This window comes from Thermoanaerobacter sp. RKWS2 (assembly GCF_026240795.1).
Lineage (GTDB): Bacteria > Bacillota > Thermoanaerobacteria > Thermoanaerobacterales > Thermoanaerobacteraceae > Thermoanaerobacter > Thermoanaerobacter ethanolicus.
Window position 1 is genome coordinate 1 of the sequence record NZ_CP110888.1, and the last position, 57,500, is coordinate 57,500.

The window sequence follows — 57,500 nt, forward strand, 5'->3', positions numbered from 1 at the left end:
ATGTATGGAGATCATCGTCAAATATGGGAGAGGATAGTGGAGGTCATAAAGAGTGAGCTTACCCCCACCAGCTATAACACCTGGTTAGTTCACATAAAACCCTTAGCAATCATTGATGATGTATTATTTTTAAGCACTCCTAATACTTTTACAAAAAATATAATAAATGGAAGATATATAAATATTATCTACGACGCTGCTTCAAAAGCTACAAATAAACTATACGAGATAAAAATATTATCAGAAGACGAAGAAGAATATAGAGAAATCAAAGAATCCTTAGAAAAAGAAAACCTAACTGAATCCACCACTCTTTCCACTCTAAATCCAAAATATACTTTTGATACTTTTGTAGTTGGAAACAGCAATAAACTTGCTCACGCTGCATGTCTTGCAGTAGCTCAAGCTCCAGCAAAAGCTTATAACCCTTTATTTATTTATGGAGGAGTAGGTTTAGGCAAAACCCATTTAATGCATGCAATAGGGCACTTTATCAATAAACATCAAAGTGGCTACAAAATAATGTACGTTACGTCAGAAACGTTTACAAACGAGTTAGTTAACTCCATAAAAGACGATAAAAATGAAGAATTTAGAAACAAGTACAGAAATATTGATGTCCTTCTAATAGATGATATTCAATTTATAGCCAAAAAAGAACGAACTCAAGAAGAATTTTTCCATACTTTTAACACCCTTTACGAAGCAAACAAGCAAATAGTTATCTCTAGTGACAGACCACCAAAAGAAATTCCAACTTTAGAAGAAAGGCTAAGGTCAAGGTTTGAGTGGGGTTTAATCGCGGATATACAGCCACCAGATTATGAGACAAGAATAGCAATACTTAAAAAGAAAGCTCAAACAGAAAATCTCAATATCCCCGACGAAGTTTTAGCCTATGTGGCAGAAAAAATTCAATCAAACATAAGAGAGTTAGAAGGAGCACTAATAAGAATCGTAGCTTTTTCAAATCTTACAAAATCTAATATAGACTTAGAATTAACTAAGCATGCCCTAAAGGAAATTGTATCTAATAAAACAAGGGAAATAACTGTAAAACTCATACAAGAAGAAGTTTGCAAGTACTATAACATAAAACTAGAAGACTTCAGGTCCCGCAAGAGAACAAAAAACATAGCTTATCCTCGACAAATTGCCATGTACTTAGCAAGAGAATTGACAGATTTATCTCTTCCAAAGATAGGAGAAGAATTTGGAAAAGACCATACTACTGTAATACATGCCTATGAAAAAATCTCTAATGAAATAAAACAAGACGAACTTCTCTCAAGGCAGATTGAGGAACTTAAAAAGAGAATAAAAGGTTTTTAACATATAAACAGGGATAACCCTGTTTATATGTTTTAAAATTTTTTGTCTGTGAATATTGTTAATAATTTTAAATAATTGTCCAAAAGTTATTCACAGACAATTATCGACTTTTTCTCTGCTTCACAAACCATTACTAACAAACTAACACTTTCTATTACTACGACTACTAAATGCTTATCTTATTTATTATATGATTTGATTCAAAAAAATATTCTCAAAAACAGGAGTGAAAAAAATGAAATTTGTGTGTGATAAAAATTCATTATTTGAAGGAGTAAATATTGCAATAAGGGGGGTATCTTCCCGAACTACTCTTCCTATTCTTCAAGGTATCAAAATTTCAGCTTTGAAAGGTCAAGTCAAATTTTCAGGAACTGATTTGGACATAGGGATAGAGTGTCAAATTCCTGCAGTGGTAGAAGAAGAGGGAGAAATAGTTGTACCTGCAAAAATTTTTTCAGAATTAGTTCGAAAATTGCCAGAGGGAGAAGTAAAAGTAGAAAGTGATTCTCAAAACACGGTAAATGTAGTTTGCGATAGCATAAATTTCACTATTGCAGGAAGCGACGCTGTAGAATTTCCTGAAATCCCTCAAGTATCTAGAGAAAATTCTTTTAAGTTGACGCAAAATATTCTAAAAGACCTAATAAGAAAAACAGTCTTTTGTATTGCCCAGGAGCAAACAAGACCTATTTTGACAGGTGTTCTATTCGAAGTGTTTCAAAATGAAGTTAAAGCAGTAGCTTTAGATGGATTTAGAATGGCTATATATTCTTATCAGAGTGAGGAAAAATTCTTTGACGAGGATATAGAAAAATATTCTATAGTAATTCCAGGTAAAACTTTAGAAGAGATATACAGAATCTTAAAAGATGAGGAAACAGAGATAGAGATATACCACACTGCTAATCAAGTGTTATTCCAAATTGAAAATACAAAGGTAATATCGAGGCTTTTAGAAGGAAGCTTTATAAACTACAATGCTGTTTTACCAAAGGATTATAAGACTGAAGTGGTAGTCAAAAGAGAAGTTTTAACTGAAAGTATTGAAAGAGCTTCACTAATTGCAGAAAGCAAAAATAATTTGATTAAGTTTGAGATTGGTGATAAATTTATTACTGTTTCTTCTAATTCTGAAAAGGGTAAAATGGTAGAAAAGATAGAAGTCGATGTAAAAGGAATGTTTCTTGAGATCGCTTTTAACTCAAGATATTTATTAGATTCTTTAAGAGCCATCGATGAAGAGGAAATAACGCTTTATTTCATAAATAGTATAAATCCATTAATAATAAAACCTATAGGAAGTAAAGATTATCTTTATATGATACTTCCTGTAAAACTCAATTAAAAATAAGAGGTGTTTTTTAAATGATAGAAGTGCCTATAGAGACGGAATATATTACCTTAGGGCAATTTTTAAAGTATATGAAAATATGTCAAACTGGAGGACAAGCAAAGCAATTTATTTTAGAAGGAAAAGTTAAAGTAAATGGCGCAATAGAATTAAAAAGAGGTAAAAAACTTCGCAAAAATGATATAATTGAGGTAGAGGGTAAAACTTATATCATAAAGTGAGGAATTTAACTTGTATGTGAAGGAGCTATTTGTCGACAATTTTAGAAATTTACAAAAGCAAAAAATAGAATTTTGCGAAGGAATAAATATATTTTATGGTTTAAATGCACAAGGAAAGAGCAATTTATTAGAAAGTATTAGGCTTTTAAGTATGGGAAGGTCTTTTAGAGGGAGCAAAACTACAGAACTAATAAAATTTGGAGAAGATTATTTTTATGTAAAAGCAATAATTTGTCAAGAAAATAACGATAAAAAAATAGAATTTGGATACAAGAAAAATGAAAATAAAGTCATTAAAGTAAATGGCAATAAAATAAAGTCAACTTCCGAACTTTTAGGTCAACTTTTGACAGTCATTTTTTCTCCTGAAGATTTAAACATAATAAAAGAAGGACCTTCCTATCGCAGGAAATATTTAGATTCTTGTATATCTGTGGTTGAAAAGAATTATCTTTATAACCTCATGCAATATAACAAAATACTAATAAATAGAAATAAACTATTAAAGACTATAAAAGAAGGAAAAAGTAGAAGTATACTAGAAATTTTTGATGACCAATTAGTAGAATACGGTGCAAAAATAATTGTGGTGAGACAAAGTTACTTAAAAAATGTAGAAATTAATATAAAAAAATTTTTACTTGAAATTTCCAATGAGACAGCAGAAATTGTCTACCTAAATAGTGTTGGACTTAAAGATGCTTCAGATGAAGAAATAGTTAAAAAAAGATTAAAAGAAAAACTATTAAAGAATATAGATTTAGATTTAAAGTATCTTACAACACAAGTAGGACCTCATAGGGAAGATTTTAAGATTATTATAAACGGCTATGATTCAAGAGTATATTCTTCTCAAGGTCAACAGCGAACAGTGGCTTTATGCCTTAAATTATCAGAGTTTGAAATTTTAAAAAAGGAGACTAGTGAAAAACCCATACTGCTTTTGGATGATGTAATGTCAGAGTTAGATGAAAATAGAAAGAAATATATCTTAGAAAGATTGCAAGGTTTTCAGACTTTTATAACCCATACTACAAAAAGAGATTTAAAAGGAGATTGTTATTTTAAGATATCTAATGGGGTTGTCATTAAGGAATAGGGGGTCAAAAAATGTATGTCCATTTAGGCGGCAACGTGGTAGTACCCGATAAAGAAATTATAGGCATTTTTGATATGAATATTGTAACCACTTCTGAAGCTACTATTCAGTTTCTGAGAGTAGCGGAAGAAGAAGGATTTGTGGTCAGAATTTCTGACGAAAAGCCAAAGTCTTTTATAATCACAGAAAGGGATAAGAGGAGTATTATTTATTTATCACCAATTTCTGCCTTTACTCTTATAAGAAGGACACAAAAAATAGAGGAATAGGGAGGTATTGAATTGTATCAAAAAACATCGGAAAAAATTGTTGTGAGAAATGAAGGAAAGAAGTTAGAGCTTAGAGTATTAGGTGATAAAATTATTAACGTTTTTGTAAGTAATAAAGAGGAAAAAAGAAAGGATACAATTGCGATAGAAAGGAAAGAATACGATACTCCTGAGTTTAGTATAAGTGATGAATTAGAAAGCATATTAATTGAGACTAATTCATTGAAAGTAAAAATAAATAAAAATGACCTTTCTGTGAGTTTCCTAGATAAAAATGGAAATATAATTAATGAGGATTACAATGGAGGAGCAAAGTTCAATGAAACAGATGTAAGGTGCTATAAAAAGTTAAGAGAAGACCATTTTTACGGTTTTGGAGAAAAAGCAGGATATCTCGACAAAAAAGGCGAAAGGCTGGAGATGTGGAATACAGATGAATTTATGACTCACAACCAGACTACAAAACTTTTATATGAGTCTTACCCTTTTTTCATAGGAATGAACGATTATCACACTTATGGAATATTTTTGGACAACAGTTTTAGGTCTTTTTTTGATATGGGTCAAGAAAGTCAAGAATATTATTTTTTTGGAGCATATGGCGGCCAAATGAACTACTATTTTATATACGGAGAAGACATAAAAGAGGTTGTGGAAAATTATACATATCTTACAGGAAGGATAAGTCTTCCGCCATTATGGGTATTAGGTAATCAACAAAGCAGATATAGTTACACCCCACAAGAGAGAGTACTGGAGGTTGCAAAAACTTTTAGAGAAAAAGATATTCCTTGTGATGTGATATATCTCGATATAGATTACATGGAAGGGTATAGAGTTTTTACATGGAATAAAGAAACGTTTAAAAACCACAAAGAAATGTTAAAACAGCTTAAAGAAATGGGATTTAAAGTAGTGACAATTGTAGATCCAGGAGTTAAGAGAGATTACGACTACCATGTTTACAGAGAAGGAATTGAAAAGGGTTATTTTGTAAAGGATAAGTACGGTATAACCTACGTTGGAAAAGTATGGCCAGGGGAAGCTTGTTTTCCTGACTTTTTACAAGAAGAAGTGAGATATTGGTGGGGTGAAAAGCACAGAGAATTTATAAATGATGGCATTGATGGTATATGGAATGATATGAATGAACCAGCTGTTTTTGAAACACCTACAAAAACAATGCCAGAGGATAATATTCATATTTTAGATGGAGAAAAGGTACTTCACAAAGAGGCTCACAATGTCTATGCAAATTACATGGCAATGGCCACAAGAGATGGTTTTCTAAGGATAAGACCTAATGAAAGGCCTTTTGTTTTGACAAGAGCCGCTTTTTCAGGGATACAAAGGTATGCTGCAATGTGGACAGGAGACAACAGAAGCTTGTATGAGCATCTTCTTATGATGATGCCAATGATAATGAACATAGGTTTATCTGGACAACCGTTTGCAGGAGCAGATGTTGGAGGATTTGAAGGAGATTGCCATGAAGAACTTTTTATAAGGTGGATAGAGGCTGCGATATTTACTCCGTTTTTAAGAGTTCATTCTGCAATAGGAACAAAAGACCAAGAGCCATGGTCTTTTGGTAAAAGAGCAGAAGATATTTCTCGAAAATATATAAAAATGAGATATGAACTTTTGCCTTACTTATATGATTTGTTTTACATTGCATCTCAAAAAGGCTATCCTATTATGAGGCCTTTGGTTTTTGAATATCAAAAAGATGAAAATACTCATAAGATATATGATGAATTTATGTTTGGAGAAGGTCTCTTAGTTGCTCCTGTATATCTTCCTTCAAAAGAAAGAAGAGAAGTTTATTTGCCTGAAGGAATCTGGTATGATTACTGGACGGGAAAAGGATTCAAAGGAAAAAACTATTACCTTGTGGATGCTCCTATAGAAGTAATACCTCTTTTTGTAAAAGAAGGAGGAATACTGTTAAAACAGCAGCCTCAGTCTTTTATAGGGGAAAAGAAGCTGGAAGAATTAACAGTGGAGATATACAAAGGGAAAGAGGGACATTATCTCCATTATGAAGATGATGGAAAATCTTTCGATTATACTAAAGGGGTTTATAACCTCTTCGATATAAGTTTTTGTTATAAAGAAGGAAGAATGGATATAAAATTTGATAAAATTCACTTTGGCTATGACAAAGGAGTTAAAAAGTATAAATTTATATTTAAAAATTTTGACGACATCAAAGAGATTAAGATAAATGGTGAAAAAGTTGAGAAGGAAAGTTGTGAAATTGAATTGTAAAATAGAGGCAAAAGCCTCTATCAGACTGTAGACAAACTATTTTGTAAAGGAGATATTTTGCATAAGGAGTGACTTGTTACAAAGCAGCCCGGCACTCAAGTAAGAGAGTTTGATAAAGCAAAAATAGAAAAACAATCATACTTACTTGAGTGCCGGGAAACTTAGCAAGTGTGATGACGGAGGCGGGGCTGGAGCCACGGATGGCGGAAGCGGCCACCTGAGACAGGATGTCGAATGTGGCCGGAACCCCGCTGGAGTCTGAGAGCGAGCGTTAGTTTAGCCTGCTTTGTCGCTGGAGCAACAAAATGCCAATCAAAATTATACTTTGTCAACAAGCTGATAGAGGCCGTAATCCTCTATTTTTTTACAAATCTTTCTATCAAAGATTGTTTAGCTTGTTGTTCTAAAGAGTCATCCAAAGGAGTTAATTCTACTTTTCCATATTTTCTCTTTAAAGCAGTTTCAATTAAAATATCTGCAAATTCAGGATTTTTGGGTAGTACTGGACCGTGGAGATATGTTCCATACACATTTTTATAGATACATCCTTCTGTTTTATCTTCTCCATTATTTCCATTTCCAATTATTACTTTACCTAAAGGCTCTATTTTTTCCAAAAAAGTTTTTCCTGAGTGATTCTCAAAACCTACCATTTTAAAATTTTTATCGGCTATATTTGTCTCTATAACTATATTTCCTATCAATCTCCTATTACCAGCTATTGTCCAGGCTTTTAAAATTCCTAAACCTTCTAATTTGCTACCAGCCAGAGTTTGATAGTATTCTCCAAGTAATTGATATCCTCCACATATAGCTAATACTGTCAAACCATCTTCAATAGCTGTTTTCAAATTTTTACCTTTTTTATTTTTTAAATCATCACTTACAATTTTTTGCTCTCTATCTGACCCTCCTCCTAAGAATAGAAGGTCTATGTCAGTAAATTCTTCAGTGTAATCTAAAGTTATTGGCTTTATCTCTATTTCAATTTTTCTCCATTCACATCTTTTTTTTAAAGCTACAATATTTCCTATGTCTCCATATAAGTTTAATAAATCAGGATACATGTGGCCAACGACTAATTTCATTTTTTTGCCTCCTGTAATTTTAAATATTTGCTTACATCATACAAAGAAGTATAGTTGGGAAGTACAGCTATTAATTCTTCTTCTGTTAAATCAGCTATAGTGTCAAGAGCTTTTTCTATAGAATTTATTATTTTTATTTTTTTAATATCAAAGCCGGCATATTTTAATCTTACTGCCATGTCTTCTGCCCTTAAACCTGAAGTTACTATATAGTTTACTTTTGTCTTTGATAAAAAGCTTTCTAAGTTTACATCCCACAGCCAAGACACATCCCTTCCATCAGCGTAATTATCATTTATAGAAATTAAAAGGTTTAAGGGTTTATTAAATTGAGATAGCATATTTAAAGTGCTTTCAAAACCGATGGGGTTTTTGATTAAATTTATTATTGTCCTTTTGCTTTTTATTTTAGTTTTTTGTAATCTTCCTTCTATTGGCCAATAGCTTTCTATTGCTTTTAATATAGTGCTAAAGTCTATGTTCAACAAAATGCCAGCAGATATAGCTGCTAATAAATTATACACATTGTATAAGCCTATTAATCTACTTTTAACTGTAAAAATTTTATCTTTATAGTATATATTAAAATTTATTCTATCTTCATTTAAAAATATATTAGTGGCTTTAAAATGAGGGTTTGGTCGCTTTTTGCCACAATTGGGGCAGTAATAGTCTCCCAGTTGCCCGTAATATATTTTTTTATATTCGTATTTGTGGGCACAAATTGGACAGTATTTTTGTTCAAAAGAAGAGGAGTTAATTCCTTCAATGTTGTCTTCAATTCCATAGTAAAAAACTTTCGATTTTATTTCATCTCCTATTGAAGCTGTAAAAGGTTCATCAGCGTTTAGTAATACTATAGAATCTTGTGGCAGGTTTAAAAGGGCTTTTTTTACTTTTTCTACTGTTGTATCTAGTTCTCCATATCTGTCTAATTGGTCTCTAAAAAAGTTGGTTATTACTACTATATTGGGTTTTACATCTTCTATCACAATGGGCATGTTTGCTTCATCTACTTCAAAAACGGTTGCATCTTTTTGTAAATTTCCCAAAAAATTGCTGCTTTTTATTAAAGCAGTCGCAATTCCCGTTTTCATATTTGCTCCTTCTTTGTTGTGTACAACACTTTTCCCAGCAGTGGTCAAAATAGAGGCTATTAATCCGGAAGTTGTAGTTTTGCCATTTGTACCTGTTATTATTACTTTGTTGTTTTTTATGGGCCCTATTAGTTTTTCAATTAATTTAGAATCGTACTTTAGTGCGATTTTTCCGGGAAGAGATGTTCCACCTTTTCCTGTGATTTTGCAGGATATGTTGATGAGTTTACCTATGTTGACACCTAAAAATTTCACTATTTACCACCTTCCATAAAAAATAAAACCATTAATAGATTTTATTGCCTATTTTTACTTCTCTTTCTGGTTGAAGCAAGACGACATTCCCATCTTCGTCATCAACTCCAAGCAACAATACTTCAGATATAAAATCTACTACTTGCTTTGGAGGAAAATTAACTACGCAGACCACCAATTTATTATACAACTCTTCTTTTTTGTACAATTTTGTTATTTGAGCGCTGGACTTTTTGATTCCTAATTCGCCAAAGTCAATTTTTAACTTATAAGCAGGTTTTTTTGCTTTTGGAAAGTCTTCTACCTCAATTATTCTTCCTACACGTATGTCAAGTTTTAAAAAATCTTCATAAGTAGCCATTGAATTCACCTCAATTTAAGTATATTATATTATAGGTATATTTGTTAAGTATATTATATTATAGGCAATAATAAAAATAAAATTATTTCCTCTTCATTTCCCGGGAAATTTTTCGGGAAATGTTTTGAATTGAGCAATTCTTAAAAGAATGATAAAATAAAACTGTTGGATAAATTTGCGGAGGTTGTGAATATGGCAAAGGATGAAACTTATACTGCAAGTCAAATACAAATATTAGAGGGTTTAGAAGCTGTGAGAAAAAGGCCAGGAATGTATATAGGTTCTACTGGTAGCAGAGGACTGCATCACCTTGTATACGAGGTAGTCGATAATAGTATAGATGAAGCATTGGCCGGTTATTGCAAAAATATAGTAGTTACTATACACAAAGATAATTCTATAACGGTTGAAGACGACGGAAGAGGTATACCTACAGATATTCACCCAAAAGTTGGAAAACCGGCTGTAGAAGTAGCTTTAACGATGTTACATGCAGGTGGAAAATTTAATAATGACGCTTACAAAGTATCTGGAGGATTGCATGGAGTAGGTGTTTCTGTTGTAAATGCATTATCTGAAAAATTAGAAGTTATTGTAAAACAACATGGGAAAATTTATAGGCAAATATATGAAAGAGGAGTTCCAAAAACGGATTTAGAGGTTATTGGAGAGACAGAAGAGACAGGTACAACTATTACTTTTAAGCCGGATAAGGAGATTTTTGAAGAAACTGTATTCGACTATGATGTATTAGCTCAAAGATTGAGAGAATTAGCGTTTTTAAATAAGGGTATAAATATTAAGCTTATAGACGAAAGACACGGAAAAGAAGAGGTCTTTAACTACGAAGGTGGAATTATATCTTTTGTAAAGTATTTAAATAGAAATAAAGAAGTCCTCCATGAAGAGCCTATATACATGGAAGCGAAAAATAGCGACTATGAAGTAGAGGTTTGCATGCAGTATAATGACAGCTATAATGAAAATATCTTTAGTTTTGCTAATAATATTGATACTAGAGAAGGCGGTACCCATCTAGTAGGCTTTAAAGCAGCTTTGACTAAAGTCATTAATGATTACGCAAGAAAATACGGGATTATAAAAGATAACGAGAAAAATTTACAGGGTGAAGATGTAAGAGAAGGACTTACAGCTATTGTAAGTGTAAAATTAAAAAATCCACAGTTTGAAGGACAGACTAAAACAAAATTAGGAAATTCTGAAATGAGGTCTATTGTAGAAAATGTAGTAACAGAAAAACTCTCGGCTTTTTTAGAAGAAAATCCCTCAGTTGCAAAAGTTATAGTAGAAAAAGCTACTCAAGCAGCAAGAGCAAGGGAAGCTGCGAGAAAAGCCAGAGAGCTTACCAGAAGAAAGTCTGCTCTTGAAAATACTACTTTGCCGGGTAAACTTGCCGACTGTTCGGAGAAAGACCCTTCCAAATGTGAGCTTTTCTTGGTAGAGGGTGACTCTGCAGGAGGTTCTGCTAAATCAGGTAGAAACAGTAGATTTCAAGCGATACTTCCACTCCGAGGAAAAATTTTAAATGTAGAGAAGGCAAGACTTGACAAGATATTGTCTAATGAAGAGATAAGAGCAATGATAACTGCTTTAGGTACTGGCGTAGGGAATGATTTTGATATAAGTAAGTTAAGGTACCACAAAATAGTTATAATGACAGATGCAGACGTAGATGGAAGCCATATTAGGACATTACTTTTAACATTTTTCTATAGGTTTATGAGACCTTTAATTGAAAATGGAAATGTGTTCATTGCTCAACCACCTTTATATAAAATTACAAAGGGCAAAAAGGTATATTATGCTTACTCGGATAGAGAATTAGACAAGATCTTAAATGAAATTGGAAGGGAAAATTATACTGTTCAAAGGTATAAAGGTCTTGGAGAAATGAATGCTGACCAGTTATGGGATACAACTATGGATCCAGAGAAGAGGACGATGCTTAAAGTTACATTAGAGGATGCGATAGCTGCAGATGAAATTTTCACCATTTTGATGGGGGATAAAGTCGAACCAAGAAGGGAATTTATAGAAAAATATGCAAAAACAGTTAGAAACTTGGACATATAAAAGAGGTGAAATAGATGAGTGAAGAAAAAGAGAAAGTAATCCCAGTAGACATTGAAGATGAAATGAAAAAATCTTATATAGATTATGCGATGAGTGTAATTGTTGGAAGGGCATTGCCAGATGTGAGAGATGGTTTAAAACCAGTTCATAGAAGGATTCTCTATGCTATGAATGAGTTGGGATTAACCCCTGACAAGCCATATAAAAAGAGCGTTGCAGTTGTTGGTGAAGTTTTAGGAAAATACCATCCTCACGGTGATGCAGCTGTTTACGATACTTTAGTGAGACTAGCACAGGATTTTTCAATGAGAGAAACTTTGATAGATGGGCACGGAAACTTTGGAAGCATAGATGGAGACCCTCCGGCTGCCATGAGGTACACAGAGGCGAGGCTTTCAAAAATTGCCCTTGAGATGCTTACAGATATCAACAAAGAGACAGTAGATTTTGTGCCAAACTTTGATGAGACTTTAAAGGAACCAGTTGTACTTCCCTCTCGATTTCCTAATCTTTTAGTCAACGGCTCTCAAGGAATTGCTGTAGGTATGGCTACGAATATTCCTCCTCACAATTTAGGAGAAGTCATAGATGGAATTGTCGCTTATATAGACAATCCTTATATTTCAGTAGATGAACTGATGAAATATATAAAAGGACCTGACTTTCCTACAGGAGGAATAATTCTAGGAAGAGACGGTATAAAAGAGACTTATGAGACAGGAAGAGGTAAAATTGTCGTTAGGGCAAAGGCAGAAATTGAAGAACACCACGGTAAGACGAGAATTGTAATTACTGAGATTCCTTATATGGTTTTAAAAGCTAAGTTAATTGAAAAAATAGCTGAGTTAGTCCGTGACAAGCACATAGAAGGGATTTCTGATTTGAGAGATGAATCTGATAGGAATGGAATGAAAATTGTAATAGAGCTAAAAAGAGATGTCAATCCAAAGGTGATACTTAATAAACTTTATATGCACACACAAATGCAGCAGACCTTTGGAGCTATAATGTTAGCTCTTGTAGATGGAGAGCCAAAAATACTAAATTTAAAGCAGATTATAGAAAAGTATGTAGATCATCAAGCGGATGTTGTAACGAGAAGGACCAAGTTTGACTTAAGAAAAGCAGAAGAAAGAGCCCATATTTTAGAAGGGTTAAAAATCGCCCTTGACCACATTGATGAAGTGATAAACATAATAAGAAGTTCAAGGACAGAAGCAATTGCTAAACAAAATTTAATGGACAAGTTTGGGTTAAGCGAAAAACAAGCACAAGCGATAGTTGACATGAGATTAGGAAGGTTGACTGGGCTTGAAAGGCAAAAAGTAGAAGATGAGCTTAAAGAGTTAATTGAAAAGATAAAAGAATTAAAGGAAATTTTGGCAGATGAAAGAAAAGTGCTGGAAATAATCAAAAAAGAACTTTTGGAAATAAAAGATAAATATGCTACTCCGAGAAAGACAAGCATTGTGGCAAAAGAAGAAGAGTTAGATTTAGAGGATTTGGTTCAATTGGAAGATGTTGTAGTGACAATGACACACTATGGATATATAAAGAGAATGCCTCTTGATACTTATAAGGCTCAAAAACGTGGAGGGAAAGGCATATTAGGTATATCTACAAGAGAAGATGACTTTGTAGAGGATATATTTATCACTACAACTCATGACAGACTGTTGTTCTTTACAAACAAAGGTAAAGTATATAGTTTAAGGACAATAGACATTCCTGAGACAGGAAGACAAGCAAAAGGCACGGCTATTGTCAATCTCATACAGATAGCTCAAGGAGAGAAAGTCACAGCGGTTATTCCTCTTAAAAAGTCAGAAGATATTAAGTATATTGTGATGTGCACTAAAAAAGGCATAATTAAAAAGACTTCTATAGAAGAGTTCAGGTCAATTAAGAGAAATGGTATAATTGCTATCACGTTGGAAGAAAGTGATGAGCTTATAAATGTAAAATTAACAAATGGAGAAAGAGAAATAATAATAGGGACTGCCAGAGGCTATGCTATAAGATTTAATGAAAAAGACATAAGACCTATGGGAAGAGTGGCAAAAGGTATAATAGCTATTTCCTTGAGAGAAGATGATGAAGTGGTAGAAATGGACCTTGTTCATCCCAACAGCGAAATTTTAGTAGTAACAGAAAATGGATTTGGGAAGAGAACGGACTTAGAGGAATACAGGCTTCAAACAAGAGCAGGAAAGGGAATAATTGCAATAAGGCTTAGCGAAAAGACTGGTAAATTGGTGTCTATACGGTCAGTAAATCCAGAAGATGAATTTATGATAATTTCTGCAAATGGGATTCTTATAAGAATGAAGGTGTCAGATATTTCTAAGATGCACAGAGATACAAGAGGAGTAACCCTTATGAAGCTTGATGATGGTGACAGGGTTGTTTCTACTGCAAGAATAGAAAATGAAGAATAAAAATAAGCCCTCAATTTTTGGGGGCTTATTTTTTAAAAGCTCTTTCATATTGTTTTGGCCAGTCTTCCTTTGAAGTGTAGGTATGCAGAACCCAATAGGGATTTCTTAAAAGTTCTCTTCCAAGTGCAACTAAGTCTGCCCTTTCATTTGAAAGAATTTCTTCTGCAAGCTCTTGTGTCGTTATTAATCCTACCGCAGAAGTTTTTATATTACAGCGCTTTTTAATTGTTTCAGCGTATTTAACTTGATATCCAGGATATAGATTTATATCAACATTTAAAAGTCCTCCACTGCTTACATCAATTAAATCAACTTTGTCTTTTATCATGTTGATATATTCTACCATCATATCTATGTTTATTCCGCCTTCCATGTAATCATCTGCAGATACCCGCACGAAAATAGGTTTATTTTCAGGCCAATTTTTTCTAACTTCATCTATCACTTCAATTAAAAATCTTGCTCTATTTTCAATGCTACCACCGTATTCATCTTTTCGCTTATTTGAAAGAGGAGAAAGAAATTCGTGGATTAAATAGCCGTGAGCTGCATGTATTTCAACTACATCATAACCTGCTAAGTTAGCCCTTTTAGCAGCTTCCCCAAAAGCTTTTACTATAGATTTTATTTCGCCAATGGTTAATTCTCTTGGAAGTTTGTAGTGGTTTCCTGCTTTAATAGGGGAAGGTCCTACAACATCTTCATAAAGTATATCACATTTTCTTCCTGCATGAGCAAGCTGTATTCCCATTACAGCGCCATTTGCTTTACAGATGTCTACAATTTTTTTTAATTCTTTAACTTGCTCATCATTCCATATCCCAAGGTCACGGTCAGTTATTCTTCCTCTGCTCTCAACAGCTGTGGCTTCTTGCATAATGAGTCCTACTCCACCAATAGCCCTTGTGGCGTAATGAACTATATGCCAGTCATTTGGCATCCCATCTGTAGAAGCTGAGTACATACACATAGGAGACATCATGATTCTATTTTTTATTGTAATATCCTTTATCTTTAAAGGCATATGTAAAATACTCATAAACACTCTCCCTTCTTGAACTTTCTAATTTTAATCATAATACATATCTTTTTAAAAACCAAATTTGACAAAAATGTTTAAGCTGCATGCGATTTAAGCAATTTTTAATGATAGTTAAAAAAAGAGTAATTTTTTTGGGAGATATTTAAAATTTTTTAGTAAATGTAAACGATAGATTATTGAAAATTTACAAATAATTTAGTTGACTAAAGTAAAAGATGCTGCTAAAATAACAAGTAACTTTATTTGGATTTGTATTTTTAAAATGATAAAGGATAAAAGCGATGAAGGTGAGGGGTATGCGTTGAGGCTCAAGAGAGCCGGTGGATGGTGCAAACCGGTGCCGAGGCGCATATTAGATCGCTCTGGAGCTGTATAGCTGAACGGCGGTAAGCTTATTAGGCTATACCGGGATTACCCGTTACAGGTCAAGTTGTATAACTTGGTGAGGCTATTGCCGTGAGGTAATAGCGAAAACAGGTGGTACCGCGTGGAGGAAATCCCCGCCCTGTAATTTAGGGCGGGGAATGATTTTTATATAGGGGGTGATAATTTGCACATTATATCTGTCCTTGTGAACAATCATCCAGGAGTCTTGTCAAGGGTAGTAGGTCTTTTTTCAAGGAGAGGCTATAATATTGAAAGCCTTGCAGTAGGTACGACAGAAAGAGAAGACATCTCAAGGATAACTTTGACAGTGAAAGGAGATGATTATACAGTTATCCAGGTGATAAGGCAACTTAATAAACTTGTAGATGTGCTGAAAGTACAAAACATAGGAGCAAGGGATAATGTTTCTCGAGAATTGTTGTTAGTTAAAGTAGGTTATGATTCAAATACAAGGGATGACATAATGCACATTGTAGATACTTTTAGAGCAAAAGTTATAGATATTTCAATGGACTCATTGATTATAGAAATTACCGGAGATAGTGAAAAGATTAATGCTTTTATAAATCTCATAAGCAAATTTGAAGTAAAAGAGCTGGTAAGAACAGGCCTTGTAGCTTTGGAAAGAGGCAATAAAGCATTAAAAGAATATGAGGGGGAATTGTAATGGCAAAGATGTATTATGACAAAGATGCAGATTTAAATTTACTCAAAAACAAAAAAATCGCAATAATAGGTTTTGGAAGTCAGGGTCATGCTCATGCACTAAATTTAAGAGATTCTGGACTTGATGTAGTAGTTGGCCTTTACGAGGGAAGCAAATCAAAAGAAAAGGCAGAAAAAGAAGGGCTGCGAGTTTATACAGTTGAGGAAGCAGCTAAAGTAGCAGATATCATAATGATACTGATACCGGATGAAAAGCAGGCAAAAGTCTATAAAGAAAGCATAGAAAAAAATCTTACAGAAGGTAAAGCTCTCGCTTTTGCTCATGGGTTTAACATTCATTTTAAACAGATTGTTCCTCCAAAAAATGTGGATGTGTTTATGGTAGCTCCAAAAGGACCAGGACACCTTGTAAGAAGGGTATACCAAGAAGGAAAGGGAGTTCCAAATCTTGTAGCAGTGTATCAAGATTACACAGGGAAGGCTTTTGACTTAGCTTTAGCCTATGCAAAGGGAATAGGAGGTACAAGAGCAGGTGTCATTGAGACTACTTTTAAAGAGGAGACAGAAACAGACCTCTTTGGGGAGCAGGCTGTCCTTTGTGGTGGAGTTACTGAACTCATGAAAGCAGGATTTGAAACATTGGTAGAAGCTGGTTATCAGCCAGAAATAGCTTATTTCGAATGTGTGCATGAAATGAAACTTATAGTTGACCTAATATACGAAGGCGGTTTTAGTTATATGAGATATTCTATTTCTGATACTGCAGAATTTGGAGATTATATGACAGGCAAGAGGATAATAACAGAGGAAACAAGAAAAGAGATGAAAAAAGTTTTGTCAGAAATACAATCAGGAAAATTTGCAAAAGAGTGGCTTTTAGAAAATCAGGTAGGAAGACCACAGTACAATGCTATAAAAGATAAAGAGGCAAATCATCTTATTGAAAAAGTCGGCAAAGGTTTGAGAGAAATGATGGCTTGGATTAAAAAAGAATGAATAAGGAGGTAGATAGGCAATGGGGGTCAAAAGAGTCATTGTTTTTGACACTACGTTACGAGATGGTGAGCAGACTCCTGGCGTCAACTTTGACATTAACGATAAATTTGAAATAGCAAAACAGTTGGTATCCTTAGGAGTTGATGTCATAGAAGCAGGATTTCCAGCAGCTTCTAATGGAGATTTTGAAGCAGTTAAAAATATTGCTGATAAATTGAAAGGTGTTACTATTGCTGCAATGGCAAGGTCTGTAAAAGAGGATATAGACAGAGCTAGCAGCGCTTTGAAAAATGCTGAAAGGTCGAGATTACACGTTTTTATCGCAACTTCTGATATACATCTTAAATACAAACTTAAGATGTCAAGAGAAGAAATGCTTGAAAAAGCCGTTGAAATGGTAAAATACGCAAAAGGAAAATTTGATGAGATTCAATTTTCAGCAGAAGACGCTTCAAGGACTGATTGGGATTTCTTAGTAAAAGTTTTTAGTGAGGTAATTGATGCAGGAGCAAATGTAATAAATGTGCCCGATACTGTGGGATATGCGATGCCAAGAGAATTTGGAGAACTCATAAAATACATCAGAAATAATGTTCCCAACATCGATGGAGTAATGATAAGTGCTCATTGTCACAATGATTTAGGAATGGCTGTAGCGAATTCTTTGTCTGCCATAGAAAACGGAGCAACTCAGGTAGAAGTGACTGTAAACGGAATAGGAGAAAGGGCAGGAAATGCAGCTATGGAAGAAGTAGTGATGGCATTAAATACGAGAAAAGATTATTTTGGCCTTGTTCACGGAATAAACACTAAAGAGATATACAATACAAGCAAATTGGTAAGCGAACTTGCAGGAATTAAACTCCAACCTAATAAAGCAATTGTAGGTGCTAATGCTTTTAGACATCAAGCGGGAATTCACCAACATGGAGTTATAAACAACAGAGCTACTTATGAAATAATGAAACCAGAGGACATTGGAATAATTCCAGATACTTTTGCATTAGGTAAGCTTTCAGGAAGAAATGCTTTTGAATTGAAAGTCAAACAATTGGGGTACAATAATCTTTCACCAGGAGAATTAAGTGATGCTTTTAGAAGGTTTAAAGATTTGGCAGACAGAAAAAAGGTCATTGTGGATGAGGATATAAGATTTGTTGTTGAAGAGACTTTGGAAGAGTTTAGGAGTTTTAAGGAGGGAGAAGCTTGGGCTTAACATTGACACAAAAGATATTGTCAGCAAAAGTTGGTAGAGAAGTAAAACCAGGGGAGTTAATTGAAGTTGATGTGGATATGGTGTTAGGCAATGACGTCACTGCTCCTGTTGCTATAAAGGAGTTTGAAAAGATAGGCATTGATAGAGTTTTTGACAATACAAAAATTGCCCTTGTTCCTGATCATTTTGTTCCTAATAAAGATATAAAATCGGCGGAGCAAGTGAATATAATGAGAAAATTTGCAAAAAAACATGGAATAGTAAATTTCTTTGAAGTAGGGCAAATGGGAATAGAGCACGCACTTTTACCCGAAAAAGGACTTGTACTTCCTGGGGATGTTGTCATAGGTGCCGATTCTCATACTTGTACCTATGGCGCTCTTACTTGTTTTTCTACAGGAGTTGGAAGCACTGACATGGCGGCAGCGATGGCGACAGGCAAGGCTTGGTTTAAAGTGCCAGAAGCTATAAAATTTGTGTTAAAAGGCAATTTGCAAAAATGGGTAAGCGGAAAAGATGTTATCTTGTATATAATCGGAAAAATAGGAGTTGACGGAGCTTTATACAAATCTATGGAATTTACAGGAAACATAAAAGCTTTGTCAATCGACGATAGATTCACAATTGCCAATATGGCAATTGAAGCAGGGGCTAAAAACGGTATTTTCGATTTTGACGAAATTACCGACGCATATGTTAAAGGGAGAGCAAAAAGAGAATATAAAGTATTTGAAAGGGATGAAGATGCTGAGTACAGTGAGGTTTATGAGATAAATTTGGATGAGATAAGGCCTCAAGTAGCATTTCCTCATTTGCCTGAAAACACCAGAAATATTGATGAGGTTGGAAAAGTGAAAATAGACCAAGTGGTTATTGGTTCTTGCACCAATGGACGCATATCAGACATGGAGATAGCTTATAAGATATTGAAAGGCAAAAAGGTTCATCCTGATGTAAGACTTTTAATTTTTCCTGCAACACAGGAAATATACTTAGAATGTGTTAAAAGAGGTTACATCGAAGAGTTTATAAAAGCAGGTGCGGCAGTATCTACTCCTACGTGTGGACCTTGCCTTGGCGGACATATGGGAATTCTGGCTAAAGGAGAAAGGGCACTGGCTACTACTAATAGAAATTTTGTAGGAAGAATGGGACATCCTGAGAGTGAAGTGTATCTTTCAAGTCCAGCTGTTGCGGCGGCTTCAGCTATTGCAGGATATATCGTAAGTCCAGAGGAGGTAGAATGATGCAGGGGAAAGCCATAAAATATGGGGACAATATAGATACAGATGTTATAATACCAGCAAGGTATTTAAACACATCAGACCCACAAGAATTGGCACAGCATTGCATGGAAGATTTAGACAAAGAGTTTAAAAACAAAGTTCAAGAAGGAGATATACTGGTTGTAGGTGAAAATTTTGGTAGTGGATCCTCCAGAGAGCATGCGCCAATTGCTATTAAAGCATCTGGTATATCCTGTATAATTGCTAAGTCGTTTGCAAGAATTTTTTTCAGAAATGCGATAAATATAGGGCTTCCGATATTAGAATGCAAAGAGGCAGTAGATGGGATTGAAGAAGGTGATATTGTTTTGGTTGATACAGATAATGGAATCATAAAAAATTTGACTAAGGGAACAGAATTTAAAGCTCAACCCTTTCCTGACTTCATAAAAGAAATAATGAAATATGGTGGACTTATAAATTATGTCAGAGAGAAGGTGTGACATTGTTTAAAATTGCTGTTTTGCCTGGAGATGGAATTGGACCTGAAGTCATAGAAGAAGGGTTAAAAGTTTTGTCTGCTATAGAAGACAAGTACAAACTTAAATTTGATGTAAAAAAGTATCCCTTTGGAGGAGAAGCTATAGATAAATATGGTGTTCCCTATCCGGAAGAGACAAAAAATGCATGTCTTTCCAGCGATGCTGTTCTTTTGGGAGCAGTAGGTGGACATAAATGGGATGACCTTGAGGGGGATAAAAGGCCAGAAGCGGGTCTTCTGGCTTTAAGAAAAAGCCTAGGGGTTTATGCAAATCTAAGGCCTGCTGTTCTTTATCCTCCTTTAAAAGAAGCTTCTCCTTTAAAAAACGAGTTATTACAAGAGGGTTTAGATATTCTTGTGGTAAGAGAACTTACTGGTGGCATTTATTTTGGACCGAGAGGAACAGTTGCTATAGATTATGGTTTTAAGGCTTATGATACAGAAGTGTACCAGACTTCAGAGATAGAAAGGATAGCGGTTATTGCTTTTGAAGCGGCTTTAAAGAGGAAAAAGAAAGTCACTTCTGTAGACAAGGCAAACATTTTGGATTCTTCAAGATTGTGGAGAAAAACGGTAGAAGAAATAAGTAAGAGATATCCTGATGTTGAGTTAAACCATATGTATGTAGATAATTGTGCTATGCAACTAATTAAAAATCCTTCTCAATTTGATGTAATTCTCACTTCCAATATGTTTGGCGATATATTAAGTGACGAGGCTTCCCAACTTACAGGTTCTATAGGTATGCTTCCTTCTGCTAGCTTAAGAGAAGATAAAGTGGGGCTTTATGAACCTATACACGGTTCTGCTCCAGATATTGCTGGAACAAAAAAAGCAAATCCTTTAGCTACAATACTGTCAGTTGCTATGATGCTGGAATATTCTTTTGACCTTATAGATGCTGCTAATGACATAAAGGATGCAGTAAATAAAGTTTTAGAGGCAGGTTATAGGACTTTTGATTTAGGAAAAGGAATAATTTTAAATACTCAGGAGATGGGAGATAAAGTGGTAGAGTATGTAAAGGGGTGAGGAGATTGATAAGCGATAGCATAAAAAAAGGAGTTGAAAAGGCGCCGCATAGGTCACTTTTATATGCTTTAGGCTTGACTTATGAAGAGATAAAAAGGCCTATTATAGGAGTTGCAAACTCAAAAAATGAAATTATACCAGGTCATATGCATTTAGACAAAATAGCTGAAGCTGTAAAAGCAGGCATCAGAATGGCAGGAGGAACCCCTATAGAGTTTTCCACTATTGGTGTTTGTGATGGCATTGCCATGAACCATAAAGGTATGAAATACTCTTTAGGGAGTAGAGAACTTATTGCAGATAGCATTGAAATCATGGCAATGGCCCACGGGTTTGACGGGCTTGTGCTTATACCTAATTGCGACAAAATAGTACCGGGAATGCTTATGGCAGCAGCACGCCTAAATATTCCTGCAATAGTTGTAAGCGGAGGCCCAATGCTTGCAGGAAAGTGTAATGGAGATACCTGTGATTTGAGCAGTGTTTTTGAGGCGGTAGGGGCTCACAAGGTTGGTAAAATCACTGAGGAAGACCTCTACAGGATAGAGCTTAACGCTTGCCCTACCTGTGGTTCCTGCTCTGGTATGTTTACCGCAAATACTATGAATTGCTTGACAGAAGCTTTAGGAATGGGACTTCCAGGAAATGGCACAATTCCAGCTGTTTATTCTGAAAGGATAAGACTTGCAAAACAAGCTGGAATGAAAATCATGGAGCTTGTAGAGAGAGGAATTAAACCTTCCGATATACTTACAAAAGAGGCATTTATAAACGCCTTTAGTTTAGACATGGCTTTAGGTGGTTCTACAAATACAGTATTGCACTTAAAAGCTATAGCTCATGAGGCAGGCGTAGATATACCTTTAAATGAGATTAATGAGATTAGTACAAGAGTACCTAATTTATGTAAATTAAGTCCTGCAGGGAAATACCACATAGAGGACCTTTATTTTGCAGGCGGAATTTCAGCTGTTTTAAAAGAGCTGACGAAAGCTGATCTCATAAATACTGAAGTGTTAACAGTTACAGGAAAGACATTGGGAAAGAATATAAAAGACGCGAAAATTTTAAATCATGATGTGATAAGGCCAATAGACAACCCTTACAGCAGTACTGGAGGTCTTGCGATACTGTACGGGAACATTGCAAGAGAAGGAGCTGTTGTAAAAGCATCTGCTGTAGCAAAAGAGATGTTAAGACATGAAGGACCAGCAAAGGTATTTAATTCTGAAGAAGAGGCTATTGAAGCAATATATGGTGGGAAAATACAGAAAGGCGATGTGGTAGTAATAAGATACGAAGGTCCAAAAGGTGGGCCGGGAATGAGAGAAATGTTAAGTCCTACTTCAGCCCTTGCAGGTATGGGACTTGACAAAGATGTCGCTCTTATAACAGACGGTAGATTTTCAGGTGCAACAAGAGGAGCTTCCATAGGACACGTCTCTCCGGAAGCTATGGAAGGAGGAGAAATAGCGATTATTGAAGATGGGGATATTATTGAAATTGATATTCCCGCAAGAAAAATTAATGTGAAATTAACTGATGAGGAGATTAAAGAAAGAATGAAAAGATGGGTAAGACCTGAACCAAAGATAAAAACTGGTTATATGGCAAGATATGCAGAACAGGTGACTTCTGCAAATACAGGTGCAGTTTTTAAGGGGGAGGTATATGAAGTTAAAAGGAGCGCAAGTAGTTATAGAAGTTTTAAAAGAGATGGGCGTTGATACTATATTTGGCATACCAGGAGGAGCAGTTATTCCCATTTATGATGCTCTTTATGACTCTGATATAAGGCATATTTTAGCTACTCACGAGCAAATGGCAGCCCATATGGCAGATGGTTATGCAAGAGTTACGGGAAGGGTAGGGGTTTGCTTTGCTACCTCTGGCCCCGGTTCTACCAATCTTGTAACGGGTATAGCTAATGCTTATATGGATTCAGTACCTGTTGTGGCGATAACAGGACAGGTTCCTACAAATCTCATAGGGAAAGACGCTTTTCAAGAGGTTGACATAACAGGAATTACAATGCCTATAACTAAACACAACTTTATTGTAAAGTCTCCTGATAAACTGGCAGATACAATAAGGCAGGCATTTGCAATAGCCAAAAGTGGAAGGCCTGGTCCTGTGTTAGTAGATATTCCAAAAGATATACAGAATGCTGATATAGAATATGTTAAGGAAATGGGAGATAGTATTAATATAAAAAACAATGTCAATGGAATAGTTTCGCAAAAAGAGTTAGACAAAGCCATTGAATTCATTTTGCAAAGTAGAAAACCTGTAATATTTGCAGGAGGAGGAGTGATTTGGGGAGAAGCATCAGAGGAACTTATAGAATTTGCAGAGAAGACCAATATACCTGTTGCTACTTCTTTAATGGGGTTAGGATGCTTTCCAGAAGACCATCCTTTGTCATTAGGTCTTATTGGCATGCATGGAAGCAGATTTGCAAATTTGGCTGTATATAGGTCAGACCTTGTGATAGCGATAGGAACGAGATTTAGCGACAGAGTCGCTGGCAAAGCAGGAGGACTTGCACCGAATGCCAAAATAGTCCATATTGATATTGACCCTGCAGAATTAGGGAAAAACGTGGAAGTAGAGGTAGCAATTATAGGTAAAGTAAAAGAAGTATTGAAACTTTTAACGAATAAACTTCCATTCATTGAGAGAAAAGAATGGTTAGAGGAAGTTTCTTTCTTGAGAGAAAAGCACGGATTAAAGTATAAAAACGATGAAGTTTTGAGGCCTCAGTGGATAGTAGAAAAAATTCAACAGCTTTCAAACGATGACCTTATAATAGCCACTGAAGTGGGACAAAATCAAATGTGGGCTGCGCAGTATTATAAATTTAAACAGCCCAGGACTTTTGTTACCTCAGGAGGACTAGGGACAATGGGCTTTGGGCTTCCTGCTGCAATAGGTGCACAAGTGGGAAAGCCAGATAAAAGAGTTGTAAACATTGCAGGTGATGGAAGTTTAAGAATGAATATACATGCCTTAGAAACAGCTGCTGTATATAATATTCCGGTTATAACGGTACTACTCAACAACCAAACTTTAGGAATGGTAAGACAGTGGCAAAATCTTTTGTATGACAAGAGATTTTCGCAGACAGATTTGAACGCAAATTTGAATTTTGCTAAGCTTGCAAATGACTTTGGAGTAGAAGGAATAAGAGTTACAACAAAGGAAGAATTCGAAAAAGCTTTTAGAAAAGCCTATAGCGAAAATAGACCTTTTATGATAGAATGTATTATAGACAAAGATGAGATGGTGCTTCCTTTTATTCCTGCAGGTGGTACTGTTGAAAATACAATTGGATAAAACCTTCGGGGATCGGTGAAATTCCGTACCGGCGGTATAGCCCGCGAGCCTTTTGGCAGACTCGGTGAAATTCCGAGGCCGACAGTTAAAGTCTGGATGGGAGAAGGAGAAATATTCCTCAGGGAATATGTTCTCTGGGGATTTTTTAACCCTGAAGGTTTAACCTTCTGGGTTTTTTAGTATAGGAGGGATTAAATTGGAAGAATATATGAAAATGGCTTTAAAACTGGCTGAAAAAGGATGGGGACATACAAACCCTAATCCACTTGTGGGTGCTGTAATAGTTAAAAATGGAAAAATAATAGGTGAGGGTTATCATGAATATTTTGGAGGTCCCCATGCTGAAGTAAATGCATTAAAAAATGCAGTTGAAGATGTTAAAGGTTCTACTATGTTTGTAACACTTGAACCTTGCAGCCATTATGGCAAAACGCCTCCTTGTGTTGAAGAAATAATTAAATCTGGCATTAAGAGAGTGTATATAGCGATGGAAGACCCAAATCCCAAAGTTAGCGGAAATGGTATAAAAAGGTTAAAAGAGGCGGGAATAGAAGTACATGTGGGGATGATGGAGAAAGAAGCGAGGAAACTCAACGAAATATTTGTTAAATATATTACGACAAAAATTCCATTTGTAATATTAAAATCTGCTATGAGCATTGATGGGAAGATTGCTTGTTATAATGGAAATTCTAAATGGATTACAAATGAGAAATCAAGAAAATTTGCTCATAAAATAAGAGGACGTGTATCCGCGATTATGGTTGGGGTAAATACAGTAATTAAGGATAACCCAATGCTTACAACAAGGTTAGAGGGGTACAAAAGTCCTGTAAGGATTATTGTGGATAGTAGAGGTAGAACGCCACTTGCCTCAAATGTAATAAGAGACAAAGCGGCAAAAACGATAATTGCTACAACAGAACTTATGCCAAACAGTGTAAGAAAGAAACTTGAAGATATGGATATTGAAGTTATTATATTAAAAAACGACAATGGAAAAGTACCTTTAAAAGAGCTAATGATAAAACTTGGAGAGAGGGGGATTGATAGTGTATTGATTGAAGGCGGTGGGACATTAAATTGGTCTGCACTTAAAGAGGGAATTGTTGATAAAGTTATGTTTTTTATATCACCTAGAATAGTAGGAGGAGAAAATGCTTTAACACCTGTAGAAGGTATAGGCTTTTCAAATATAGAAAATTCAATAGAATTAAAAAATATAGAGATTGATAGAATAGATGATGATATACTAATAACAGCATATGTAAGAAAGTAGGTTATGGCGTATGTTTACTGGAATTATAGAAGAAACAGGAACTGTTAAAAATATTATACATGGTACTTTTACAAAAATTGTTATAAAATGTAGCAAAGTCCTTGAGGGAACAAAAATAGGTGATAGTATAGCAGTTAACGGTGTATGCTTAACTGTTACTAATATGTCAAACGAAAGTTTTGTAGCTGACGTTATGCCTGAAACCATGAGAGCAAGCAATTTAAAAGATTTAAAAATTGGAAACATTGTCAATCTTGAAAGAGCACTTCAAGTTGGAAGGAGAATGGGTGGGCATATCGTAACTGGTCATATAGATTGCGCTGGAAAAATCATAGACAAAAGGCAGGAAAAAAATGCTTTTATATTTAAGATAGCTATCAATAAAGAATTTACAAAATACATTGTGCGTAAGGGAAGCATTGCGGTAGATGGTATAAGTTTAACGGTTGTTGAAGATGGAGATGATTATTTTACTGTTTCAATTATTCCACATACAATGCTTAAGACGACATTGGGTTATAAAAGGGTAGGAGATAGTGTGAATATCGAAGTTGATATACTTTCTAAGTATGTAGAAAAACTAATAGCGCAAAAGGATATAAAAGATTTATTGAAAGAAAATGGATTTATATAGATTTAGATGACTTTTCTAAGTTAAGGAGGAAAGACTATGTTTGATAGGATAGAAGATGCAATAGAAGATATAAAGCAAGGAAAAATGATTATTGTTGTTGATAATGAAAACAGGGAAAATGAAGGCGACTTAGTCATGGCAGCAGAAAAAGTTACCGGAGAACATATCAACTTTATGATAAAGTATGGACGGGGTCTTGTATGTGTTCCAATGACAGAAAAGAGACTTGATGACCTTGGCATTTACCAGATGGTTGAGAATAACACTGACCATAAAGAAACTGCTTTTACTGTATCTGTAGACTATAAAGAATGTACCACTGGTATTTCTGCCTTCGAAAGAGCACTAACGGTGAATAAATTAGTAGATGATAATTCAAAGCCAGAAGATTTTACAAAGCCAGGACATATCTTTCCTTTAAGAGCAAAAGATGGTGGTGTCTTAGTAAGAGCAGGACATACAGAAGCAGCTGTAGACCTTGCAGTTCTTGCGGGACTCAAACCTGCTGGAGTAATATGCGAAATCATAAAAGATGATGGAAATATGGCAAGGCTGCCTGACCTTTTGGAGTTTGCAAAAAAATTTGGGTTGAGGATTATATCTATTGAAGATTTAATAGAGTACAGAATGAAAAATGAAATACTTGTGAGAAGGGTAGCACAGGCGAAACTTCCAACAAAATATGGGAATTTTGAAATTGTCGGGTATGAAGAAATATTAACAGGAAAACAGCATGTAGCTCTGATTAAAGGAGACATAAATAGGGATCCTGTACTTGTGAGGATACATTCAGAGTGCCTGACGGGGGATATATTGGGGTCATTAAGATGTGACTGTGGTGACCAGCTTCATGCGGCAATGGAAAGAATAGGACAGGAAGGAGGAGTACTAGTCTATCTGAGACAGGAAGGAAGGGGTATAGGACTTTTAAACAAGATTAAGGCGTATCATTTGCAGGATCAAGGGTTTGATACTGTTGAAGCGAATATTAAGCTTGGCTTTCCACCCGATTTAAGAGAATACAGCATAGCTGCCCAGATTTTGAAAGATATAGGAGTTAAAAAGATAAGGATTATGACAAATAATCCGCAAAAAATTATGGAATTATTAGACTATGGTCTTGAGGTTGTAGAAAGGATTCCTATAGAAATTTGTCCAAATTATTATAATGAAAAATATCTCAAAACAAAAAAAGAAAAAATGGGACATCTAATTTTGGAAGTGTGAAATGCTATGCAAAAAGTGAATTGAATGTAATTATAAGCACAGTGAAGAACACTAGTAAGGGGAGTGCATAGTTATGAAAATATACGAAGGAAAACTTACGGTAGAAGGAAAGAAATTTGGAATTGTGGTAAGCAGATTCAATGAATTTATAACTAACAAACTTCTCGAAGGAGCACTTGATGCCCTAAAAAGGCATGGTGCTTTAAATGAAGATATTGAAATTGCATGGGTACCTGGAGCATTTGAAATACCACTTATAGCTAAAAAGATGGCTGAATCTAAAAGATATAATGCAGTAATTGCACTTGGAGCAGTAATAAGAGGAGAGACACCCCATTTTGATTACGTTGCAAATGAGGTATCAAAAGGTATTGCAAAAATATCTCTTGATACAGAAGTTCCAGTTATATTCGGCGTTCTTACCACAGATACAATTGAGCAAGCTATTGTAAGGGCGGGAACAAAAGGTGGGAATAAAGGTTTTGAGGCAGCCGTTACAGCAATAGAGATGGCAAATCTAATAGATGAAATAAAATAAGGGCAAAATGCCCTTATTTTATTTCCAAGGAGGAATAATTTCTGCTTTTTGAAGAGCTTTAAATACTACTACAAATACAGGCCCTATTACAAGCCCTAAAGCACCGAAAAGTTTTGCACCTATAAACATAGATAAAAGCGTAACAAGAGGATGAAGTCCGATACTCTGACCTACAATCTTAGGCTCTATCATTTGTCTTACAACTACCACCAAGCCGTACAGTATTAAAAGATATATCCCTACCATGTAGTTTTTCATTATGATGTTATAAAGCGCCCATGGTACCATGACAGCACCAGAACCAAGTACGGGCAATGCATCTACAATGGTTACAAGAAGACCCAATAGAAATGGATAGTCAAAACCTATCATTGCAAGGCCTATGGAGACTTCCAAAAAGGTTATAAGCATTATTGTTGCTACTGCTCGCAGATAACCGAAAAATGTCTTTAAAAGGTCTACCTGAATATTTTTTGCATGCTGTGCCCAATGAGATGGAATCTGCCTTTTTATAAAATCTAGTATAAGCTGTTTATCTTTGCTTATAAAAAAAGTAGCAACGAGTGTTATCAAAGTCATAAAGAAAAAATTAGGCAATTTTGTTGCAAAATTCAAAAGCCATGTAGCAAGATTTTTTGCAAATAATGATATATAGTTTAAAATCGATTGCATGTTGTTTTCAATAAGGGATGTAATATTTGGGGGTAATGTTACGTAATACATTCTTATTCTATCAACGAGATTTAAAATTATGTCATTAATAGTATTTGCATAATTTGTACTTATTTCCGCAAGAGAACTTAGTTCATATATAAGTTGTGTTATTGATATTGCAATAAGTGATCCTATCACGCCTATTAATATCAAAAGTAAAATAAAGGATGCTAATCCTCTCGGCACCTTTAATTTTTTCTCTAAGAAATTTACACCAGGATCGATTATCACAGCGAAAAGCAAAGCCACTACAAATGGCATCAAGAAAGGAATAATTTTAAATATGATTAAGTAAAATATAATAAAGACAGCAACAATGAGCAGTGTTTTTTTTATTATATCACCGTATCTCAATAGAAAATTATTCACCGTTTTGACCTCCTTTTTCTTTATTATAATATGAGAATTGATGAAAGTCTATCATTAAGAGTAATTATTGACTATAATAAAAAAATCCGCCGAAACGGATTTTTTAAAGGGCGGTTTTTATTTTTGCTATTTCTTTTGATTTTTGGGCAAGTTCGCTTGCGTTATAATTCCTTTTTCTACTAGTAAATCTATGAGGGAAAGTAAAGCCAATAAATTTTTGTACTCTGTGTCTTTTATTTCGGCTAAATCTAGAAGATATTCTATTTCTCTCATTTTACATCTCTCCCAAATAATTCTTTAATTTTATTATTGACATATATTAGAAAAATATGCATACAAAATAAAAAAATTAGAATTTGTTTGAAGTTTATGCTATAATATCACTGTACTTTTAAGTGAGGAGAGAAAATATGGGCAAAAATGTACAAAAAGAAATATTAAGCTGGATATTTACTATAGCTCTTGCTTTTTTAATTGCAATGTTTATAAGAACTTATGTTTTTGAATTGGTAGATGTACCCACAGGTTCAATGTTAAATACTATTCAAATAAATGATAAATTTATTGTAAACAAGTTTATATACAGGTTTGAACCTGTAAAACGAGGAGATATTGTAGTATTTCGTTTTCCTGACGACCCAAAAGTTAATTTTGTAAAAAGAGTTATTGGCATTGGTGGAGATGTAATTGAAATAAAAAATGGTCAGTTAATAAGAAATGGAAAAGTAGTTAAGGAGCCCTATATAAAAGAACCTATGAAAGGCAATTTTGGACCATATGTCGTCCCACCTGGTCATTATTTTATGTTAGGTGATAATAGAAATGAGTCTATGGATAGTAGATTTTGGCAGCACAAGTATGTATCAAAAGACCAAATTTTGGGTAAAATAGTTTTTAGAATTTGGCCTCCTGATCGAATTGGTTCTATGTCTGGAAAATAGTTATTGAAAGTAGTGTTATAAAGTAGTATAATATTAAAAAACATAATATTGTCGGCAATGAAGGGACGAGTAGTAAGTATAAACTTTTAAGAGAGCTGGTGGTGGGTGCGAACCAGTAAGTTTTACTTATGAATTCCATCCCGGAGCTAAGGTGTAATGACCTTCGGGCGACCGTTAAATCATGTGGAGGGCTTATTTAAGCCAAAAGAGGGTGGCAACACGGCATTCCCGTCCCTTTATGGGACGGGAATTATTTTTAAGGGAGGTGTGGTAAAGTGTTAGACGTAAAGAGGATAAGAAATAATCCAGAGGCTGTAAGAAGAGCTGTAGAGCTTAAAGGAGAAAAAGCAGATATAGATAGGTTTTTAGAATTAGACGAAAAAAGAAGACAAATGCTAGTGGAGTTGGAAACATTAAAAAATCGTAGAAATGTGGAATCAGACAATATTGCAAAACTTAAAAGAGAAGGCAAAGATGCTAGCGATTTGATTGCTGAAATGAAAGAATTATCGGATAAGATTAAAGAAATGGAACAAGAGGTAAAAGAAGTAGAAGAAGAATTGGAGCGAATTTTATGGACAATCCCTAATATACCTCATGAGAGTGTTCCAATTGGCGATAGTGATGAAGATAATGTTGAAATAAGGAGATGGGGAGAACCGAGGAAATTTGACTTTGAACCAAAACCTCATTGGGAAATAGGGGAGGAATTAGGTATATTAGATTTTGAAGCGGCTGCAAGAGTTACAGGTTCTAGATTTACTTTTTATAAAGGTTTGGGGGCACGACTAGAAAGAGCACTTATAAACTTTATGTTAGATTTACACATTGAAAAACATGGCTATACTGAAGTGTTTCCTCCCTTTATGGTACATAGAAGAAGCATGTTTGGCACAGGTCAACTTCCTAAGTTTGAAGAGGATGCTTTTAAAGTTTACGGTACAGACTATTTTTTGATACCAACGGCAGAAGTGCCTGTTACTAATATGTACAGAGACACAATAATAGACGGCGATAAGCTTCCAATATACCACTGTGCTTATAGCGCTTGTTTTAGACAAGAGGCAGGTTCTGCAGGAAGAGATACGAGAGGGCTTATAAGGCAGCACCAGTTTAATAAAGTTGAACTTGTCAAATTTACAGAGCCAGACAAATCCTATGAAGAGTTAGAAAAAATGACTAGAGATGCTGAAGAAGTATTGCAGGCGTTAGGACTTCCTTACAGAGTAGTGGCCATATGCACAGGAGATTTAGGCTTTACTGCTTCTAAAAAATACGATATAGAAGTGTGGATGCCAAGCTATGGACGATATGTAGAAATTTCTTCTTGTAGCAATTGTGAAGACTTTCAAGCAAGAAGAGCTAATATAAAGTATAGGCCTAAAGACGGTGGAAAGGCTCAATATGTCCATACTTTAAATGGCTCTGGAGTTGCTGTAGGAAGAACTTTTGCTGCAATATTAGAAAATTATCAACAAGAAGATGGATCTGTTGTAATACCAGAAGTTTTAAGGCCATACATGAAAGTAGATGTGATAAAGAAATAAATATATTGTTTTCCAATATTATACTATATAAGCATATTGACAATAAAGCTGGGGTATGATATACTTTATATCGTCCCAGCTGGGAGAGGTGTCCGAGTGGTTTAAGGAGCTGGTCTTGAAAACCAGTGACTCCTTCACGGAGCCGTGGGTTCGAATCCCACCCTCTCCGCCAGAAAGTTAATATTTTTTTATGAGCAACTAACGTGGAGAAGTACCCAAGATGGTGAAGGGGCGGTCCTGCTAAGACTGTAGGTCGGGGATAACCCGGCGCGAGGGTTCGAGTCCCTCCTTCTCCGCCATTTTATTATAGTGTTGCTCTATTTTTCATAGAAAAAATACAAAGTAGGCTTTTGCCTACTTTTATTCTTTGTCTTTGCCTAATATAACTGTCACATCTACATTTGCATCAGGAGAGATATCTTTTTCTACATTGGTTATAAAAAGAGTTTTTGCGACTTTTTCAGCCCTTTCTTCATCTGTTCTTGCATATACATGGGAAGAAATAAAAGTCATGCCAATGACGTTTCCGATTTTCACAACGTCAAAACCCTCATTTTTTAAAACTTCAGCGTACTTTGTGGCAAGCCCTGGTATTCCTGCACCGTTTAACACTTCTACTTTTATGTTTTTGTTTTCTGCAAAAGATGTTGTTGAAGTATTTGAGGTTGAAACCTCATCGCTAAAAAGTTCTTTTACTATTTCTTGAACTTTTATATTGTCTACAAAGAAATAGCTGGTATTTCCTTCATATCGGCCTTCTCCGGGAAGAGCCATTGCATTTATAGTCGAAGGCTTGTCTTTTATAAATTGATAAGCGTATTGAGTTATCTCAGAGGCGGTTAAGTCTGTTTTCAAATATTGACTGACTGCTATTGCTAAAGAAGGTACTTTTGGTAATATTGAGGGTTGCAGCATTTTTTTTAAGAAAGCTTCGAGAAATTGATGCTGTGCCTTTATTCTTCCAAGGTCACCGTCTACATAACCATGTCTATATCTTACAAACTGAATTGCCTTTTCTCCATCTAATACTTGCCTACCTTTTTTTAAATCTATATGAAGAGGGGGATTTGCACTGTTGTCATCGTATTTCATGTTAAAGGGTACATCGACTTCTACTCCCCCGATTGTATCTATTATTTTTTTGAAACCTTCATAATTTAAAATTACATAATTATCGATTTTGATACCTAATAAATCTTCTACTGCTTTTTCTAACCCTTCAATTTTTCCTTCAGAAAAGGCAGCATTTATTTTTTTCTCTTCTGGAGCGTTAAATCCTGGCCTTGGATAGTATGTATCTCTTGGAATTGATAATATATTTATTTTTTTGTTTACAGCGTCATAGTTTATTACAAAAATAGTATCTGATAAATTGTTTTCATCACTGCCTACAAAAAGAATGTTTTTCCTTTCTATAGCTTGCTCTTTATTTTGAGACTCATTTCTACTAACGGTAGAAGTATTTTTTTCATTTGAAGCAGGGACATGAATATTTTTATAAAATATATAAGTTCCCACACCAAGGGAAAGGACAATACCTATTATAATAAGAATTATTATTTTTAATATTCTTTTCATGGTTTTTCCTCCTATAACTACCGTACCATTATTTTGTTTATATAATGAATATATAGCATTTTAAAAATTAAAAGTCAATTAATAGAATGTTACAAGTTATTAAATATTTATTAAGTTTATTCTCCTTCTTTCTCTATTTAAAGACTACATATCAAGATTATGATATAATTAATAAAAAGAAAAGCTATGAAAAAGGGGTGCTGAGTTTGAAAAGACCTAATATTTTTTTAATTTCTTTTATCATTTTAATTTTTGTGATTTTGGGAATTATTGTAAATTTTATAAACATCCTCGTGGATTTTCAATGGTTTTCTGATTTGCATTATCTTAATGTATTTTTTAAAAAATTTTTGACTCAGCTTACAATGGGTGTGCCGATTTTCATTCTTGTATTTATGGTGTTGTATTTTTATACAAACAAGATAATAAGAGATTATGTTAACTTTGCACAGGATATAATCGTTAAAAAGAATATTAACATATATAGAAGATTAGGTATTGCTATTTCTCTATTAATTGCACTATTTATAACGCTATATGCAGCGACAAATTGGTGGAATGATTTATTGTTTTTTGTAAATTCTGTAGATTTTAATGAAACTGACCCCATATTTCATAAAGACATTAGCTTCTATATGTTTAAGTTACCGCTTTTTTATGATATTTATAATCTTTTAATTGTGTTTATACCTGTGATGATAGTTGTCGTAATAATCGCGTATGGACTAATGTACTTGTCTGATAAAACAAGGTTTTATGAGATTTCAGACAGAGACGGAAATTTATTTAAAGCCATTTATAACAAAGACATTTTAATAAAAGCATTTAAAGAAGTTGTCCTCTTAGGATTTATCTTTTTTGTACTCATGGGCATAGGGTATTATTTAAAAGCTTTTAAACTTTTGTATTCTACCAAAGGTATAGTTTTTGGAGCGACTTATACTGATATTCACGTTTCACTGCAGTTTTACAGGGCACTTGCAATAATTTCTTTTGTAGCAGCTATTTTACTTTTGATAGGATTTTATAAGAAAAATATAAAATATATAGTTGCTGCTCCGGCTATTATAATAATTTTAGCAGCCATAATGGTGATCACTGAAACAGCCGTTCAGAATTTAATTGTTTCTCCTAATGAGTTAGACAAAGAAAAAAATATATAAGCTATAACATAGAATACACAAAAAAGGCTTTTGGGTTAGATAGAGTAACAGAAAAAAATTATGATATGAAAAAAGAGTTAACTCCTAAAGTTTTGGAAGAAAATAAGGCTACTATTGATAATATAATGATTAACGACTATAGACCAGTTAAACAGGCGTATAATCAATTACAAGCGATAAGGCTTTATTACAAGTTTAATGACATTGACATGGATAGGTATACAATAAGTGGAAAGTACAGGCAAGTATTTTTAGCAGCAAGAGAGATGGACCATGAGAGTTTATCTCCTCAAGCAAAAACATGGATAAATTTGCATTTAAAATATACCCATGGCTACGGTGTAGTAATGTCTCTAGTCAATGATGTTACACCAACAGGCCAACCGGCTATGATAATAAAAAACATACCACCTTCTACTAATACTGATATAAAAATTGATAGGCCTGAAATTTACTTTGGAGAACTTACTAACGATTATGCTATTGTAAATACAAAAACTGGAGAATTTGATTATCCTTCTGGAGACAAAAATGTCCAGACAAATTATAAAGGAACTACAGGTATACCTATGACATTTATAAACAGGATACTTTTTAGCATATATACAGGGGATGCAAGAATTTTATTGTCTACTGATATAACAAAAGACAGTAAGATACTCATATATCGCAATATAGAGCAAAGGGTTTCTAAAATAGCTCCTTTTTTGCTCTATGACGATGACCCTTACATTGTAATAGATAATGGTAAATTATATTGGATAATAGACGCTTACACTTATTCTGCCAATTATCCATATTCTCAGCCTTATGGGAGTATGGGAATCAATTATATAAGAAATTCTGTGAAAGTAGTAGTAGATGCTTATAATGGAGATGTTAAGTACTATATTTCAGACAATAATGATCCTTTAATAAAAGTATATAGCAAAATCTTCCCTACATTATTTAGAGATATAAAAGAAATGCCTCCTGGTTTGAGACAGCATATAAGGTATCCTCAATTTCTATTTGACATTCAAGCAGAGGTTTATAAAAATTATCACATGACTGACCCACAAGTGTTTTACAATAAAGAAGACGCATGGGATATTGCAAAAGAAAAATTTGAAGATAAAATAGAGTACCAAGAATCTCAATATATGATAATGAAACTGCCAGGAGAAACTAAAGAAGAATACATTTTAATGATACCTTATACTCCTGCTACAAAAGCTAACATGGTGGCTTGGATGGCAGCGAGAATGGACGGAGAAAATTATGGCAAACTTATTGTATATAAATTTCCCAAAAATACCATTATTTATGGACCTTTGCAAATAGAAAACATGATTGATCAAGACCCTAATATTTCTAAAGAATTAAGTTTGTGGAACCAACAGGGCTCAACAGTCAGCAGAGGAAATCTCCTTTCGATTCCGATTGATGATTCTATGCTTTATGTAGAGCCTTTGTATATACAGTCGCAAAATCAGAATGCATTGCCAGAAGTAAAGAGAGTTATTGTAGCTTATAAAGACCAGATTGTAATGGAAGATACTTTAAAAAATGCTTTAAATAAATTGTTTAACCTGAATACTCAGCAAATATCTCAGCAAAATGTACCTTCAAATACAGCAAATGATACACAAAAGCAGCTTATAGAGAAGGCTCATGAAACATATCAAAACGCTATGGAAGCAGTTCAGAAAGGAAATTGGTCTGATTTTGGAAAATATATGGAGGAATTAAGGAAGATATTAGATGAATTAAATAAAAGTGTGAAAAAATAATATAAGGGAAATAAAGCAAAGTTACAATTGCAATTGAAATTAAAATGTGTTATTATATATTATAGCTTAAGCGCCCGTAGCTCAATTGGATAGAGCGTTTGACTACGGATCAAAAGGCTGGGGGTTCGACTCCCTCCGGGCGCACCATTTTGAGAGATTGAAGGTATCGGAATTGCGCCGATACCTTTTTTGATTTTTATATTTTTCATGCATTCCCAGCAAAAGCTCCAAATATTATTGAAGGCATAACATCATAATAGATAGAAATGACATGTCTACAGGTGACTTATTAATATTGTATACTAACATTAAAACAGCAATTCTATCTACCAATTTCCTATATCCGAAATTATCTGCAATGATATAAAAAACCAGTATTTCTATTTTTATTCATATTTTTCACCTTTTTACGAAGCAAGTAAGTAGGCACTTTTGCAATATTAACATCCAATATTTTCTTTTTATATTTAGGTATCTATACAAACCTGTAATTCTCTTTGCTTCATTTTTAGCATTTTTCTAATTTTCTTAACTATTTCACCTGGTGTTAGAAATTCCGATTATTTGGACTTAAGCGACATTATTTTGTACAAAAGTGCCAAATTTCCTCCATTGGTGTAAGTGGTTATTAGTGGTATAATGATAATGGAAATTGCTAAAAAGTTAACTTTTGTTACAAAATGGTTGATGTCAGTTGATGTTTTGGCAAATAAAAATTTTATGGTGGGGTGGTAAAAATGGCCAGTGTGACATTGCAGAATTATTATGACATTGTTATAGCAGGGGACTCTATTTCAAGGGGTGTAGTATACAGCGAAGAAAAAAATAAATATGTTATATCAGATGTAAATTATGTAAATTTACTAAAGAATAACATAAAAGGAACAGTAAAAAATATTGCTAAGTTTGGGAACACTCTTTTAAAAGGTATTGACACTTTGAAGAGGTACTTGTCAAAAGATAAACCTGATATAGTTGTAATAGAATTTGGAGGAAATGACTGTGATTTCGACTGGGAAGAAATTGCAAAGAATCCTTATGATGAGCATAGACCCAAAACAGATTTTTATATTTTTAAAGAAAAGCTTAAAGAATTGATAAAATCCTTAGATGATGCAAACATAATTCCTGTGTTAATGACATTACCTCCTTTGGATGCTGACAGATATTTTAAATGGATAAGTAAAAACAGTGAAGAGATGGGCAAAAACATTTTAAAGTGGTTAGGCAGTGTGACTAAAATATATTGGTGGCAGGAAAAGTATAACTCAGCTATATTGAGTATAGCTGAAGAAACAAAAACAAGGCTTATTGATATAAGGAGCGCTTTTTTGGATTACCCAGATTTTAGGCAATTTATTTGTGCAGATGGTATTCATCCTAATGAAAAAGGCCATAAAATAATAGCACATAAGATATATGAGTATCTGCAGAGAAATTATACATATCTTTTGAAAGAGTAAACATATAAAGATTAATCCAAAATTTAAAAAAAAGATAGCAAAGACTTATGTTGTAACGATATCCTTTTATTTTTATCAAGGAAGTAAGGAATCTGTGACAATCTATTTTTGTATTAAATAATAATTTTGCTACAACTATTATAAAAGTTGAACAAAATTAAAAAAATTTTGTTGAGAATGTTTACTATGAATGTTTTGTGTGATATAATTTCAAGTGGAAATAATATATACCTCCCTAGAGTAAGGCGGTAATAAACGACGATACAGCGGAGCTTTATACGTGATACTAATGAAAATGGAGGTGTGACTAATTGAGCAATTTGTTATTTATTTGGGTAGCGATGTTTTTGGTATGGACTGCATTGAATGCGCCACTATCAGCCCAAAAAACTATTTTTGGAATTATTTTATCATTTTTGATTGCAGTAATTGCTAATGTATATGATAAAGAGCAAAAAAAATTTAAATTAAAAACTTTTTTTGTTTGATTAAATATTTCGTCGTGTTTTTAAAAGAACTTGTCAAAGCTAATTTGAATATGGCAAGAATAGTTTTGACTCCTTCTTTACCTATTTCGCCTAAGATTTTCAAGGTTACAACAAGCCTTAAGTCTCCAATAGCAAGAACATTACTTGCAAATTCTATAACTTTAACTCCAGGAACAATATCTGTAGAACTTGATGGGGATACATTATACATTCATGTGGTTGAGGGTGATAAAGTAGAAAACGTTGAAGATTTAAAAGGACCCTTTGAAAAGATTTTAAGGGAGGCTTTTGAATGATAATAAATGTTATTTTAGGATTAGTGATTTTCGGTCTTTTATTAAGCTTTATAAGGTTGGTAAGGAGCAGTTCAATTGAAAGCAAAGTGGTTGCTATTGACATTATGACAACTATTTCTTCGGGACTAATAGTGATTTTTGCTTTTATAAGCGATAACGGGTTATTTTTAGATGTGGCGCTGGTATATGGTATTTTGTCTTTTATTGGGGTTGTAGCAATAGCTCGTTATTTAGAAGGAGGAATTTAGTATGCAGTATATTGGATACTTTTTCTTGCTTATTGGAGCTGTTTTTTTAGCGCTAGCAGGTCTCGGAATATATAGGATGCCGGATGTATTAAATCAATCTCAAGCGGGGACTAAAGCATCAACTATGGGGATTGTTGGACTATTTATTGGTTTTGCTTTTCTTAAACCATTGTGGGCCCCCAAGTTAATTCTTATGGCATTGTTTTTTCTTTTTACTTCGCCGATTGCTTCACATGCAATATGTAAGGCAGCGATAAAGAGAAATAAAGCAAAACTTATATTAAAAGAAAATGCTTTTTCAAAAGAAGGTGAGTAATATGTTTTTATCAGTAATTATTGCGGTTATTATGATATTTGGTGCTATGTGGACAATTGTAACTGAAGATTTATTTAAAGCTATTGTTATATTTGCAATAGTATCCCTTTCTTCTTCTATAATGTTTTTACTTATGCAGGCGCCAGATGTTGCTATAACGGAAGCGGCTATAGGCTCGGGCATAACTACTGCTTTATTTATTTTCACATACAAAAAAGTGGAGGAGGAAAAAGATGAAAGATGAAACATCTGTATTAGTAAATATTATTGCTTTTTTAATTCTCTTTGTGATAGGAATTTATATATATATTGTAGCTATTGATACAGGAGCAGGAATAAAAATAACGGATAATATAACTCCTACCATGAGGGTGGCCGATAAATATCTAAACAAGAACGTGTTAGATGATAATAGCACATATCAATGGGGAGGTACAGCTGAAGATACAGCTGCTAATATTGTAACTTCGGTTGTTGTTGATTATAGATTATTTGATACAACTCTTGAGGTAATAGTTTTATTTATTACAATATTAGGTTTTGGCTTTGTTATTCCTAAAGACAAGAGAAAGATAATTAAACCTACCACTATACTTAACAGGTGGGCGCCAATTCTGATGCTGCTTATGCTTATGATAGGGGGATACACATTTATTAATGGACACTTATCTCCTGGAGGGGGTTTCCCGGCAGGTGCTATTATATCGACGGCTATTTTGACGGGTGTTTTGACTGGAAGGAGAACAATAAGTCAAAAATCCCTTAAAATAATAGAGGCAATAACAGGTATATCAATATTTTCCATCGGAATCATAAGCTATTTTCTAACTGGTAGCTTCTTTCAGAATTTTATATTAAATGACAAGATAGGAGATCTATTTTCAGGTGGCTTGATACCTATATTTTATGGTTTAATAGCCTTTAAAGTTGCTGCTGAGCTTTCAAATATCTATTTTGAATTTTATGAGGAGTGATGTTATGACGCAAGTTTTTATACTGTCCTCCCTTTCTCTTATGTTTATAGGTCTATATGGAGTTTTGACGAGAAAAAATTTACTAAAAATAATTATAGCGCTAAATATTATAGAAACAGGTATCAACTTACTTTTGGTTTCCTTTGGATACATTGATCATGGAATAACACCTATTTTAACTTCACAGGAGAGTATACTTAACCTAAATAAAATGGTAGATCCAGTTCCACAGGCGCTTGTTCTTACATCAATAGTTATAGGCTTGGGAACAACTGCATTTGCTTTAGCATTGGCAATACGATACAAAATTACTCATAATTCTATTTTAATAAATGCATCTGAAGAGGAAGAGGGAAGAGGTATATGAATAGCATAGTTTTTCTAGTTGTAATACCAATTATTGCGGCGTTTTTATCTTTATTTTTAGGCAAGGTGAATAAATTAATTGCATATATAGTTACAATTTTTAACTTATCTTTTTCTGTAGTTGTCCTTGTAAGTGGGAAAATACCCTTTAATGTTGCAATTGGAGGTTGGAGGGCTCCATATGGAATAAACTTTGTTGTTACTGATATCACAATTTTCTTTTTACTACTTATTAATGTAGCAGCAGTTCTTTCACTGACAACAATAAAGGAACATATGGAGTACCAATTCTATGCTTTCTATTTTATACTACTTGCTGCGACTAATGGTATGGTTTTGACAGGTGATATATTTAACTTTTATCTTTTTACAGAGCTTACTACCTTTGCAATTGGAGGACTTGTGGCGTACAAAAGAGATAGATTAGCTACAGGTGCATCACTAAAATATTTAATATTATCATCAACTGCATCTATTTTTAGCTTAGCAGCAATAGGCCTCATATACAAGACTTTGGGGACCCTTAATTTTGCAGACATAGCCAGCAAAATTTCTAATTTAAACAAGGCATCATTATCTTTAATTTTAATACTTTTTATTTCTAGTATGTTGGTTGAACTGAAGATTTTTCCTTTTAACCTTTGGGTTGTAAAGGCTTATGATGCTTCTATTCCAGCAGTAAATCTTTTTCTTCATGGGATGGTTAGCACTGCCGGTGTATATGGGGCAATAAGAATACTTCTTATGGTATTTTCAAAAAATGGTGTAATGTCAGATCAAAGTAGCAACATAGCAAATATTTTAATATTGTTAGCTTTTATAACAGTAATGATTGGCGAAATTGGAGCTTTGACAGAAAAAAATTTAATTAAAGTTTTGGCGTTTTCCTCTATGGCACAACTTGGTATATTCCTGTTTGGAATAAGTTTAGGCAATTATGAAGCACTAAAAGGAGCATTTTATATAGTTATATCAAACTATTTTGCGAAACTTATAATGTTTATTGTTGCAAAAAATTATTCTGTTGTTGCAGGAAGCAGAAATTACAACGCGATGAAAGGATTAGGGAGAAAATATCCTGGACTCGCGATAGCTTTTACAATATCAGCTTTAAGTCTTATGGGAATGCCTTTTTTCGCAGGATTTTGGGGTAAACTTTCCATAGTTGGAAATGCACTTTTAATGGACAAAATTGCCATTACAGGTGTAATAATAATACTGATTTCCTCTGTAATTGAAGGTGTTTATTATCTTAGAATATCTCATACATTTTTTAGTGATGGAAATATTCAAGACACTAAATTATCAAGGATTAATTGCGTGCTACCAATAATTTTAGCGGCGGTTATTTTGATTATAGGGATATATCCAAATTCAATTGAAAATATAATATGGACGATGATAAATGAAATACAGAATACACCAGAAAAATATATACAAGTAATTTTGCCTTTAAAGTGAGGGTGAGACTATGGTAGAAATTTTACTGGTTCCTCTTATAACAGCAGTTATATCGGCTATTTTTATAAAAAACAAGCGGCTCGTATGGTTTCTTTTTCTGATTTCTAATGGCTATATATTATATAAACTTTACTCATTGTATGGAAAGTGGGATTTAACTTATATATTAAACACTGATTACCAAATATTTGGTGCAAAACTAAGTTTAGGACTTTCAAATAATCCTTTAGGATGGTATTTTGCCTTTTTCTCGGCTGTTGTTACCTTAGTAATTGCTATATTTTCTATAGGATTTAATACAAACTCTAAAGGAAATGTAGCTCCTATATGGATGCTAATTATATTTGCTAATCTTGGAATATTCTATGCAGCAGATTGGATAACATTTTTTATGATGTGGGAACTAATGGGATGGACATCTTTTTTCGCAATAACCAATGGAAATACTAAAGCATTAGATGGTGCAAAATATTACTTGGCTCTTTCTCTTCTTGGTGGGTCTTCCATGTTAATTGCAATATTACTGCTTGGTGCATATACTAAAACTTTTATTATTATTACTTCTGCTTATAGATTGATCCAGCTGTTTAATTTGGCAGAAGGTGTTTTTACAACAATATTACTTTTGTTTATTATGGCATTCTTCATAAAATCGGCAATATTTCCATTTTACATGTGGCCTTCAAAAGTATATGCTGTAGGTCCTGAAGATTACATTGCGTTTATGTCTTCAGTAATGATAAAATATGGCATTTATCCTATGGCAATATTCATAGTTCCTGTAATTGGGAATTTACAACTTCCTAAGATATTTAATGCAGGTAATTGGATGCAATATTTTATTGGTTATCTTGGAGCGCTTAGTGCTGTTGTAGGGACTTTACTTGCTATGTTTCAGACTGATATGAAAAAATTATTTGCGTATTCCTCTGTGGCAAACATGGGATATATACTTTTAGGTTTCGCATCTATGAGTATAGTAGGTTTTGAAGGTTCGCTTTTCCATGTTGTTAATCATATTGTTTTAAAAGCTGCGATATTTTTATCTCTTGCTGCTGTAGTGTATAGGACGGGTGAGAGTGAGATGCACAAATTAGGTGGACTTGTATATAAAATGCCTATTACTTTTTTGACATTTCTTTTTGGAATAATAGCAGCAGCAGGAATACCACCGCTTAATGGCTTTGGCTCAAAGTGGATGATAATACAAGCGCTTATGGAGAAGAAGATGGTTGTTCTTGTAATATCCATGGTATTTGCATCAACCGGAGCGTTTATGTATTTATTTAGGGCACTTGTTTCTATATTTTTAGGACAACTTCCCGAAAGATATAAGGATGTAAAAGAGGTACCATATACAATGTCAATACCCATGATTATAATGATGGGCTTGATGCTTCTAATTGGTGTGGTACCAGGGGTTGTGATGAAACCATTAACTATTGCACTGGATGCATTAGGGTATAAAGTTGATATCGCTACTTGGACTACTCTTAGTTCGTCTTTTAAAAATGCGACGATAGATTTAAAAATAGTATTTTACATGTTTGCTATGGGTATTGTAGTTGCAGCTTTGATGTATTTGTTTGGAAACAAATCCGAAACTGTACCACAGCATGATAATTACACAGCAGGAGAGAACCCAATAGAATGGGGAGTTGATGCAGACAAGTTTAACTATTCTTATTCATTTTACCAACCATTTAAGGAGATGTTTGACCCGCTTTTTGAAAGAATTTCAATAGATAGATTTTTTTCAAGTATAGGTAAAAATTTTGAATATATAAGCCCAACCATTCAAGGGTTGTATAAAAGAGGAGAAGGAGCAGTGTTGCTTTTTAGCATTGGTGTTCTCTTATTGATATTAGGAGGTTGGATTTTATGATAGCAGCTATAAGAGTTTTTGGTTACAGTTTGTTTGCAATATTTATTGGACTTTTATTTATGGGAATAGGAAGGAAGATTATTGCAAGAATTCAGTTGAGATTAGGCCCACCATTTTATCAGGCATTTTTAGATGTAGGAAAACTCTTTGCCAGAAAGTCCATAACACACAATTTTGTGATGGACCTTGGTATGATAATGTCGCTTGCGGGACTACTGTCAACTATGCTATTTGTTCCAGTAGCTGGACATATAGCTATAAAGAGTAGTTCTAATCTAATTCTAATAATTTACCTTATGGCCATTGGACATCTTGGAATGGCGATGGCAGCTTCTGCTAGTGGAAATCCCAATGCAACAATTGGTGTATCTCGTGCACTTACAATGATGCTGGGATATGAAATTCCGTTTTTTACAGTAATGTTAGGATTAATAATTTTTAATGGGACTTCTTCTCTTGAGCTTATTGCGCAAAGTCAGGCAGGTGGATTATTGAATTGGAATATGGTTAAATTTCCGCTTGGATTTTTAGCAGCTGAAATTGCATTACAAGCGATAATGGGAGAAAAACCATTTGATGCAATGGTAGCACCTGCTGAGATAGCTTCAGGACCTATGGTGGAGCTTGGTGGTAAGTACCTGGGACTTGCATTTTTGACACATGCAGTTTCAATTTTTGTTGAAACGGGGATAATGGTAAATTTATTTATGGGCGGTGCTTCAAATGTATTTACTTTTGTATTAAAACAATTTGAAATATATTTAATTACTGTACTTATTGAGGCCGTATTCCCGAGATTTAGAATAGAGCAGGCAGTTAAATTTCTCTGGACTGTTCCCATGAGCATTGCAGTTGTCCAGCTTGCGATAATATTATTGTAAGATAATAGAAGGGGGCAATTTGAATGGAAGATTTAAAGGCTAATGATAAAAGAAGCTATATTGATAATTTGATAGATTTTTTAGAAAAAGATCTATATGGATGCTTCATTACTGTACAGGTTGCGGAGCAGTGGAACTGCCGCCTTCAATGACATCCAGGTGGGATATTGAAAGATTTGGCATAGTGCCAATGGCGACGCCAAGACAGGCAGATGTCCTTTTAGTAACAGGATATGTTTCGTTGAAGACATTAAAGAGGATTATAAAGATTTATGAACAAATGCCAGAACCCAAATGGGTTTTAGCATTTGGTTCGTGTACAGTAAATGGAGGAATTTACTGGGATTCTTATAACACCATAACAAATCTTGCGGAATATATTCCTGTTGATATTACTGTATCGGGCTGTATGCCTAGGCCAGAAGCAGTTATAGATGCATTGCAAACGCTAATGGAGATGATACAGTCTGGCGAGGGAGGAGCGTACAAAAAATACAAAGAAAACTATGAATACTATAAAAAGAACCAGGATAGAGTTTTAAGGAAAACAGCCCCAATATTAGGAAGCAGCGAAACAGAGTCAATTTATCAAGAAAAGGAGGGGAATTATGAAACTTGATAAGGAAAGCATAATAGAACTTTTAAATCAAAAAGGAGTAGAGGTTTTAGACCTTTATCCAAATCAAATAAGTGTAAATATTAAAAAAGATAACCTCTTAAACCATTTGGTATTTTTAAGGTCAATAGGTTTTGATCATCTATCATTTATAAATGCAGTTGATTTTATAGATGAAGGTGAATTTGAACTTGTTTATCATGTTTGGTCTTACACCCATAAAATTCATGTTTTAAACAAAGTAAGAATAAGCAGAAATAATCCTGTTATACCAACGATAGTAAATCTTTGGGAACAAGCGCAGTTTTATGAGCAAGAAATACACGAGTTTTTTGGGATAATTTTTGAGGGAAACAAAGATTTATCTCCTTTGTTCTTGGAAAATTGGGTAGATATACCGCCGCTTAGAAAAGATTTTGATACAAAAGAGTTTTCTGTAAGATTGTTTGGTGCCGAGATAAGGAGGTGATATATGATGGATTCACCATCATATATGTTGAGCAAAATAGCTGAAAAAGACAATTTAACTGTATACGAGCTTTTTTTGGTCCTAATCATCCAGGAATGCATGGTAATTTTGGCTATGTACTTGAAATGATAGGGACAGAAATAGTTAAAGTTAGACCCAATGCAGGACATTTGCATAGAGGATTTGAAAAATTAATGGAACAGAAGCTGTGGGTTCAAAATATAGCACTTGTTCCTAGAATATGTGTTGCTGATCCAGATCCCAATGAAGTAGCCTATTGTACAGCCATTGAAAAGATACTAAGGGTTGACATCCCAGATAGAGCAAAATTTTTAAGAACAATCACTCTTGAAATGAGCAGGCTGTCTTCTTTCTTAATGGGAATGGGTGCCCTTGCTGCAGCTGTAGGTCTATATACGGCTATGAACATTATGACCGCCGATAGGGACTTAATACTTGATTTATTCGAATGGTTAACAGGAGCAAGAGTATACCACATGTTTAGCATACCAGGAGGCGTTAGAAATGATTTGCCTGATGGTTTTGTAGAAAGACTATATAAAGTATTGGACCATTTAGAAAAAAGGCTAATTGAATATGATAAATTACTGTTTGAAAATCCTATAATCCACAAAAGATTAAAAGGATTAGGTTATGTCTCTAAAGAAGATGCAGTAAAATATGGGCTTACTGGCCCGAATCTTAGAGCATCAGGTAACCCCTATGATGTAAGAGTTGATGATCCATATGCAGCTTACCCCTACCTTGACGTTAGAGTAATAACACAAGAAGGTGGAGATGCATTAACTAGGGCTATTCAAATAAGATTGGAGTTTGAAGAAACGATTAATCTTATAAGGCGGGCACTTAAGACTATGCCAGAAGGAGAGATTAGACTAAATCTTGGAAATCTTTCGGCACTTAAAGTGCCAAAAGGAGAAGCATATGCAAAAGTTGAATCGTCAAAGGGAGAGTTTGGATATTATGTAGTGTCAGACGGCGGAATGAAGCCATACAGAGTTGCGGTTAGAGGTCCTTCTCTTCCTGCAGGATTACTGCTTGCGCAAAAACATCTTCCCAAAATGAAAATAGATGATGTAGCTGCGTGGATGGCATCACTTGCAATTTGTCCGCCTGATATAGATAAATAGGAGGGAAGTAACGATATGTCACTGGGAGATAAGAGTGTATATTCCCCGCTTACTAATCTTAAAAATTTATTTAAAAAACCTATGACAGTAAAATATCCCAAAGAAATTTTGAAAGTGTTTCCAAAAGATGGCGTATCGCCTATTTATAGAGGGCTTCATACCAATGATTTAAACAAATGTATTGGATGTGGAATGTGCCAGAGAATATGTCCTTTCGATGCTATAGAAATGAAAGTTATTGGCGAAAATGAGCAAGGCAGAGCTATTAAAAAACCAGTTGTTGATTATGGAAGGTGTAGTTTTTGTGGATTTTGCGTAGATGTTTGTCCAACTAACTCATTAAAGATGTCAAGACATTATATATACAAAGTAAAGACAGTAAAATCGATGAGTGCAAAGGAAGAGGTAGAGCATATAAAGCAAAAATTTAAGCTTCTGCCGGATGAATCTTTGGGAGATGATATAGGGTATAATACTGGGAAAACCAAGAAAATATTAGGATAAAAATTACTCATTGTGATTATATTGATAAACATATGCAAAAGTAGGAGGTATAATATATGGTAACAGCATTAGTTGTAATTTTGGTGCTTATTCTGTTATTGCCATTTGTGGTAAAACAAGTAGAACACAATTTGGAATATTTTTTATTTACAATGGGAATTATATCTGTAATTGTGTCAAAACAATTTAGTGCAGAATTGTTTTTCCATATTTTCAAAAATCCACTCATTTACTATATTACTTTAGCAGTTTTGATTGCAGGGTTAATTTTTACATTGTTAAAAGAAAAATTGAAAATAGGTGTTGAAAAAGTTGCAGATAAAATATCTTTGAGGCTTTTTGCATTCATTATAATCGTGGTACTTGGGCTTATGTCAAGCATTATTACAGCAATAATTGCCTCTTTGGTTTTGGTTGAAGTCGTAAACTACTTGCCTCTTACTAGAAAAAACAAAATAAATTTAATTGTCATTGCTTGTTTCTCCATAGGCCTTGGTGCTGTTTTAACGCCTGTAGGGGAGCCACTGGCTACTATTGTTGTATCCAAGTTACATGCCGACTTCTTTTATCTTGCACGATTAATAGGTATTGATATAATAATTGCAATTTTAGCTCTTGGATTAATAGGAACATTTTTTGCAAAAAGAGAAAGTGGGATAGGTGAGCCTACAGAAGATGTTGAGGCAGATGAGAATATAAAAGAAGTATTCATTAGAGCTTTTAAAGTATTCGTCTTTATTTTTGCATTAGAGCTACTTGGAACAGGTTTTAAGCCTATAATTGATTTATATATTGTTAAAATGAAAAGTGAGCTTTTATACTGGGTAAATACAATTTCCGCAATTGTTGATAATGCTACGCTAGCAGCAGCAGAAATTTCTCCATCAATGACGCCGGAACAGATAAGAGCTATTTTAATGGGAATGCTTATTAGTGGAGGGATGTTAATTCCAGGTAATATTCCAAACATCATTTCAGCGGGAAAATTAAAAATAAAAAGTACAGAATGGGCACGAACTGCTGTTCCTCTAGGTGCAATACTTTTGATAGTGTATTATATTGTATTGTTTGTGATCTAAATAAATTCAAGTAGGAGTATACTTGACACTTAAATAATTCTCTGATAAAATACCTTTATGCAGAGTACAAATAAAAAGCCACAGGTTTATTTTGTGGGCATGCATATTTACGGTGGACTGTATGATTAATAGATTCATGGAAGCTGCTATTTTAGAGGCGAAGAAAAGTTACCAACTTGGAGAAGTACCTGTTGGAGCTGTTATTGTAAAAGATGGACAAATAATTGGGAAAGGATTCAATCAAAAAGAATCATCAAATGATGCAACAACTCATGCGGAAATATTAGCGATAAAAGAAGCTTGTAAAACTCTTGGCAGTTGGAGACTTGATGACTGTAGCATGTATGTGACTTTAGAGCCTTGCCCTATGTGCGCTGGAGCTATTTTAGAATCCCGCATAAAGAGGGTATATATAGGAGCGGAAAGTGAAAGAACAGGTGCTGCAGGTACAGTAGTTGATATTTTAAATAACAGCTATTTAGGAAGTAAAACAGAAGTGTATTTTGGAATAATGGAAGAGGAATGCAAAACTCTTTTAAAAGATTTTTTTGAAAATTTAAGGGGATAAGTGCGGAGAGATGGCTGAGTGGTCGAAAGCGCTCGCCTCGAAAGCGAGTGGGCGAATTTTTCGCCTCGTGAGTTCGAATCTCACTCTCTCCGCCATGAAAATTGAATAAAAAGGTGGAGTAATTACATGGGTTGAAGTCCAGTAAAACGTGGAGAGATGACCGAGTGGACGAAGGTGCACGACTGGAAATCGTGTGTACCCTTTAAAAGGGGTACCGAGGGTTCGAATCCCTCTCTCTCCGCCATGAAAAAGGTAATTCTTGGCCGTACTAGATGGGGAGGTAGCGGTGCCCTGTAACCTGCAACCCGCTATAGCAGGGTCGAATTCCCAGGCTGAGGCCTGACCATTGTAAGGTCTGGCATAAGTAAGTGGCGTTGATACTTGAGTCCTGCGCAACGGAAATTTGCGAACCCCGTCAGGTCCGGAAGGAAGCAGCGGTAAGCAAACACTTCCGTGTGCCGCAGGGGAGCTTGAGTGGAGCTAACTGCTTATGTAACGCTTATGGTGGCAGGTCGAAGCTGGGTGTACGGCCTTTTATTTTTGTTCTTTTACTGGAAAATATTTCTTATTATTTTTTATAACTCTTACTTAAAATGTGAAGGCTTTTAGCCGAAATAAATATAGGGAACTTATTCTTACAAAAGAAAAGAGATGGAGGATAGTATGTTTAAAAGATATTATAATACACGGATATTTTTTACTTTATTTGGAATTTCTGTAATTGTTTACTCGTTGTCATTAGCTCATTTTTTGTTAGGGTTTGAAAATAGAGTTTTTATAGGGGGAATAATTTTATTAATTTCGCTGGGGTTATCGAGTTTTTTATCTAAAAAATTGTCTGAACCTATTAAAAAATTAAACGAAGCTGTTAAAAGGATTTCTCGCGGGGATTTTGATTATCAGTTAAATATTACTGATTCAAAAGAGTTTAGGGAACTTTCAGAGAATTTTAATTCCATGGCTAGAGACTTATCTCAAAGTTATAAAAAATTAAAAGAACAGACGGAAAGTTTAATACAACAAAATGAAGAATTACAGGAGTTTAACGCGGAATTAGAAGCTTCCTACGAGCAGTTAGAGACTTTGACTCATGAATTAGAAATTTCTGAAAGAAAGTATCGATTGTTAGTAGAAAATATTCGGGATATTTTGTGGGTGACTGATAAAAATTTTATTATTGAATTTGTCAATTCACGAGTTATAAGGTATTTAAATTATACTCCTCACGAATTGATAGGAAAAAGCATTTTTGAAATTGTAGATGAAGACAGCAGAGAAATCTTGAAAAACATGATGGAAGGTAAAATTAATTTTTCAGAAATCAATTTTAAAAACAAAGAAGGCTTATTGGTTATAACAGAAACCCATGTTAAAAGGCTAAAAATTGATGAAGAAGTGGTAGGCATTCAAGGCATTTCTCGAGATATTACAGAAATGTATTATGTAAAAAAACAGATAGCTGAAAAGAATAATGAAATATTGGCTATTAGTGATGTAGGAAGGCTACTTACATCGGGAAGTGACATAAAAGAGGTATTGAATAACATAGTAGAAAAAGTTGCTGAATTGTTAAATTCACCTTTGTGCACTATAAGAGAATATAATCCGTATTTTCATAAGTTTGTTTTACTTGTAAAAGGGGGAGAATTAAAAGATTATCCTGTCTATGAAGAAATTAAATTATCAGAAGAGGACATAAATGAATTAGTAAATCAAAAAGAAATAAAAATAAAAGATGTAGAAGAGTTTTCTCATAGTGAAAAAATAACACCTATTTTTGCAGCTAAAGATGTTTATTCAGTTGTGATAGTGCCTTTAATTTTTAGAAATGAAACTAAGGGAATTTTAACAGTTTGGACTGCAGCAAATACGGTCAAAAATATGAGTTTATTGAGATCTATTGCCAGCGCAGTGTCTGTGGCAATTGAAAATTCCAAACTGTATGACGAGATTAAAAAAGTCTATATAAAGACTATAGAAGCTTTAGCTTATGCAATGGAAGCAAAGGATTTATATACGAAAGGACATTCTATGAGAGTATCTCAATATGCTGTTTTAATAGGGGAATATATGGGCTTTTCAAGGGAAAAAATAGAACAATTAAGGATTGCAGGGATATTACATGATATAGGAAAGATAGGTATATCTGATACTATTCTTCTAAAGAAAGGCAAACTCTCGGAAGAAGAGTATAACGTTATAAAAAGTCATCCAGAGATATCAAGAAAAATTTTAATGCCTATAGATCTGCCGAAAGAAATATTAGAAGCTATTTCCAAACACCATGAACGATATGATGGGAAAGGTTATCCTTATGGTTTAAAAGGCGAAGAAATCCCTATAGAAGCAGCAATTCTTGGTGTGGCTGATGCCTTTGATGCAATGACTTCTGATAGAGCTTATAGAAAAGGAATGACTATTGAAGAAGCAGTAAATGAAATTTTAAGACATAAAGGTACTCAATTTCATCCTGAAATAGTAGATGTATTTATCTCAATTTACATGAATGCGAGGCAAAAGCTAGAGGAAGTAAAAAATCAGATATTTGAAAGTGTTTCTTAAAATTTTAGATGTAGAAATATATCTTTTTTTTGTTACAATTGAAAATAACGAGGTGTTAAACATGTATCAGTCTTTGTATAGAAAGTATAGGCCAAGAAGTTTTAAAGAAGTGGTGGGGCAAGAACATATTGTAAGAACTTTAAAAAACCAAATAAAGTTAAAAAAGATAGGACATGCTTATCTCTTTACAGGTACAAGAGGAACAGGAAAAACCAGTGTAGCTAAGATTTTTGCAAAAGCAGTTAATTGTTTAAATAATAAAGATGGAGAGCCTTGTAATTCTTGTGAGATTTGTCAAGCTATAAATAACAACACTACGATGGATGTTTTAGAGATTGATGCTGCGTCTAATAACAGTGTAAATGATGTAAGAGAATTGAGAGAATCTGTAATTTACTCTCCATCCATAGCTAAGTACAAAGTATATATAATTGATGAGGTGCATATGCTTTCTACAGGGGCTTTTAATGCTCTTTTAAAGACATTGGAAGAGCCACCTCCTCATGTGATTTTTATTCTTGCGACTACAGAGCCGGACAAATTGCCAGATACTATTTTATCCCGCTGTCAAAGGTTTGACTTTAAAAAAATACCTACTCGATTAATAGCGCAAAATCTTGAAAAAATTTGCATTGACAGCAACATAAAAATTGAAGAGAAGGGTCTTAAAACTATCGCACTTTATGGCAATGGTTCTATGAGAGATGCTATTAGTCTTTTAGAACAATGTGCTTCTTATAAAGAAGGCCTTATAACCTATGAAGATGTATGCGAAATGTTAGGTGTAGCTAATGATGAAATGTTATTTTCTCTTTTAGATTACATGAATGCTAAAGATGTAGCAGCTTCATTGAAACAATTAGATAAAATTTTGTCTTATGGAATAGACGTGGGGAATTTTTTAAAGTCCTTAACTTATATTTTGAGAGATATGGTGCTTTACAAAACAGGAGGAGAGGAATTAAAAGAAATTTTATACAGCGATGTAGAAACTGTAAAAGAAAGAGTGCAAAACTTTGGTACAGCTTTTTTGACTAACGCTTTAGAAAAATTTACAAATCTACAAAAAGAAGTTAGATATGCTATATCTCCGTTAACCCTTTTAGAAGTGACTATTTTGAGGTTGATAAAGCCGGAAATTTCTTACGATATGATGAGTTTGCTAGCAAGAGTAGAACAAATAGAAGACAAATTAGAAAAAGGACAATTTTTTCTGAGGGAAGAAAAAGAAGAGAAAAATAAAAAAATAAATTCGCCAGAAGAAGAAAAAGAAGAAAACGTGGCATCGCAAATAGTACAGCAAGAGGATATAGATCTAGAAAAGGTGTGGGCTGAAGTAAAAGAAATGATAAAAAAAGAAAGAATAGCTTTGTATGCCTTTATAGAAAAAGGGATTCCTTATTTAAAAAAAGGAACAATTGTGGTAGAATATCCTGAAGAGTATGCTTTATTAAAGGAGGAATTGAGCAAAGCGGAAAACAAAAGTTTTATTGAAGGAATATTAAAAGAACTAGTTGGGAAGGCAATTCCTTTGAAGTTTGAATTAAGAAAAAATGAAGAGGAATTACTTGTACAGCAAGTTAAGGAGTTTTTTGGTGAAGATATAGAGATAATATAATTTTCACAAATAATTCAAAAAAGCATATAAATATTTTTAGAATAAAATTTAGGAGGTTATAGTGTTATGGCAAAAGGCGGATTTCCGGGCGGGTTTAATATAAATAACATGATTAAACAAGCCCAACAGATGCAAGAAGAAATAAAGAAAATGCAAGAAGAGCTAATGCAAAAGACTGTAGAAGCTACTGTCGGTGGTGGGATGGTAAAAGCAGTTGCTAATGGCAGAAAAGAACTTGTAAGTATTGAAATAAATCCTGATGTTGTAGATAAAGATGATGTAGAAACGTTAGAAGACCTTGTATTAGCTGCGGTTAATCAAGCGTTAAGGAATGCAGAAGAAATGATTGCTTCTGAAATGGCAAAGATAACCGGAGGACTAAACATTCCTGGACTGTTTTGAGGTGAAAAAATGAACTATTATTCTACTTCTATAGCGAAGCTTATAGAAGAACTGTCAAAGTTGCCCGGTATAGGTCCTAAAACAGCACAAAGGCTTGCTTTTTTCATAATAAATATGCCTTTGGAAGAGGTAAAAAGCTTGTCTCAAGCGATTATTGATGCAAAAGAAAAGATAAAGTATTGTAGAATTTGTTATAACATAACTGACACAGAGGTTTGTAACATATGTAGTGATAAAGAAAGAGATCATTCTCTTATATGTGTTGTTTCTCATCCTATGGATGTTGTTGCAATGGAGAAAATACGAGAGTATAAAGGAGTGTATCATGTACTTCATGGTGTTATTTCTCCTATAGAGGGCGTTGGCCCTGAAGATATAAAAATTAAAGAACTTTTAGACAGAGTAAAAAATGGAAATGTAAAAGAAGTCATACTTGCTACAAATCCTGACATAGAAGGAGAAGCGACAGCAATGTACATTGCTAAGCTATTAAAACCGTTAGGAATAAAAGTCACAAGGATTGCTCATGGGGTGCCGGTAGGTGGTGACTTGGAATACACCGATGTTGTAACTCTTTCAAGGGCTCTTGAAGGTAGAAGAGAATTGTAAAAGGTATTGCATTTTCATTTGTACTTTATTATAATAAATTTGTAGTAAATAACAGAAGGCGATGGAGCTCGCCATAAATGCGGAAACGCTGATGGCTCCTATTAGGATGATATAAGGCCTAATAGGAGCTTTTTATTGCCCAAAAATGTAAACAGAAAGGGAGATTTTCATGGAATACATCTATATAGGGATTGGAGGATTTTTTGGAGCAGTACTAAGATATTTAATAACAATTTACTTTACAAAGATGTATCACACTGCATTTCCCTTTGAAACTTTTATGATAAATATTTTAGGTTCGTTTTTGTTAAGTTTTATTGCTAATTTTACTATGGATGAGTACAAGGTAAATACTAATTTGAGATTGGCGATAACAACAGGATTTATTGGGGCTTTTACAACATTTTCTACTTTTAGTATGGAAACAATAAATTTATTAAAAGCAGGGAAAGATTATATTGCTCTAAGTTATATAATTTTATCAATATTTGGAGGCCTTTTGATGTCTTATTTAGGATTTGAATTTGCTGACAAAACTTTTGACTTACTAAAGGAGCGGGAGGAAGAACAGTGACAAGTATACTATATGTAGGAATTGGAGGAATTTTGGGAGCAATATTGAGATATGAAATATCGCGGCATATAAAGGAAAACCGAGAGATAGTTATTCCTATCGAAACTTTTATTATAAATGTATTAGGTGCGTTTTTATTAAACTTTTTATCAAGTCCTAAAATAAATGTAAATTTAAGCTATGATGTTAAACTTTTTCTGACAACGGGATTTCTAGGTGCTTTTACAACATACTCAACTTTTTCCCATGAGACAGTAGACTTAATCAAGAATAAAAAATATTTTCATGCATTTATATATATGTCCTTAACAATTATATTTGGACTAATAGGAGGAGTATTGGGATATTATCTCGGAAATTATATGGGAAAATTGATTTGATTGGTGTATAATATATGTCAGTAGAAAATAAATATCAGTTAGGAGGAATAAAATGTGAATTTGAATTATAATAATCTGCTGTCTGCTTTATCTTTGGCCCTTGACGTGCAAGAGTATAAGAACATGGGACATGCAAGAAGGGTGGCTTATATTTCTCTAAGGATTTCTGAGATGCTGAATTTGGATGAAAAAGAAACAAAAAAAGTGTATTATTCTGCTTTGTTACATGATATAGGACAAGGAGATATATACGAAGATTTTAACAAAGACGAATGGTGGAAACACAGTGAAAGAGGAAGTGAAATTGTAAAGAAGTTGCCCTTTGGAGAAAATTTTTCGGATATTATAAGATATCATCATGAAAATTACGATGGAAGCGGACATTTTAAACTAAATGGCGATTCTATTCCTTTAGGAGCTCAGATTGTTTTTATATCTGATCAATTTGATATACGGTACACCTCATCGGTTGGGAAAGAAAGTGAGTATAATATTCGGAATAATATCAAAGAAGGTATAAAAAGTGGTACTGGCAAGATGTTTAATCCCGTGGTTGCAAATGCATTACTTGACCTTACAAGACAAGAAAAATTTTGGCTTGATTATAAATTTTTTGATATAAAAAGTATATTAAAAAGGATTGAACCTAAAGACACGGTTTCAATAGGAATTAATGAATTAGAGGATATAGCAGAGGTTTTTGCACAGATTATCGATAATAGAAGCCGTTTTACCTATAACCATTCTAAAGGTATTTCAAAGTTAGCTTATGAAATGGCTAAGGTGATAGGATATGATGAAGAAACTTCTCGAAAAATAAAAATTGCGGGATTGCTTCATGACCTTGGAAAGCTAGCCATACCTAATTCTATTCTTGACAAACCGGACAAGCTTACTGAAGAGGAGTTTATGGTTATAAAATCTCATACCTATTATACTAAAGAAATACTCAAAGAAATAGGAGGAATAGATGATATAGCAGAATGGGCCGCAAATCATCACGAGAAATTAGATGGAAGCGGGTATCCTGAGGGATTAAAAGGTGACGAAATTGGAGAGATTGATAGACATGTGGCGGTTTGTGACATGTATCAAGCATTGACAGAAGACAGGCCTTATAGAAAGGGACTTGAACCGAAGCAGGCGATAGACATTATTGCAAAATCGGTGAAAGATAATAAAGTAAGCGGAGAGTCTTTAGAAATTTTAAAAGAAGTGGTACTTTGATGTATACTCAACCGTATTTTAGGAAATAATACGGTTGAGGAGGTATATTATGGGAATGCTTTTCGATTATTTAAAAGAGATTGCGGTAACAAAAAATATATATGACTACAATAGTGAGAACTATCAATTGGTAAATGAAGTGAGACAAACGATAAAAGAATTGAAAGATGCAGAAATTTATTTTCAAAGTGTCACAGACCCTGACTTAGTAGATTATGCTATATATCGGTTAGAGAGTTTAAAGAGAAAGTACATATATTTATTGAAAAAAGCAAAAAAAGAGGGAATAAATTTTGATAATTTTTCGTCCCTCCTATCATAATTTGTCCTCCCCCTAAGTATAAATATAACAGTAGACTCTTAGGGGGTTTTTGTATGAATATAAGCATTGAATACAATATAATCATTGCTTACTTAATTGGCTTGTTTTTACTTTATCTTTTAGGATGGTTATTAGTAGTTCCAAGAAAAATTTTGCTAAGAATTATAATAAATGGAATTATTGGCGGCTTAATTTTGTTTATTATCAATTTGATAGGAAAATCTCTTGGATTATATATTGCTATAAATCCTGTGACTGCTCTTGTTGTAGGCTTTTTGGGTATTCCAGGAATTATCCTTTTGATAATTTTGCAGCATATTGTTTGAAATCACTACAAAAATAAACAGTTTAAATAAGCCTCCTTTTTGGAATAATAATTGTGTAAAAAAGATAAAAGGAGGATTATTATGACTGTTAAGAGTGATATGGAAAAAGCTATTGCAGCCGCACAATCGGCTCTTGGAACCTATGCGCAATTTGCAAGCTCTACAGATGACCCTGCTGCAAAACAAATGTTTCAACAGATGCAACAAGATATGCAAAGACATGTCACTATGCTTACTAATAGGTTAAATTATATAAATGCCCATAACAAACTAAATCAACAGTCTCAAGCTACACAGCAAGCGACACAACAAAATCAACAAAATGTTCTCACAAATAAAAAGTGAAAAGATAATTTATAAGGAGGCCTTGTGCCTCCGCTCTATTTTAATACAATGTTTACCTGATTTAAACTCATAAAAATGAGGATTATGATGCAATAATAAGATATATTCATTAAATAGCTGTTATTTGGGTTTAATAAATATTTTTAAATGTTGTTATTGATATATATTTGTGATATAGTATATACACGCAAGAATGATGTGTTGCTTGTAAGATTGAATAGTCATAGCATAAATTTCCAACATATAAGTACTTGACAAAGGTAATAGAATTTGATAATATAGAGAAG

General features: G+C 33.9%; 58 protein-coding genes, 5 tRNA genes, 1 other RNA gene, 1 pseudogene, 2 riboswitches and 2 other annotated features. Of the genes and pseudogenes, 58 read left to right on the forward strand and 7 right to left on the reverse strand.

Annotated features, from left to right (window positions below):
* The 6 genes from dnaA (at position 1) to OEI98_RS00030 (ending at position 6,546) form a co-directional block, all read left to right on the forward strand.
* On the forward strand, positions 1 to 1,332 hold the full coding sequence (gene dnaA / locus OEI98_RS00005) for a chromosomal replication initiator protein DnaA (protein ID WP_004399506.1): 1,332 nt from the start codon (positions 1 to 3) through the stop codon (positions 1,330 to 1,332).
* A 235-nt stretch (positions 1,333 to 1,567) separates the two neighbouring features.
* Positions 1,568 to 2,680: a DNA polymerase III subunit beta gene (gene dnaN, locus OEI98_RS00010; RefSeq protein ID WP_004399505.1), complete on the forward strand. Its 1,113-nt coding sequence runs from the start codon at positions 1,568 to 1,570 to the stop codon at positions 2,678 to 2,680.
* 20 nt (positions 2,681 to 2,700) lie between these two features.
* Positions 2,701 to 2,907, forward strand: a complete 207-nt coding sequence (gene yaaA / locus OEI98_RS00015; RefSeq protein WP_003869993.1) for a S4 domain-containing protein YaaA — start codon at positions 2,701 to 2,703, stop codon at positions 2,905 to 2,907.
* 10 nt (positions 2,908 to 2,917) lie between these two features.
* A complete protein-coding gene (gene recF, locus OEI98_RS00020; protein ID WP_266038792.1) occupies positions 2,918 to 4,006 on the forward strand; it encodes a DNA replication/repair protein RecF in 1,089 nt (362 codons plus the stop codon).
* An 11-nt stretch (positions 4,007 to 4,017) separates the two neighbouring features.
* Complete coding sequence (gene remB / locus OEI98_RS00025) at positions 4,018 to 4,275, forward strand: extracellular matrix regulator RemB (RefSeq protein WP_003869991.1); 258 nt, start codon at positions 4,018 to 4,020, stop codon at positions 4,273 to 4,275.
* A gap of 12 nt (positions 4,276 to 4,287) precedes the next feature.
* Positions 4,288 to 6,546, forward strand: coding sequence for a glycoside hydrolase family 31 protein (locus tag OEI98_RS00030; RefSeq protein WP_266038795.1), 2,259 nt, complete (start codon positions 4,288 to 4,290; stop codon positions 6,544 to 6,546).
* 356 nt (positions 6,547 to 6,902) lie between these two features.
* Here the strand turns inward: OEI98_RS00030 and OEI98_RS00035 are convergent, their stop codons facing one another.
* Genes OEI98_RS00035 through OEI98_RS00045 form a run of 3 tightly spaced genes read right to left on the reverse strand, consistent with a single transcriptional unit; the run spans position 6,903 to position 9,347 of the window.
* Complete coding sequence (locus OEI98_RS00035) at positions 6,903 to 7,634, reverse strand: type 1 glutamine amidotransferase (protein WP_006569850.1); 732 nt, start codon at positions 7,632 to 7,634, stop codon at positions 6,903 to 6,905.
* Positions 7,631 to 8,986, reverse strand: a complete 1,356-nt coding sequence (locus OEI98_RS00040) for a Mur ligase family protein (RefSeq protein ID WP_266038809.1) — start codon at positions 8,984 to 8,986, stop codon at positions 7,631 to 7,633. The genes OEI98_RS00035 and OEI98_RS00040 overlap by 4 nt, the downstream gene beginning before the upstream one ends.
* A gap of 31 nt (positions 8,987 to 9,017) precedes the next feature.
* On the reverse strand, positions 9,018 to 9,347 hold the full coding sequence (locus tag OEI98_RS00045) for a tRNA-binding protein (RefSeq protein WP_003869987.1): 330 nt from the start codon (positions 9,345 to 9,347) through the stop codon (positions 9,018 to 9,020).
* Positions 9,348 to 9,539: 192 nt separating this feature from the next.
* Here OEI98_RS00045 and gyrB point away from each other — a divergent pair, with 192 nt between their 5' ends.
* Both gyrB and gyrA read left to right on the forward strand, forming a co-directional pair.
* The gene (gene gyrB, locus OEI98_RS00050; protein ID WP_003869986.1) at positions 9,540 to 11,441 is read left to right on the forward strand and encodes a DNA topoisomerase (ATP-hydrolyzing) subunit B; all 1,902 of its coding nucleotides are present in this window, start codon (positions 9,540 to 9,542) and stop codon (positions 11,439 to 11,441) included.
* Positions 11,442 to 11,455: 14 nt separating this feature from the next.
* On the forward strand, positions 11,456 to 13,879 hold the full coding sequence (gene gyrA, locus OEI98_RS00055; protein ID WP_266038813.1) for a DNA gyrase subunit A: 2,424 nt from the start codon (positions 11,456 to 11,458) through the stop codon (positions 13,877 to 13,879).
* 25 nt (positions 13,880 to 13,904) lie between these two features.
* Here gyrA and namA read toward each other — a convergent pair whose 3' ends face one another.
* On the reverse strand, positions 13,905 to 14,918 hold the full coding sequence (gene namA / locus OEI98_RS00060) for an NADPH dehydrogenase NamA (RefSeq protein WP_266038815.1): 1,014 nt from the start codon (positions 14,916 to 14,918) through the stop codon (positions 13,905 to 13,907).
* Between the two features lie 275 nt (positions 14,919 to 15,193).
* Positions 15,194 to 15,432: a binding site (T-box leader), on the forward strand.
* Between the two features lie 39 nt (positions 15,433 to 15,471).
* Between namA and ilvN the strand changes: the two genes are divergently transcribed.
* The 12 genes from ilvN to ribE all read left to right on the forward strand — a co-directional run bounded on the left by ilvN (position 15,472) and on the right by ribE (position 27,999).
* Positions 15,472 to 15,975 (forward strand): acetolactate synthase small subunit, encoded by a 504-nt coding sequence (gene ilvN / locus OEI98_RS00065; RefSeq protein ID WP_003869983.1) that lies wholly within the window; start codon positions 15,472 to 15,474, stop codon positions 15,973 to 15,975.
* A complete protein-coding gene (gene ilvC / locus OEI98_RS00070; protein WP_266038817.1) occupies positions 15,975 to 16,970 on the forward strand; it encodes a ketol-acid reductoisomerase in 996 nt (331 codons plus the stop codon). The genes ilvN and ilvC overlap by 1 nt, the downstream gene beginning before the upstream one ends.
* A gap of 19 nt (positions 16,971 to 16,989) precedes the next feature.
* Positions 16,990 to 18,186 (forward strand): 2-isopropylmalate synthase, encoded by a 1,197-nt coding sequence (locus OEI98_RS00075; RefSeq protein WP_003869981.1) that lies wholly within the window; start codon positions 16,990 to 16,992, stop codon positions 18,184 to 18,186.
* Positions 18,177 to 19,433, forward strand: coding sequence for a 3-isopropylmalate dehydratase large subunit (leuC, locus tag OEI98_RS00080; protein ID WP_003869980.1), 1,257 nt, complete (start codon positions 18,177 to 18,179; stop codon positions 19,431 to 19,433). The genes OEI98_RS00075 and leuC overlap by 10 nt, the downstream gene beginning before the upstream one ends.
* On the forward strand, positions 19,433 to 19,915 hold the full coding sequence (gene leuD / locus OEI98_RS00085) for a 3-isopropylmalate dehydratase small subunit (protein ID WP_003867393.1): 483 nt from the start codon (positions 19,433 to 19,435) through the stop codon (positions 19,913 to 19,915). Before leuC ends, leuD begins: the two co-directional genes overlap by 1 nt.
* A 2-nt stretch (positions 19,916 to 19,917) precedes the next feature.
* Positions 19,918 to 20,985 carry a 3-isopropylmalate dehydrogenase gene (leuB, locus tag OEI98_RS00090; protein ID WP_003869979.1) on the forward strand — a complete coding sequence of 356 codons (1,068 nt, stop codon included), beginning with the start codon at positions 19,918 to 19,920 and terminating at the stop codon, positions 20,983 to 20,985.
* Complete coding sequence (gene ilvD, locus OEI98_RS00095; RefSeq protein WP_416237341.1) at positions 20,982 to 22,712, forward strand: dihydroxy-acid dehydratase; 1,731 nt, start codon at positions 20,982 to 20,984, stop codon at positions 22,710 to 22,712. The genes leuB and ilvD overlap by 4 nt, the downstream gene beginning before the upstream one ends.
* A complete protein-coding gene (gene ilvB / locus OEI98_RS00100) occupies positions 22,657 to 24,321 on the forward strand; it encodes a biosynthetic-type acetolactate synthase large subunit (RefSeq protein ID WP_266038823.1) in 1,665 nt (554 codons plus the stop codon). The genes ilvD and ilvB overlap by 56 nt, the downstream gene beginning before the upstream one ends.
* A riboswitch (FMN riboswitch) is annotated at positions 24,319 to 24,433 on the forward strand. Its footprint overlaps the gene before it by 3 nt.
* 84 nt (positions 24,434 to 24,517) lie before the next feature.
* Positions 24,518 to 25,600 carry a bifunctional diaminohydroxyphosphoribosylaminopyrimidine deaminase/5-amino-6-(5-phosphoribosylamino)uracil reductase RibD gene (gene ribD, locus OEI98_RS00105; RefSeq protein ID WP_266038825.1) on the forward strand — a complete coding sequence of 361 codons (1,083 nt, stop codon included), beginning with the start codon at positions 24,518 to 24,520 and terminating at the stop codon, positions 25,598 to 25,600.
* A 10-nt stretch (positions 25,601 to 25,610) separates the two neighbouring features.
* Positions 25,611 to 26,234, forward strand: a complete 624-nt coding sequence (locus OEI98_RS00110) for a riboflavin synthase (protein WP_003869975.1) — start codon at positions 25,611 to 25,613, stop codon at positions 26,232 to 26,234.
* A 36-nt stretch (positions 26,235 to 26,270) separates the two neighbouring features.
* Positions 26,271 to 27,461 (forward strand): bifunctional 3,4-dihydroxy-2-butanone-4-phosphate synthase/GTP cyclohydrolase II, encoded by a 1,191-nt coding sequence (locus OEI98_RS00115; RefSeq protein ID WP_003869974.1) that lies wholly within the window; start codon positions 26,271 to 26,273, stop codon positions 27,459 to 27,461.
* Between the two features lie 73 nt (positions 27,462 to 27,534).
* The gene (gene ribE, locus OEI98_RS00120; protein WP_003869973.1) at positions 27,535 to 27,999 is read left to right on the forward strand and encodes a 6,7-dimethyl-8-ribityllumazine synthase; all 465 of its coding nucleotides are present in this window, start codon (positions 27,535 to 27,537) and stop codon (positions 27,997 to 27,999) included.
* 18 nt (positions 28,000 to 28,017) lie between these two features.
* On the opposite strand, the gene ytvI is transcribed toward ribE, so the two are convergent.
* Positions 28,018 to 29,082, reverse strand: coding sequence for a sporulation integral membrane protein YtvI (gene ytvI, locus OEI98_RS00125; RefSeq protein WP_003869972.1), 1,065 nt, complete (start codon positions 29,080 to 29,082; stop codon positions 28,018 to 28,020).
* 126 nt (positions 29,083 to 29,208) lie between these two features.
* A complete protein-coding gene (locus tag OEI98_RS00130; protein WP_266038826.1) occupies positions 29,209 to 29,355 on the reverse strand; it encodes a hypothetical protein in 147 nt (48 codons plus the stop codon).
* A gap of 137 nt (positions 29,356 to 29,492) precedes the next feature.
* Here OEI98_RS00130 and lepB point away from each other — a divergent pair, with 137 nt between their 5' ends.
* The 4 genes from lepB (at position 29,493) to OEI98_RS00150 (ending at position 31,869) form a co-directional block, all read left to right on the forward strand.
* Complete coding sequence (lepB, locus tag OEI98_RS00135; RefSeq protein ID WP_003869970.1) at positions 29,493 to 30,023, forward strand: signal peptidase I; 531 nt, start codon at positions 29,493 to 29,495, stop codon at positions 30,021 to 30,023.
* A gap of 48 nt (positions 30,024 to 30,071) precedes the next feature.
* Positions 30,072 to 30,262, forward strand: a binding site (T-box leader).
* Positions 30,263 to 30,298: 36 nt separating this feature from the next.
* The gene (gene serS / locus OEI98_RS00140) at positions 30,299 to 31,570 is read left to right on the forward strand and encodes a serine--tRNA ligase (protein ID WP_003869969.1); all 1,272 of its coding nucleotides are present in this window, start codon (positions 30,299 to 30,301) and stop codon (positions 31,568 to 31,570) included.
* An 82-nt stretch (positions 31,571 to 31,652) separates the two neighbouring features.
* Positions 31,653 to 31,742: transfer RNA gene (locus OEI98_RS00145), tRNA-Ser, on the forward strand.
* A 33-nt stretch (positions 31,743 to 31,775) separates the two neighbouring features.
* Positions 31,776 to 31,869, forward strand: a tRNA-Ser gene (locus OEI98_RS00150).
* A 61-nt stretch (positions 31,870 to 31,930) separates the two neighbouring features.
* Here the strand turns inward: OEI98_RS00150 and OEI98_RS00155 are convergent.
* The gene (locus tag OEI98_RS00155) at positions 31,931 to 33,148 is read right to left on the reverse strand and encodes an LCP family protein (protein ID WP_266038829.1); all 1,218 of its coding nucleotides are present in this window, start codon (positions 33,146 to 33,148) and stop codon (positions 31,931 to 31,933) included.
* 206 nt (positions 33,149 to 33,354) lie between these two features.
* Between OEI98_RS00155 and OEI98_RS00160 the strand changes: the two are divergent.
* The 34 genes and pseudogenes from OEI98_RS00160 (at position 33,355) to OEI98_RS00325 (ending at position 57,213) form a co-directional block, all read left to right on the forward strand.
* A pseudogene (locus OEI98_RS00160) lies at positions 33,355 to 36,083 on the forward strand (UPF0182 family protein).
* Positions 36,084 to 36,153: 70 nt separating this feature from the next.
* Positions 36,154 to 36,230 (forward strand) — tRNA-Arg (locus OEI98_RS00165).
* Positions 36,231 to 36,820: 590 nt separating this feature from the next.
* Positions 36,821 to 37,546 (forward strand): SGNH/GDSL hydrolase family protein, encoded by a 726-nt coding sequence (locus tag OEI98_RS00170; protein WP_004399473.1) that lies wholly within the window; start codon positions 36,821 to 36,823, stop codon positions 37,544 to 37,546.
* Between the two features lie 311 nt (positions 37,547 to 37,857).
* Positions 37,858 to 38,034 carry a hypothetical protein gene (locus OEI98_RS00175; protein ID WP_266038832.1) on the forward strand — a complete coding sequence of 59 codons (177 nt, stop codon included), beginning with the start codon at positions 37,858 to 37,860 and terminating at the stop codon, positions 38,032 to 38,034.
* Positions 38,031 to 38,330 carry a Na+/H+ antiporter subunit E gene (locus tag OEI98_RS00180; protein WP_266038833.1) on the forward strand — a complete coding sequence of 100 codons (300 nt, stop codon included), beginning with the start codon at positions 38,031 to 38,033 and terminating at the stop codon, positions 38,328 to 38,330. The genes OEI98_RS00175 and OEI98_RS00180 overlap by 4 nt, the downstream gene beginning before the upstream one ends.
* Complete coding sequence (locus OEI98_RS00185) at positions 38,327 to 38,578, forward strand: monovalent cation/H+ antiporter complex subunit F (RefSeq protein WP_003869964.1); 252 nt, start codon at positions 38,327 to 38,329, stop codon at positions 38,576 to 38,578. Before OEI98_RS00180 ends, OEI98_RS00185 begins: the two co-directional genes overlap by 4 nt.
* 1 nt (position 38,579) lies before the next feature.
* On the forward strand, positions 38,580 to 38,894 hold the full coding sequence (mnhG, locus tag OEI98_RS00190; RefSeq protein WP_003869963.1) for a monovalent cation/H(+) antiporter subunit G: 315 nt from the start codon (positions 38,580 to 38,582) through the stop codon (positions 38,892 to 38,894).
* A gap of 1 nt (position 38,895) precedes the next feature.
* A complete protein-coding gene (locus OEI98_RS00195; protein WP_003869962.1) occupies positions 38,896 to 39,138 on the forward strand; it encodes a Na(+)/H(+) antiporter subunit B in 243 nt (80 codons plus the stop codon).
* Positions 39,128 to 39,868, forward strand: coding sequence for an MnhB domain-containing protein (locus OEI98_RS00200; RefSeq protein ID WP_003869961.1), 741 nt, complete (start codon positions 39,128 to 39,130; stop codon positions 39,866 to 39,868). The genes OEI98_RS00195 and OEI98_RS00200 overlap by 11 nt, the downstream gene beginning before the upstream one ends.
* Positions 39,869 to 39,872: 4 nt before the next feature.
* Complete coding sequence (locus OEI98_RS00205) at positions 39,873 to 40,235, forward strand: sodium:proton antiporter (RefSeq protein WP_003869960.1); 363 nt, start codon at positions 39,873 to 39,875, stop codon at positions 40,233 to 40,235.
* Positions 40,232 to 41,695 carry a complex I subunit 5 family protein gene (locus OEI98_RS00210; protein WP_003869959.1) on the forward strand — a complete coding sequence of 488 codons (1,464 nt, stop codon included), beginning with the start codon at positions 40,232 to 40,234 and terminating at the stop codon, positions 41,693 to 41,695. The genes OEI98_RS00205 and OEI98_RS00210 overlap by 4 nt, the downstream gene beginning before the upstream one ends.
* Before the next feature lie 10 nt (positions 41,696 to 41,705).
* Positions 41,706 to 43,580: an NADH-quinone oxidoreductase subunit M gene (locus tag OEI98_RS00215; RefSeq protein ID WP_003869958.1), complete on the forward strand. Its 1,875-nt coding sequence runs from the start codon at positions 41,706 to 41,708 to the stop codon at positions 43,578 to 43,580.
* Positions 43,577 to 44,461 (forward strand): respiratory chain complex I subunit 1 family protein, encoded by an 885-nt coding sequence (locus OEI98_RS00220; protein ID WP_266038839.1) that lies wholly within the window; start codon positions 43,577 to 43,579, stop codon positions 44,459 to 44,461. The genes OEI98_RS00215 and OEI98_RS00220 overlap by 4 nt, the downstream gene beginning before the upstream one ends.
* Before the next feature lie 23 nt (positions 44,462 to 44,484).
* A complete protein-coding gene (locus OEI98_RS00225) occupies positions 44,485 to 44,613 on the forward strand; it encodes a hypothetical protein (protein ID WP_266040737.1) in 129 nt (42 codons plus the stop codon).
* A complete protein-coding gene (gene nuoB, locus OEI98_RS00230) occupies positions 44,562 to 45,080 on the forward strand; it encodes an NADH-quinone oxidoreductase subunit NuoB (RefSeq protein WP_266038841.1) in 519 nt (172 codons plus the stop codon). Before OEI98_RS00225 ends, nuoB begins: the two co-directional genes overlap by 52 nt.
* Positions 45,070 to 45,546: an NADH-quinone oxidoreductase subunit C gene (locus tag OEI98_RS00235; protein ID WP_003869955.1), complete on the forward strand. Its 477-nt coding sequence runs from the start codon at positions 45,070 to 45,072 to the stop codon at positions 45,544 to 45,546. The genes nuoB and OEI98_RS00235 overlap by 11 nt, the downstream gene beginning before the upstream one ends.
* 3 nt (positions 45,547 to 45,549) lie before the next feature.
* On the forward strand, positions 45,550 to 45,675 hold the full coding sequence (locus tag OEI98_RS00240; RefSeq protein WP_266038844.1) for a hypothetical protein: 126 nt from the start codon (positions 45,550 to 45,552) through the stop codon (positions 45,673 to 45,675).
* The gene (locus OEI98_RS00245) at positions 45,672 to 46,697 is read left to right on the forward strand and encodes an NADH-quinone oxidoreductase subunit D (protein ID WP_266038846.1); all 1,026 of its coding nucleotides are present in this window, start codon (positions 45,672 to 45,674) and stop codon (positions 46,695 to 46,697) included. The genes OEI98_RS00240 and OEI98_RS00245 overlap by 4 nt, the downstream gene beginning before the upstream one ends.
* A gap of 15 nt (positions 46,698 to 46,712) precedes the next feature.
* Positions 46,713 to 47,201 carry a 4Fe-4S binding protein gene (locus OEI98_RS00250; protein WP_003869953.1) on the forward strand — a complete coding sequence of 163 codons (489 nt, stop codon included), beginning with the start codon at positions 46,713 to 46,715 and terminating at the stop codon, positions 47,199 to 47,201.
* Positions 47,202 to 47,257: 56 nt separating this feature from the next.
* Positions 47,258 to 48,280 (forward strand): DUF1646 domain-containing protein, encoded by a 1,023-nt coding sequence (locus OEI98_RS00255; protein WP_003869952.1) that lies wholly within the window; start codon positions 47,258 to 47,260, stop codon positions 48,278 to 48,280.
* 121 nt (positions 48,281 to 48,401) lie between these two features.
* Positions 48,402 to 48,848, forward strand: a complete 447-nt coding sequence (gene tadA, locus OEI98_RS00260; RefSeq protein WP_003869951.1) for a tRNA adenosine(34) deaminase TadA — start codon at positions 48,402 to 48,404, stop codon at positions 48,846 to 48,848.
* A gap of 4 nt (positions 48,849 to 48,852) precedes the next feature.
* Positions 48,853 to 48,943, forward strand: a tRNA-Ser gene (locus OEI98_RS00265).
* Between the two features lie 55 nt (positions 48,944 to 48,998).
* A tRNA-Ser gene (locus tag OEI98_RS00270) sits at positions 48,999 to 49,092 on the forward strand.
* A gap of 19 nt (positions 49,093 to 49,111) precedes the next feature.
* Positions 49,112 to 49,378, forward strand: an RNA gene (ffs, locus tag OEI98_RS00275) — signal recognition particle sRNA large type.
* Positions 49,379 to 49,511: 133 nt separating this feature from the next.
* Positions 49,512 to 51,410, forward strand: coding sequence for an HD domain-containing phosphohydrolase (locus tag OEI98_RS00280; RefSeq protein ID WP_003869950.1), 1,899 nt, complete (start codon positions 49,512 to 49,514; stop codon positions 51,408 to 51,410).
* 61 nt (positions 51,411 to 51,471) lie between these two features.
* Positions 51,472 to 53,028, forward strand: coding sequence for a DNA polymerase III subunit gamma/tau (gene dnaX, locus OEI98_RS00285; RefSeq protein WP_003869949.1), 1,557 nt, complete (start codon positions 51,472 to 51,474; stop codon positions 53,026 to 53,028).
* Between the two features lie 66 nt (positions 53,029 to 53,094).
* A complete protein-coding gene (locus OEI98_RS00290; protein ID WP_003869948.1) occupies positions 53,095 to 53,430 on the forward strand; it encodes a YbaB/EbfC family nucleoid-associated protein in 336 nt (111 codons plus the stop codon).
* A 9-nt stretch (positions 53,431 to 53,439) separates the two neighbouring features.
* Positions 53,440 to 54,039 carry a recombination mediator RecR gene (gene recR / locus OEI98_RS00295; RefSeq protein ID WP_003869947.1) on the forward strand — a complete coding sequence of 200 codons (600 nt, stop codon included), beginning with the start codon at positions 53,440 to 53,442 and terminating at the stop codon, positions 54,037 to 54,039.
* 48 nt (positions 54,040 to 54,087) lie between these two features.
* Positions 54,088 to 54,147: riboswitch (Fluoride riboswitch) on the forward strand.
* A 61-nt stretch (positions 54,148 to 54,208) separates the two neighbouring features.
* Entirely contained in the window at positions 54,209 to 54,613 is a 405-nt protein-coding gene (crcB, locus tag OEI98_RS00300; protein ID WP_003869946.1) for a fluoride efflux transporter CrcB, read from the forward strand.
* Entirely contained in the window at positions 54,610 to 54,993 is a 384-nt protein-coding gene (gene crcB, locus OEI98_RS00305; protein WP_003869945.1) for a fluoride efflux transporter CrcB, read from the forward strand. The genes crcB (OEI98_RS00300) and crcB (OEI98_RS00305) overlap by 4 nt, the downstream gene beginning before the upstream one ends.
* A 54-nt stretch (positions 54,994 to 55,047) precedes the next feature.
* Positions 55,048 to 56,220: an HD-GYP domain-containing protein gene (locus OEI98_RS00310; protein ID WP_266038854.1), complete on the forward strand. Its 1,173-nt coding sequence runs from the start codon at positions 55,048 to 55,050 to the stop codon at positions 56,218 to 56,220.
* Between the two features lie 49 nt (positions 56,221 to 56,269).
* Entirely contained in the window at positions 56,270 to 56,542 is a 273-nt protein-coding gene (locus tag OEI98_RS00315) for a DUF2508 family protein (RefSeq protein ID WP_004399444.1), read from the forward strand.
* A gap of 53 nt (positions 56,543 to 56,595) precedes the next feature.
* Positions 56,596 to 56,868, forward strand: a complete 273-nt coding sequence (locus tag OEI98_RS00320; RefSeq protein WP_003869941.1) for a pro-sigmaK processing inhibitor BofA family protein — start codon at positions 56,596 to 56,598, stop codon at positions 56,866 to 56,868.
* 81 nt (positions 56,869 to 56,949) lie between these two features.
* Positions 56,950 to 57,213: a DUF1657 domain-containing protein gene (locus OEI98_RS00325; protein ID WP_003869940.1), complete on the forward strand. Its 264-nt coding sequence runs from the start codon at positions 56,950 to 56,952 to the stop codon at positions 57,211 to 57,213.
* The last annotated feature ends 287 nt before the right edge of the window (positions 57,214 to 57,500 follow it).

Bases quoted from the DNA above. Each gene is read 5' to 3' on its own strand.
- dnaA (WP_004399506.1), top strand. From the start codon at position 1: ATGTATGGAGATCATCGTCAAATATGGGAGAGGATAGTGGAGGTCATA.
- dnaN (WP_004399505.1), top strand. From the start codon at position 1,568: ATGAAATTTGTGTGTGATAAAAATTCATTATTTGAAGGAGTAAATATT.
- yaaA (WP_003869993.1), top strand. From the start codon at position 2,701: ATGATAGAAGTGCCTATAGAGACGGAATATATTACCTTAGGGCAATTT.
- remB (WP_003869991.1), top strand. From the start codon at position 4,018: ATGTATGTCCATTTAGGCGGCAACGTGGTAGTACCCGATAAAGAAATT.
- OEI98_RS00035 (WP_006569850.1), bottom strand. From the start codon at position 7,634: ATGAAATTAGTCGTTGGCCACATGTATCCTGATTTATTAAACTTATAT.
- OEI98_RS00045 (WP_003869987.1), bottom strand. From the start codon at position 9,347: ATGGCTACTTATGAAGATTTTTTAAAACTTGACATACGTGTAGGAAGA.
- gyrB (WP_003869986.1), top strand. From the start codon at position 9,540: ATGGCAAAGGATGAAACTTATACTGCAAGTCAAATACAAATATTAGAG.
- gyrA (WP_266038813.1), top strand. From the start codon at position 11,456: ATGAGTGAAGAAAAAGAGAAAGTAATCCCAGTAGACATTGAAGATGAA.
- namA (WP_266038815.1), bottom strand. From the start codon at position 14,918: ATGAGTATTTTACATATGCCTTTAAAGATAAAGGATATTACAATAAAA.
- ilvC (WP_266038817.1), top strand. From the start codon at position 15,975: ATGGCAAAGATGTATTATGACAAAGATGCAGATTTAAATTTACTCAAA.
- OEI98_RS00075 (WP_003869981.1), top strand. From the start codon at position 16,990: ATGGGGGTCAAAAGAGTCATTGTTTTTGACACTACGTTACGAGATGGT.
- leuD (WP_003867393.1), top strand. From the start codon at position 19,433: ATGCAGGGGAAAGCCATAAAATATGGGGACAATATAGATACAGATGTT.
- ilvB (WP_266038823.1), top strand. From the start codon at position 22,657: ATGAAGTTAAAAGGAGCGCAAGTAGTTATAGAAGTTTTAAAAGAGATG.
- OEI98_RS00110 (WP_003869975.1), top strand. From the start codon at position 25,611: ATGTTTACTGGAATTATAGAAGAAACAGGAACTGTTAAAAATATTATA.
- OEI98_RS00115 (WP_003869974.1), top strand. From the start codon at position 26,271: ATGTTTGATAGGATAGAAGATGCAATAGAAGATATAAAGCAAGGAAAA.
- ribE (WP_003869973.1), top strand. From the start codon at position 27,535: ATGAAAATATACGAAGGAAAACTTACGGTAGAAGGAAAGAAATTTGGA.
- OEI98_RS00130 (WP_266038826.1), bottom strand. From the start codon at position 29,355: ATGAGAGAAATAGAATATCTTCTAGATTTAGCCGAAATAAAAGACACA.
- lepB (WP_003869970.1), top strand. From the start codon at position 29,493: ATGGGCAAAAATGTACAAAAAGAAATATTAAGCTGGATATTTACTATA.
- OEI98_RS00155 (WP_266038829.1), bottom strand. From the start codon at position 33,148: ATGAAAAGAATATTAAAAATAATAATTCTTATTATAATAGGTATTGTC.
- OEI98_RS00170 (WP_004399473.1), top strand. From the start codon at position 36,821: ATGGCCAGTGTGACATTGCAGAATTATTATGACATTGTTATAGCAGGG.
- OEI98_RS00185 (WP_003869964.1), top strand. From the start codon at position 38,327: ATGATAATAAATGTTATTTTAGGATTAGTGATTTTCGGTCTTTTATTA.
- mnhG (WP_003869963.1), top strand. From the start codon at position 38,580: ATGCAGTATATTGGATACTTTTTCTTGCTTATTGGAGCTGTTTTTTTA.
- OEI98_RS00195 (WP_003869962.1), top strand. From the start codon at position 38,896: ATGTTTTTATCAGTAATTATTGCGGTTATTATGATATTTGGTGCTATG.
- OEI98_RS00200 (WP_003869961.1), top strand. From the start codon at position 39,128: ATGAAAGATGAAACATCTGTATTAGTAAATATTATTGCTTTTTTAATT.
- OEI98_RS00205 (WP_003869960.1), top strand. From the start codon at position 39,873: ATGACGCAAGTTTTTATACTGTCCTCCCTTTCTCTTATGTTTATAGGT.
- OEI98_RS00210 (WP_003869959.1), top strand. From the start codon at position 40,232: ATGAATAGCATAGTTTTTCTAGTTGTAATACCAATTATTGCGGCGTTT.
- OEI98_RS00215 (WP_003869958.1), top strand. From the start codon at position 41,706: ATGGTAGAAATTTTACTGGTTCCTCTTATAACAGCAGTTATATCGGCT.
- OEI98_RS00220 (WP_266038839.1), top strand. From the start codon at position 43,577: ATGATAGCAGCTATAAGAGTTTTTGGTTACAGTTTGTTTGCAATATTT.
- OEI98_RS00225 (WP_266040737.1), top strand. From the start codon at position 44,485: ATGGAAGATTTAAAGGCTAATGATAAAAGAAGCTATATTGATAATTTG.
- nuoB (WP_266038841.1), top strand. From the start codon at position 44,562: ATGCTTCATTACTGTACAGGTTGCGGAGCAGTGGAACTGCCGCCTTCA.
- OEI98_RS00235 (WP_003869955.1), top strand. From the start codon at position 45,070: ATGAAACTTGATAAGGAAAGCATAATAGAACTTTTAAATCAAAAAGGA.
- OEI98_RS00240 (WP_266038844.1), top strand. From the start codon at position 45,550: ATGATGGATTCACCATCATATATGTTGAGCAAAATAGCTGAAAAAGAC.
- OEI98_RS00245 (WP_266038846.1), top strand. From the start codon at position 45,672: ATGATAGGGACAGAAATAGTTAAAGTTAGACCCAATGCAGGACATTTG.
- OEI98_RS00250 (WP_003869953.1), top strand. From the start codon at position 46,713: ATGTCACTGGGAGATAAGAGTGTATATTCCCCGCTTACTAATCTTAAA.
- OEI98_RS00255 (WP_003869952.1), top strand. From the start codon at position 47,258: ATGGTAACAGCATTAGTTGTAATTTTGGTGCTTATTCTGTTATTGCCA.
- tadA (WP_003869951.1), top strand. From the start codon at position 48,402: ATGATTAATAGATTCATGGAAGCTGCTATTTTAGAGGCGAAGAAAAGT.
- OEI98_RS00280 (WP_003869950.1), top strand. From the start codon at position 49,512: ATGTTTAAAAGATATTATAATACACGGATATTTTTTACTTTATTTGGA.
- dnaX (WP_003869949.1), top strand. From the start codon at position 51,472: ATGTATCAGTCTTTGTATAGAAAGTATAGGCCAAGAAGTTTTAAAGAA.
- OEI98_RS00290 (WP_003869948.1), top strand. From the start codon at position 53,095: ATGGCAAAAGGCGGATTTCCGGGCGGGTTTAATATAAATAACATGATT.
- recR (WP_003869947.1), top strand. From the start codon at position 53,440: ATGAACTATTATTCTACTTCTATAGCGAAGCTTATAGAAGAACTGTCA.
- crcB (WP_003869946.1), top strand. From the start codon at position 54,209: ATGGAATACATCTATATAGGGATTGGAGGATTTTTTGGAGCAGTACTA.
- OEI98_RS00315 (WP_004399444.1), top strand. From the start codon at position 56,270: ATGGGAATGCTTTTCGATTATTTAAAAGAGATTGCGGTAACAAAAAAT.
- OEI98_RS00320 (WP_003869941.1), top strand. From the start codon at position 56,596: ATGAATATAAGCATTGAATACAATATAATCATTGCTTACTTAATTGGC.
- OEI98_RS00325 (WP_003869940.1), top strand. From the start codon at position 56,950: ATGACTGTTAAGAGTGATATGGAAAAAGCTATTGCAGCCGCACAATCG.